The sequence below is a fragment of the Streptomyces sp. NBC_00459 genome (assembly GCF_036013955.1).
Taxonomy (GTDB): domain Bacteria; phylum Actinomycetota; class Actinomycetes; order Streptomycetales; family Streptomycetaceae; genus Streptomyces.
Window position 1 is genome coordinate 1,085,644 of the sequence record NZ_CP107903.1, and the last position, 57,671, is coordinate 1,143,314.

A 57,671-nucleotide genomic window follows, 5' to 3' on the forward strand; every position below is an offset into this window, starting at 1 on the left:
TCCGGCAGTCGGTACGGGTGCTGCGGTGACGGCGTTCGACCGAGCCTCGCTGCCGAACCTCGGCCAAGGAGTTCCTGGGTTCACCGGAGTGACATCATGTCCAACCCCGTCGGCGACACGCGGCTCGCGGGGGCCATTCACCTCGACCCCCGCTCCATCGTCGGTGAGGTGAACCCGCGACTGTTCGGATCCTTCGTCGAGCACCTCGGCCGCTGCGTCTGCACGGGCGTCTTCGAGCCCGGCCGCCTGGCGGCCAGTCCACTGCGGCCTGGGCCGTCTCCCGGCACCCGGGGGTCACCGGGCGACACCACTTCCGGATCCTCGCGTGCAGCCGACGTCCAGAACTCGACGTCCGGACGCTCGCACAGCCCACCGACGGCACCGTCCTCCAGCCGTGGGCTGATACGTACACGCAGGTCAGAGTGGCCTCAACCGACGCTGACGGCAAGGGAGTCGAACTCACGAGCAGCGGATTCCGCCCTCCCGACACCTTCCCGGTGACGGGACGCGCCCGGCCGCAGCCACCCGGCGCCCCTCGCCACGCCCGGCTGTTCAAGCGACCGGGCGTGTAGGCAAGCCTGTTGCCGAGCCGTTGGACGCCCGGGGGCCGGTCCGGACTTCGTGCCCGAGGCCGAGATCCGGGCCGCTCCCGGGCCAATTCGCCGTCCGCCGTCGGCAACACTCCCGTTCCCGCAGGTCAGATCAGGTTCCGCGCGTGTATCACCATGAGACGAGGAAGCTGCTGGTGCGCCGAGTGGAGCCAGATCATCCTGGCTCCACTCACTGGTGCGGGTGTGTCACTGGAACTGTGCGAAGAACCTCCAGATCTCCGCTTTGGTCCAGGTGGTGACGCCGCTTTCGCCGGAGGAGCCGTCGACCGGACCGGGCATGTGGCCTCCGTCGAACGCGGCCCACTGGACCGGGTATCCGGCACGGCAGCCCGAGTAGGTGGTGGTGATGTGCGTTCGGCTGCCCGACGCGGGCTCGCGCGGGCTCTGGGACGAGCAGCCGTTGTTGCTGACGAATCTGTCGCGCAGGGACCGTCCTTGCCCGATGTTGAGGACGGAGTCGCTGATGCCGTGGATTCCGAAGTAGGCGATGGGCTGGGTGCCGCCGCTGCACCCGCTGATCTGAGCTCCGGACATGACCGCGACGGCCCTGAAGACATTCGCGCGGCTGCACGCGAGTGCGTAGCTCATACCGCCGCCCCAGCTGAAGCCCGTGGCGAAGCGCTGTGCCGGGTTGACACAGAGGCCGCCCTCGATTCGCCGGATCATGTCGTCGACGAAGGTGACGTCCTCGCCTCCCGAATCGGCCCAGCCGTTGCCGAGGCCCTGGGGGGCGACGAGGATCGCGCCGTTGTTCGACTGTTCCTGTTGGCCGTAGTAGGACCAGGCGGTCCCGCTCGTGCCGCCCGAGGCGACCTCGCCGGCGGTTCCGCCCCGCCAGTGGAACGCGAAGATCAGCCGGTAGGGGCGACTGCTGTCGTAGTTGGCGGGAACCCTGAGGATGAAGCTGCGGCTCTTGCCGCCGCTCTGAATCGTGTGCGTACCGCTCGCCAGAGTCGGGGCGCTGCCGCATCCGCCACCGCCGCCACCACCGGACGACAACTTGATCATCTGCCATTGCTGGTTGACGCCGGCCCAGTCGGAGTACTGGACGACGTTGCCGCCGTCGGCGGTGGATGCGCCCTGCACCTCCACCGCCTTGCCGCTGGTGCGGTTGATCAGCCGGACGTGGCCCGCGTCGGAGTCGGCCAGGCGGAACTGCTGGTTGGCTCCGTTGCTGGCGCCCCACTGCTGGATCGCGGCACCGTCCGCGGTCGAGGCGCCTGCCACGTCGAGAACCTTGCCCGAATGCCGGGCCCTGAGGCGGTAGAAGCCGCCGTCGGAGTCCACGAACTGCCACTGCTGGTTCGTTCCGTCGTTGCGCGTCCACTGGTTGACCCGCGCGCCGTCGGCGGTGGCCGCGCCGGAGACGTCCAGCGCCTTGCCGCTGTTGCGATTGACCAGCACGTACCAGGCACTGGTGTCCACCGTCGCCGCCTCGGCGGGCGCCGGATCCACCGCGGCGAGCATGCCGATCGCGAGGGTCGTCGCCACCACGGCGGCGATCCGGGACCACCAGCGATGCCTGCGTGGAGGGGCGGGGGAAGCCGCACCGTAGGTCTTCATCGATTCACCCTTCATTGGCGACAGGTGCCATCAGGTGCGGGTCCAGCGTTGGTTGCTGCCGTTCGAACAGGAGTAGAGCTGGATCAGGGTGCCGTTGGCGGTACCGCCCGCGACGGCGTCGAGGCAGAGGCCGGACTGGACGCCGACGACGGATCCGTCGGAGTTGAGGAGCCATTTCTGGTTGTCGGCGCCCCAGCAGCCGTAGATCTGGACCTTGGTGCCGGAGCCGGTGCCGGCGGCGTCCAGACACTTGTTGCCGTAGACCCTGAGCTCGCCGGCGGCGGTGTACGTCCACTGCTGGTTGGTGCCGTTGTTGCAGTCCCACAGCTGGAGCTGGGTGCCGTCGGTGGTGCTGCCGCTGGGCACGTCCAGGCAGCGGCCCGACCCGACACCCTTGATCGTTCCGGAACCCGAAGGGGGCGTGGAGGTGCCGCCGTTGAGTGCGTTGAGGACTGCGGTGTAGGCGGGCTTCTTGCTGCCGTCGCCGTTGAACAGCAGCGGCGTGTCCTGTGATCGCCAGGAGTCGGTGTCGCGCACACCCCAGACGGTGATGCCGAGGCAGCGCGAGACGGCCAGGCAGTCGTTGGTCACGTTGGCGTAGGTCGTGGCCGAGGCGCCCTGGATGTCCAGTTCGGTGACGGCCACGTCGACGCCGAGGGCGGCGAAGCTCTGCAGGGTGGTACGGAAGTTGCTGTTGTAGGGGCTGCCGCTGTTGAAGTGCGACTGGAAGCCGACGCAGTCGATCGGCACGCCGCGCTGCTTGAAGTCCCGGACCATGGCGTACATGGCCTGGGTCTTGGCCCAGGTCCAGTCCTCGACGTTGTAGTCGTTGTAGCAGAGCTTGGCGGCCGGGTCGGCGGCGCGCGCGGTGCGGAAGGCGACCTCGATCCAGTCATTGCCTGTGCGTTGCAGGTTGGAGTCGCGCCGGGCTCCCGAACTGCCGTCGGCGAAGGCCTCGTTCACGACGTCCCACTGGGCGATCTTGCCCTTGTAGTGGGCCATCACGCCGTTGATGTGGCCGATCATCGCCTGGCGCAGCGTGCTGCCGCTGAGGCTCTGCATCCAGCCGGGCTGCTGGGAGTGCCAGGCCAGGGTGTGGCCACGCACCTGCTTGCCGTTCTGCACCGCCCAGTTGTGGACGCGGTCACCGGCGGTGAAGTTGAACTGGCCCCGCTGCGGTTCGGTGGCGTCGATCTTCATCTCGTTCTCGGCCGTCACCGAGTTGAACTCGCGGCCCGCGATGGTGGTGTACGCCGAGTCGCCCAGCCTGCCCGAGGCGATGGCGGTGCCGAAGTAGCGCCCGCTCTGCGCCGCGGCGGCACCGAGCGTGCTCTCGGCGGCGTGTGCGGTCGGCGGCGCGACCAGTGTGGCGACCGTGGCGAGGACGCCGACGACCAGCGTCGGCAGCAGGCCGCGGATCCTCCGGCGAACAGCGGGTCTGGGAAGGGCATACGAACCCATGACGGTGCCTCCAAGGTAGAGATCACGGAAGGACTGAAGCGCAGGGGAATGCGTCGTCCGCTCCGCCGCGGCAGACGGACGGGGCGGGCTGGAACCCGGGCAGCACGGAATCGCCGGACACCGCGGTCATGGGACCGGGACGGTCTCAACCGGCACGGACGGCAACCGGCCGGCCGTCGGGTGACGTACGGCGAGCGGCCGGCGGCGGTGTTTCGACACAGGCATGGGGGGTCCTCCATCGCGGCTCACCCGGGAGACCGCCACGCGGAGTCGCGCACCTCTCCACTGCGCGGAGAGCCAGGATGCGCTGGTGTGAACCTCACCGGAACGAAACGGGGTGGCACAGGTGCTTCGGTGCGCTGAACTGTCGTGCAGCTGCGCGTGGATCAGCCGTGCGGCTGTGCGTGGATCTGCCGTGCGGCACAGATTGCCCCAGGGCCGACATTGTTCGATATCTCGAATTCTGGCCGGTTTCTCAGACAGGGATGATTGAGGCATTGACGATGGACCGTCAATACTCCCCGCAGAAAAAGTTTCGGACCATGTTCCGAAACCTTTCGGAATCCGGTGAGCTGGATCCGCAGATTCGGGAGGGGTTCCGATCGGCGCGACAGCTAGTCAGGCCAGCAGGGGAGGCATCGTTTGTGGACAGATCGGTGACAGGCCTTGACCGGAGGGCCTTGCATTCCTAGCTTGTTGGCGCAAAGCATCCAGGAATTCTTCGAAACTTTCGAGCTTTCCTGCCCCGGCACGTCCGGCTCCGCGGTTCATCGGGGTAACCCCCACCCCCGACAAAGGAGGCTCTCCGATGTGGTTTCGCCATCCGTCCCCAGTCCGCCTCAGACGATTGTTCGCCGTCCTTGCGCCCTTGCTGCTCATGGCCACCTTCCTCGGTGCCCAGCCCGCCGGCGCGGCGACCGTAGACCCCAACGCCTCGTATGTGCTGGTCAACCGCAACAGCGGCAAGGCCCTGGACGTCTACAACCTGGCGACCGACGACGGCGCCCGCATCACCCAGTGGTCCAGGAACGACCAGGCCCAGCAGCAATGGCAGTTCGTCGATTCCGGGGGCGGCTACTACCGCATCAAGTCCCGCCACTCGGGCAAGGTGCTGGACGTCCACAACTGGTCCACCGCGAACGGCGGCGCGATCGTCCAGTGGACGGACCTGAACGCCACCAACCAGCAGTGGCGGCTGGCCGACAGCTCGGACGGCTACGTACGGCTCGTCTCTCGCCACAGCAACAAGGCTCTCGAAGTGCAGGGCGCCTCCACCGCCGACAGCGCGAGCGTCGTCCAGTACGACGACTGGGGCGGCACCAACCAGCAGTGGCAGCTCGTCAAGGTCGGCGGCGACACCTCCGGCCCGTGCGATCTTCCGTCGGCCTATCGCTGGACATCAACGGGCGCGCTGGCGCAGCCCAAGCAGGGATGGGTCTCGCTCAAGGACTTCACCGTCGTCCCTTACAACGGCAGGCAACTCGTCTATGCGACGACGCACGACACGGGGACGAGCTGGGGTTCGATGAACTTCGGCCTGTTCACCAATTGGTCGGAGATGGCCTCGGCCGCTCAGAACACGATGTCGTCCTCCACCGTCGCGCCCACGCTCTTCTACTTCGCGCCGAAGAACATCTGGGTGCTCGCCTACCAGTGGGGCGGGACCGCCTTCTCCTACCGGACGTCGAGCGACCCCACCAACCCGAATGGCTGGTCGTCCCAGCAGGTGCTCTTCTCCGGAAGCATCTCCGGCTCCGGAACAGGACCCATCGATCAGACGCTCATCGGTGACGGGACGAACATGTACCTGTTCTTCGCCGGTGACAACGGCAAGATCTACCGGGCCAGTATGCCGATCGGGAACTTCCCGGGCAGCTTCGGCACGACCTCGACAGTGATCATGAGCGATACGACGAACAACCTGTTCGAAGCCCCGCAGGTCTACAAGCTGCAGGGTCAGAACCGCTACCTCATGATCGTCGAGGCGATCGGCGCGCAGGGACGCTACTTCCGCTCGTTCACGGCCACCAGTCTGAACGGCTCGTGGACACCCCAGGCCGCGACCGAGAGCAATCCCTTCGCGGGCAAGGCCAACAGCGGCGCCACGTGGACCAACGACATCAGTCATGGCGAACTGATCCGCGCCAGCGCCGATCAGACCATGACCGTCGATCCCTGCAATCTGCAGTTGCTCTACCAGGGGCGCAGCCCCTCCTCCGGCGGCGACTACGGCCTCCTGCCCTACCGTCCGGGCCTGCTGACACTGCAGCGCTGACGGCGTGACAGGAGTCCGGCTCCGGTAGGGAACCGGCGTGGCGGGCTCGGCGGAAGGCCGGGCCCGCCCAGGTCACGCGACAACGTCAGGGCTCATCCGGCGACGAAGCACCGGTCGGGGCAACGCTCACCAGCCCGAGGGCCTCGTACTCTTCGCTCATGAATCTCGGAAGATCCATAGCCTTAGTGATCGGCACATCGGTTCTGGTCAGCGCATGCTCCACCAAGTCCGCCCCGCCATCTACTGAGACAAGTAGCCGCCCGGTCAAGGCAGTTACCCCGTCCGAACGGCCCGGAACAGCTTCTCCGAGCGCGCGAGCCAAACTGAACGCCGCCGATCTGCAGGGCCGTTGGTGGACCTGGGCGGCTTCGAGCGTCAGCGACTCGAACCCTGTCGCGGACCAGGACGGCCACCTGTGCGCTCAGGGCCAGTCAAGCGGCATCTGGTTCCTGGCCGGCACCTTCGGCGGAAAAGTGAAACGCTCGTGCACAGTGCCCGCAACGGTGCCCATAGCCTTCCCTCTGGTGAACTTCGTCGGTAACACGGACGACTGCACCTCGTCCATGGCCTCGGCACAGGGGAGTGCGGTTGCGTCCAGGGAAGTGGTGTACGGGTTCGACCTGATCCGGGGGTTTGCTCCGGCTTCTGGCTGATGCCCGCATAGATGAACGGCCACCGGCTGATCTTCGAAGTGTCGAAGCCTCGAAGGAGATCAGCACGATGACCGCACCTGACAGTCTGCCCCTGCACGCCCTCGCCGAGGACAATCTCGCCGCGGCGAGTCCCGATCTGCTGCGCGCGATGGTCAAGACGTTCGCCGACGCACTCATGTCCGCGGAGGCCGACGCCCTCTGCAATGCCGAATACGGGCAGGTCAGCGACGAACGCGTCAACCACCGCAACGGCTACCGCCCACGCGAGTGGGACACGAGGGCCGGCACCGTCGAACTGGCCGTCCCCAAACTGCGGCAAGGCAGTTACTTCCCGCACTGGCTCCTGGAACGCCGCCGCCGGGCCGAGCAGGCCCTGATCTCGGTGGTCGCGACCGCCTATCTGCTGGGCGTCTCCACGCGCCGGGTCGAGAAGCTCGCCGAGTCCCTCGGGGTCACCCAGCTGTCGAAGTCCCAGGTCAGTGCGATGGCCAAGCACCTGGACGAGCAGGTCGCCGCGTTCCGCAACCGGCCGCTCGACGCCGGGCCTTATGCGTTCGTCTGGGTCGACGCACTGACCCAGAAGGTCCGCGAGGGCGGCCGGATCATCAACGTCCACGCGCTGATCGCGGTCGGCGTGAACGCCGACGGGCACCGCGAGATCCTCGGCATCGACATCGCCACCTGCGAGGACGGCGCCGGCTGGCTCGCCTTCCTGCGCTCGCTGACCGCCCGCGGCCTGTCCGGGGTTCAGCTGGTCGTCTCCGACGCGCACACCGGCCTGGTGAACGCGATCGGTGCGGTCCTGCCCGGGGCTTCGTGGCAGCGATGCCGCACGCATTACGCCCGAAATCTGCTCTGCCAGGTCCCGAAATCGGCCCAGCCGTGGGTGGCCACGCTGCTGCGGACCGTCTTCGAACAGCCCGACAGCAATGCTGTCCAGGCCCAGATGCGGCACGTCCTGGACGCATTGGAAGCCAAGTTCCCCAAGGCCGCAGCCCACTTGGACGCCGCCCAGCACGAACTGCTGGCGTTCACCGCGTTCCCGCGCGAGATCTGGCGGCAGATCTGGTCGAACAACCCGCAGGAACGCCTGAACAAGGAGATCCGCCGCCGCACCGACGTGGTCGGGATCTTCCCCGACCGCACCGCCCTGATCCGGCTGGTCGGCGCGGTGCTGGCCGAGCAGAACGACGAATGGACCGAAGCCCGCCGCTACATGGGACTCGACCTGCTGGCCAAGGCCCGCCTCCACCCGATCGAGTCAGAAAACGACGAGACCGCCCTGCCCACCGAACTCACCGCATAGCCTCAAAAACGAGATCACCGAGTGGCCGTCAATACACCACTCCAGCGGACGTGACCGGGAGTGCCGTCCTCGACGGCGCAACCCTGAAGTCCGAACGATACGAGGCGACAGCCGTGCGGATCAGTGCTGTGGAGGGCAATCCGGTCACCCAGAGCGGGGGCCGCTTCCGAACCCAGGCCTGCGGTCTCTGGGTACAACTGGACCCGCTGGCACCTGGCAACCACACTCTGAGCATCAGGGGATCATCGGGATCCTTCGCCGTCTCCGTGGACTACAGGCTTCGGGTCTCGGCCGGCTGAAGCACAGCTCGTACCTCAACCATCGCTCTTGCTGTTGGGCGGGTGCGCAGACGCCGGGCGCGGGGCCCGGGCATGGCGCACCCCCAATGGACGCTCGCCGCAGGACGGGGCTTCTCGGGCTCAGTTCTGAGCCACCGTGGAGGGGGTGGCCCCAGGGCGGCTCGGCCGCCGCGCGCCGGCTTCCGTTCGAACCGGTAGTGTCGCCGCCGCGCAGAGCGAGCTGACGCACACGGGGAGAGCGGGGCACGGATGCACGTCCTGGAGCCGGGGGATCCGCGGCGGATGGGGGACTTCACGCTGATCGGCAGGCTGGGTGCCGGCGGTATGGGCCAGGTCTTCCTGGGACGTTCGGCGGGCGGTCGGGCCGCGGCGGTGAAGGTGGTCAAGGCGGAGCTGGCCGAAGTCCCCGAGTTCCGGGCCAGGTTCCGCCAGGAGGTCGCCGCGCTGCATCGGGTGGGCGGTGAGTGGACGGCTCCGGTGCTGGGCTCCGACACCGAGGCCGCGGCACCCTGGGTGGCCACCGAGTACGTGCCTGGTCCTTCGCTGCACCAGGTCGTCGAGTCGGGTTACGGGCCGCTGCCCGAGGCCACACTGCATTCCTTGGCGGGGCGGCTCGCCCGTGCGCTGCGCGCCGTCCACGGCGCGGGTCCGGTGCACCGCGACGTCAAACCGTCGAACATCCTGCTGACCGTCGACGGCCCGCGCATCATCGACTTCGGCATCGCCCGGGCGCTCGACACCGTGGCGGGCAGTCTGCGTACCTCCACCGGGGTCGTGCTCGGCTCGCCCGGTTTCATGTCGCCGGAGCAGGTGCGCGGTCAGCGGGTGACGCCTGCTGCGGACCTGTTCAGCCTCGGCTCCGTGCTGGTGTACGCGGCGACGGGGAGGCTGCCGTTCGGCTCGGCCGAACTGGGGCTGCACGCGCTGATGTTCCGTATCGCCGAGGAAGAACCGGACCTCACCGGGGTGCCGCAGACGCTGGTCGGTCTGGTTGCCGCCTGTCTCGACAAGGACCCGCAGCGGCGGCCCACCGCCGAGCAACTCGCCGTCCACACCCGCACCGACGCGGACGACGGCCCTTGGCTGCCCGCAGAGCTGCTGGCCGAACTCGGCCGGCTCGCCGCCCGGATACTCGTCGCGGAGACACCGCCGCAGGGATCGCCGGCGCCGTCACGGTCCAAGCGGCGGTGGCGGCCGATCCTCGCGGGAGTCGTGGCACTCGCCGCGGTGGCCACGGGTACAGCGCTGACGCTGCTGCACGACGGCGAGAAGGATCCCGCGGCGGGCGCACCCTCGGCGACCGCGTCAGCCTCCCACTCGGCGTCGCCGAGTACCGGGCCGGGCGTCCCGGACGAGTTCGTCGGCGCCTGGGAAGGCGTGCTCGAAGGCGATTCCGCACTGCCGAAGCGTGTTCTGCGGCTGGAGTTCTCACCGGGCGGGCCGGGCGACAAGGTCGCCGCGTACATCGACACCGGCGGCGATCTGCAGTGCACAGGGCGCAGCAGGCTTCTCTCCACCGACGCCGACACACTGGTCGTCGGCAAGGGCCAGGTGACCGCGGAGGTCCCACAGGGACGCTGCACGCCACTCCCCCAGCAGACTCTCCGGGTGCGGTCGCGGGACATACTGGTGTGGAAGTCCGGCGGCCTGACCGCCGATCTCCACCGGTCGGCCGGCGGACGGAACGCGGTGCCGGACCAGTACGTCGGCACCTGGGTGCCGGCCAACGTGACCTATCGGGAGAAGGAGTTGATCCGGGTCACCCAGGGCCCGGTCGGTGGCCGCCTGGTGCGGATGTCGGTCACGGCAGCCGTGGATGACGGCACGGAGCAGTACTGCGACAGCACCTTCGTCATCGGCGCCGTGTCCCCGGTCCTGGCGCTCAGCCCGGCGGCGTACACCGCAGAATCGGGCAACGGCTGCCGCCAGCTGGACGCGGTCTCTTTCACTGTCGGCCGCGACGGCCATCTGCTGCTGTTCAGCATGGACGCGGACGCGGAGCCGGGAGAGTACGTGCGGAAGTCCTGACCGCCGCCCCGGACCGCGGTGACACCGTGTCAGGGCCGCCTGCAGGCGATCACTTCTGGGACGGCATGTCCGCCCGGTCACTGACCAGGATCGGGACCGTGGAGATCTCCAACCACTCGAAAACAGAGAGCGGTTGGGACGTCGTTGCAGGACGATGAGACCTGGAAGCAGGCCACCGCGCCCGCGGCTGGTCCCTACACGCGCGTCGCCGTGGCGATGCCGGAGCATGAGGGATGTCTGAGTGAACCTTCGAAGAACCATCACCGTCCTGTTCGGTGTGGCACTGTCGGTTCTCATGCTCGTGACACCGGTCAGCGCGCAACCGATTCAGACCGGAGTCTCGACCACTTACCAGATCAACGCACGGCACGATGGCAGTCTCGTCGACACCGCTGTGGGCGCGCCGCCGCTCAGCCAGAAGTGGTCCCGCGACCTGGGCGGGAGCGTCTCCTATCCCGTCGTGGCCGGCGGCCGCGTCTTCGCCACCGCTGCTTCGCCGAACGGGTACGGCACCTTCCTCTACGCCATTGACGCGGCCACGGGCCGGAATGCCTGGGCTCCCGTGGACCTCGGCGGCAGCTACTGGTGGTCCGCACTCGCCTACGGGGGCGGCCGGCTCTACGCCCAGAACCCCGACGGCGTGCTGACAGCTTTCAACCCGGCCAACGGGAAGGTGATCTGGACCGTCTCGCTGCCTGACCAGTATTCCTTCACCTCGCCGCCCACCTTCGCCGGTGGCGTGGTGTATACGGCCGGCTCCGGCTCGGGCGGCACCTTGTACGCCGTGGACGCCGCCGGCGGTGCGGTGATCTGGACCCAGCCCGTAGCGAACGGGGACAACAGCTCGCCCGCTGTCACGGCCAACGGCGTTTACGTCTCGTACGCCTGCGAGCAGACCTACGCCTTCGCCCCCAGGACGGGCAGCCCGATCTGGCACCACGACACCGACTGCTCCGGAGGAGGGGGCCGCACCCCTGTTCTCGCCGACGGCGGGGTCTGGGTTCGCGACGATGCCGGGATGGCCCCCTCGGTCCTCGACGCCACCGACGGGAAGGTCCGCGGTACTTATGAGGCCACGGGCTGGTCGCCGGCACCGGCCTTCAGCGGCCGCCGAGGCTACTTCGTCGATGACGGTGTCCTTCAGGAGCGGCACAGCCGCACTCTGGCCACGCGCTGGAAGTTCGAGGGCGACGGCCAGATCAGTACGGCGCCGATCGTCGTCAACGGCTACGTCTACGTCGGCTCGCGAAGCGGTCGGTTGTGGGCGCTCAACGGTGCCACTGGTCAGTCTGTGTGGTCCACCGACGTCGGCGCGTCGATCAACGAGCCCGACGAGCACAACGTGTCCGAGCCGCTGACCGGTCTCGGTGCGGGCGGCGGGCTCGTGGTGGTTCCGGCCACCAACCTGCTGGTCGCGTACGGGCAGTGAGCAGCGGGGGGGGGTGGCCGCCGGGACCGGCGGCCACCCCCTGGCCCCGACCACCGTCGACCACTCCGACGTCGGCGTTGCAGCCGCGCGAGGGCTCAGTCGTCGTTTCTGGTCTTCTCGCTCGGCAGGAGCCTCTGGCGTGCCCAGAGGCTCAGCAACGCCGTTCCGCCGACCAACAGCGGCACCGGGTCTCCGGCCGGTGGCGCCAGCACATAGGCCAGTACCGTCACCGTGCAGACCGTCAGGGGAATGAACGCCGCCGCACCCTCCATCCCCCATCGCAGGGCGGGTTGGGCAGAGCCCAGGACGCTCGCCCCGCCGGGCACCCAGGGGCCGACAGCAAGCACCAGCAGCCCCGTGGTGGCGCAGGCATCGACCAGTTGACCGGACATCACCTCAGGTCCGTGCGGGCCGGCCGTCCACAGTCGCAGCGTGTCGCCGGTCAACATGAGAGACAGCCCGACGATCCCGACCCACAAGGTGACTCTCCGGTCGCTCCGCACGAGACGGCGCAGCGCGAACAGAAAGCTCAGGAACACGACCTCCGCGACCCAGAGGACACCGACCATCCCCGCCCCCAGCCGCCAGCCGTCACCGGCCCCCCGCAGCAGTACCCATCCCGTCATGAACACGGCTCCGGCTGTGACGACCCCGTCGAGCACGCGCCGCAGCAACACGTGCCGGCCTGTACCGGCATCGGCCGCGACCACCAGACCGGCCATCCCCAGGCCAACCGTCAGCGTCACTCCGGTGACCACCACCGAACCCAGCAACGATCGCGCGTCCCGCCCCGAACCCGGAGGCTGAGCCGACAGCATGGTGACCGCCCCTCGATACACACCCCCGGCCACCGCCGAACCCCCCAAGAGCAGCAGACGCGTCCGCACCCGTCCGCTCGCCCTCCACGCACGGACCGCCAGGGAGCCCGCCAACCCCCAGCAACCGGCGGACGGTCCGAACGCCACCATCCGCGCGGCCCCGTTCCCGGCCGCCCACGGCGCGCCGAACGTCAGCACGGTTCCCACAACGCAGGCCACACCCACCGCGCCCCAGACCCACGTCCCGGTCCGATGGCAGCAGCCCGCCCGGACCCTGAGCACGTCCGGCGACTTCCCCAACCCCGACATCAGGTGCGCCCTTCCACCGGTCCCCGCCCGCAGGGCCTCCCCCACAACCCCCGGATCCGTGCAGAAACCGTAGAAGACCTGGCACCTGCCCCGAACCGAACCATCAGCTCATTCACTCGTACTGCGTAAGGGAAGGGAGGAGAGAGCACCGGCCCTCCGGTTCGTGCGGCCGGCCCGACAGCCTCGCCAACACCGAGCGTCCGGCAGTATGCCCCTGTGTCCCTCCTCACCGGAACCGATTCCCGCGCCGTCGAGCCGGCGCGGATCCGTCTGGCGGCGGCCGGGGCCGCGACGGTCACCGTCGGCGCGGGGCTGGGACTTCGGGCGGTGGCCACGGGCGGTCTGGCCAAGTACGGCGGAGACGCGCTGTACACCGTCCTGCTTCTCGCCCTTGTCGTACTGGTGGCGCCACGAGTGACGCCCCTGACGGCCGCCGCAAGCGCACTGGCCGTCAGTTGGGGGGTCGAGTTCCTGCAGCTCAGCGAGATGACGGCGGAGCTCTCCCGGCACAGTGCCGTCAGCCGCCTCGTGCTCGGGTCCACTTTCAATCCACCCGACCTGTTCTGGTACGCGGTCGGTGCGACAGCGGGCTGGCTCATCCACACCGCGGTGGGCTCGTACGCGGCACGTCGGCGTACAGGACCCCGTTGATTCCGGCCTCCTGGCGCCGAAGGGCGGCGACCGCGGAAGAGGCCGGCTCCATGGTCATCTCTCCCTGGTCCGGGGGGAGTTGAGCGGTTGCGCGGCGAGCCCCCGGCACGGTGCGAGCGGCACGAGAGAAAAGGACTGGCCTCATGTCGTGGACCGGGCGACCATGACTGCGTGAAGCCTTTGAAGATCGTCACGGGTGACGCGACCAACCCCCAGGCCAAGGGCCCGAAGGTCATCGCCCATATCTGCAACGACCTCGGCGGATGGGGGAAGGGATTCGTCCTCGCGCTCTCACGTCACTGGCCCGAACCGGAGCGCGAGTACCGCCGCTGGCACCGCGAGCGCGCAGGCAACGACTTCGCCCTCGGAGCAGTACAGATGGTCCACGTCCGATCCGACATCTGGGTCGCGAACATGGTCGCGCAGCACGGGATGAAGGTGGGAAGCCACGGTCCGCCCATCCGGTACGACGCCGTCGAGCACTGCCTGCGCGCCGTCGCCGGGCACGCTCTCGCCAACAAGGCCTCTGTGCACATGCCCCGCATCGGCTGCGGCCTCGCCGGCGGCAAATGGGAACGCATCGAGCCGATCATCAGCTCCACCTTGAGTGCCCGCGACATCGACGCCACCGTCTACGACTACACCTGAGCCCGCCTCTGCCTGATCTCAGGACCGCAGGTCCACTCTGAACCTACGGGTGTTCGCAGCCGCCCTGGTTCCGACGCCGGGCAACGAACGGGGCCCGTCCGGTGTACGGACGGGCCCCATGTGTCGAGCGCCGGGCAGGCCTTGCACCTGCATTTCCCCGCAGGAAGCGGGGCGTCTTTCCTTGGACCACCAACGCACAGCCGGCTGCCCCGAGTTGAGGCGACCAGTTCAAGATCGAGTTTAGCGCATACGGCCAGCGCTCTGCCATCAGGAAGGCCCCTGTGCCGGCGCCGCTCGACGCGGGCCGGATTTATTCGGTTGCCGGTCCCCGTGTCCGCCCCTCACCATGGGCGAGACACCGGGAGCTGCCCGGTGCTCCACGAGAGGAGGCACGACCGTGACCACGACTGTCCTCGGCCTGCCCGCAGACCGTATCCCTCTCGCCTCATGGAGCACCTCCAGCGATGTCTCACGACAATCTTTCGCAGTACCCCCAGCACTCTCAGCACCCGGCCTTTCCTGACGCCTTCAGCACCGACGCCTACCACTACGTCCCACCCCGGGACGACCTGCGCGATGTCGACGACCGGTTCGTCTTCGACTTCCGTTCCTACGACGACCTCGAGGACGGCCAGCGCTGGTCGACCTGGCTCAGCGTCGAACCCCTCTGCCGGGGCCCCGAGCCGCTCCCGGACTGGGTGGTGACCTCGCAGGGCGCGATCGACACCGAGCTCGGCATCCTCAAGACCGGTAAAGAGGCCGACGTCCACCTCGTCGAGCGCGCCGACCCGCTCGACCCCGCTACCGGTGTGGTCATGGCGGCCAAGCGGTACCGCTCTCCCGAGCACCGGAACTTCCACCGCGCGGCGTCCTACACCGAGGGCCGCTCGATGAAGCGTTCACGTGACGAGCGGGCCATCAAGCGGAAGAGCACCTTCGGCCGGCAGGTCGCGGCCGGCGAGTGGGCGGTGTCCGAATGGGGTGCGCTGGTGCGGCTCTGGAATCTCGGGCTGCCGGTTCCCTACCCGGTCCAGATCGACGGCACCGAGATCCTGATGGAGTGGATCAGCGTCGTCGACGAGGACGGCACCGTCCAGACCGCGCCCCGGCTCGCCCAGACCCGGCCCTCACCCGAGCTGCTGGCGTCGTACTTCGAGCAGCTCACCGACGCGCTCGCGACGATGGTGCAGAACGGCGTCGTGCACGGCGACCTCTCGGCGTACAACATCCTGGCGGCGGGCGAGCGGCTGGTCGTCATCGACCTTCCGCAGATCGTCGACCTGGTCGGCAACCTCAACGGGATGAGCTTCCTGGAGCGGGACTGCGCCAACATCTGCGGCTGGTTCCGCTCGCGGGGCCTCAAGGTCGACGAGCACGCACTGTTCGCGGAGCTGATGGCGCACGCCTTCTGAACGGGGAGGCCGGCGCCGGGGTCGATCCCGCCCGCCACCCGGTTGAGGGGTGGCGGGCGGGATCGACCTGCGCGAGCGGGGCCGGTCAGCGAGCGCGAACGTGGCCAAGTACTGGGACTTCTGGGGCGAGTTCAGCGAGTCGAACGCTGGATCAGCTCGTACTGGGCGGAGGTTGACTCTCCGGTGATCAGTCCATAGGTGCCGACGGACCAGAACTGTCCGGTGCGGCCGATGGGTGCGAGGGCCTCGATGTCGTACGCCTGGGTCCGGCCGCCGGGGACGGCGTCGCCCTCCACGGAGGTCCAGATGCCGTCCCGCAGGCGCCAGTAGAGGGCGGTGCCCTCATAGCCGTAGGGGTCGCCCGAGACCCAGACGGTGCCCTTGCCGTCGCCGGTGATGGCACTGGCCCACAGTCCGTCGACCGGCCCGGTGACGTCGCGCCATGTGCGGCCGTTCCAGTGCAGCACCTTGGTCTGCTGCTGTTCGTCTTCGACGTACGGGGTGAGAGCGGTGACCCAGGCGCTGCGGGCGGACTCCTGGTACACGGCCGAGACCGTGAGATCGCTGCCGGCCGGCGCGGTGTTGGTCCACGAACGGCCGTCCCAGTGCAGGAGCACGGTACGGCCCGCCTCTCCGGCGTACGCGGACTGCCCGACCGCCCAGGCATCGTGGGCGGTCCGCGCTTCGATGGCGGTGATGAAGACGCCCTTGGGAAGAGGTGTGCTCTGCCAGACGCCGTGGGCGTAGGAGTTGATCGCGGTGTCGCTCACCAGCCAGGCTCTGCCGGGGACGGCGGCGAGCTTCGCGAAGCCGTAGCCCTTCTCCTCAGGCAGTGGCATCCGCGTCCACCGCGTGCCGTCGTAATGGCCCAGGGTCTCGCCGTCCTGGCCCCAGCCGTACGCCCAGACGTCGTGCGCGGACACCCCGTCCACGGCGTGCCACACACCGGGCTCCGGCACAGCGGGGGTGGACTGCTGCTGCCAGGTTCTGCCGTTCCAGCGCAGGATGACGCCATGGCTGACGCCTTCGACGTACTGGGCTCCCACCGCCCATGCGGCGTCCGGACCGACCGACGCGATGTCGATGAGCGCGGAGTTGTTCGAGAGCGTCCCCGCCAGGGAGGTGCGCCAGGCCGGGGCCCGGCCCGAGGTCGACGCGGTGGGAGCCGCGTCGTCCGCCGCCGAGACTGCGGCCGGGGCGACGGTCACGGTAGCTGTCGTGAGCGCCACGATGATCGCGGTCCTGAGGTACATGCCTGTCTTCATGACTGCTCCCCGTCGTCTACGGGTGGCTGGGTGGGTCCTGCACGTTCGCCCCCCGTAATTGCCTGCTCACTCATGAGACCGCCCGCCCCGCCGGATGGTTGTGCCGGCAGCAGCGCGGAGCACGGACGTCGGCCTGGAGGGGGTGTGGGCGCGGCGTCGTCCGAACCGATGTGATCAGCGCAGCACCCTGACTCCCCGGTAGGGGTCCTGACAAGTGCTGTTCAGGGCCTCGGCACGTTGCGCAGGTTGGCCCTGGCCAGGTCGAGCATCTTGCCCACTCCCCCGTCGAGTACCGTCCTGCCTGCCGCGAAGGCGAATCCCTTCACCTGTTCGCCGGAGATGTGCGGCGGGATCGACAGTGCGTTGGGGTCGGTGACCAGGTCCACCAGGCACGGCCCGTCGTACGCCAGCGCCTCCCGCAGGCCTTCACGGATCCGGTCGGGCTTCTCGATACGGATCGAGTGGATCCCGACCCCCGCGGCGATGGCGGCGTAGTCCACCGGCTCGTGGTCGGTCTCGTAGTCGGGCATGCCGTCGACCATCATCTCCAGCTTGACCATGCCGAGTGAGGAGTTGTTGAAGACGATCGTCTTCACCGGCAGGTCGTGCAGTTTGACGGTGAGCAACTCGCCCATGAGCATGCCGAGTCCACCGTCGCCCGACATCGAGATCACCTGTCGGCCGGGGTAGGCGAACTGGGCGCCGATGGCGTGCGGAAGGGCGTTGGCCATGGTGCCGTGCAGGAACGAACCGATCACGCGGCGGCGGCCGTTGGGCGTGAGGTAACGGGCGGCCCAGACGTTGCACATGCCGGTGTCGACGGTGAACACCGCGTCGTCGTCGGCGAGTTCGTCGAGGACCGATGCCGGATACTCGGGGTGGATCGGCACCTGGTGCTCGACGTCACGGGTGTAGGCGGAGACCACGTTCTCCAGGGACTTGGCATGCTGGCGCAGGGTCCGGTCCAGGTACGAGCGGTCGCCCTTCGCCTCGACCAGCGGCAGGGCCGCGCGCAGTGTCTCCCCCACGTCGCCGTGCACGCCCAGTTCCAGCGCGGTCCGGCGCCCGATCCGGCCCGCGTCGTGGTCGATCTGCACGGTGTGCGCCTGCGGCAGGAAGTCGTCGTACGGGAAGTCGGTGCCCAGGAGCACCACGAGGTCGGCCTCGTGCATCGCGTCGTAGCAGGCGCCGTAGCCGAGCAGCCCGCTCATGCCGACGTCGTACGGGTTGTCGTACTGGATCCACTCCTTGCCGCGCAGCGTGTGCCCGACCGGCGCATTCACCCGGCTCGCGAGTTCCATCACCTCGGCGTGCGCGTCCCGTACGCCGGCACCGCAGAAGAGCATCACCTTCTCCGCCGCGTCGAGCTTCGCCGCGAGGTCACGTACCTGCTCGGCCGGAGGTACGACACGGCCGTGGGTGGTGACGAAGCTGCTCGTTCCGGTGGGGTTGGTGGCGGGCGCATGCGACAGGTCGCCGGGCATGACGAGTACCGACACCCCCTGGTCGGACAGCGCGCGCTGTACGGCCATCCGCACCATCCGCGGCATCTGCGACGGCTGGCTCACCATCTCGCAGTACTGACTGCACTCGGTGAACAGCCGCTCCGGATGCGTCTCCTGGAAGAACCCGGTGCCGATCTGCTTCGACGGGATGTGGGAGGCGATCGCGAGCACCGGGGCCCCGGAGCGGTTCGCGTCGTACAGCCCCTGGATCAGGTGGGTGTTGCCCGGACCGCAACTGCCCGCGCACACCGCGAGCCGCCCGGTCAGCTGTGCCTCGGCCGCGGCGGCCAATGCCGCCGCCTCCTCGTTGCGCACATGGACCCACCCGATGCCGTCGGTACGCCGGATGGCGTCCACGACGGGATTGAGGCTGTCGCCGACGACGCCGTAGACGCGTTCCACCCCTGCTTGTCGCAGGACGTCGATCAGCTGCTGTGCCACGGTCGGGTTGCGCATCGCAGGCTCCTTGAACGGGTTGCGAGTCAGGTCCGCCCTGATACCCCCGTCCCCACCGTCGCACACCGTCGCACACCGTCGCCCCGAGACATGATCGCCAGGGGCGACCCCGAAACGCGTCGCCGGGCACATCCACGGCCGACGGACCGGTCCACCTCGCCGGATCCGGGAGCAGCGCGTCAAGTATTGGCAATGGTTTCCATATAGAACGGAATCGGCCACGTTTTTGACATTCATTTCCATCTACTGTGGCGCACACACCCTTGCTGACCCCCTGTCGTGGAGGATCCATGTCCCCGTCCCCGTCCCGGCGCCTCGCCCTGATCACCGGCGCCTCGCTGGCCCTCCTGGCGGGGTGCGGCAGCTCGTCGGACTCCGGCGGTGACGGAAGCGGTGCGCAGGAGCCGGTCGCATCGTCCAAGATCGCCGTGGTCGCGTCCACCAATGTGTACGGCGACATCGTCGAGCAGATAGGCGGCGCGAAGGTCGACGTCACGTCGATCATCAGCGACCCCGACCAGGACCCGCACTCCTACGAGGCCAACACCCAGAACCAGCTGGCGCTGTCCAAGGCGAAGGTCGTCGTCGAGAACGGCGGCGGCTACGACGACTTCGTCGACCGGATGCTGAAGAGCGGCGGCTCCTCCGCAGAGGTCATCAACGCCGTCAAGGTCTCCGGGAAGACCGCCCCGAAGGGCGGCGAGCTCAACGAACACGTCTGGTACGACTTCCCCACCGTCGCGAAGATCGCCGACCGTGTCGCCGCCGCGCTCGGCAAGGCGGACGCCGGTGACGCCGCACTCTTCAACAAGAACGCCGAGGCGTTCAAGGCGAAGCTCACGGTGCTGGAGACGAAGGAAGCCCGGATCAAGAAGGAGCACGCCGGTGAGGGCATCGCGATCACCGAGCCCGTGCCGCTCTACCTGACCACCGCGAGCGGGCTGGTGAACAAGACGCCCGAGCAGTTCAGCGAGGCCATCGAGGAGGGCGACGATGTCTCCCCCCGGGTCCTTCAGGCCACGCTGGCGGTGTTCAGCGACAAGGAGGTCGAGGCTCTGGTCTACAACGAGCAGACCTCGGGTCCGCAGACCGAGAAGTCCAAGGCCGCGGCCAAGGCGGCCGGCATCCCCGTCGTACCCGTGACGGAGACGCTGCCGGCCGGCGAGAACTACCTCGGCTGGATGACCTCCAACGTCGACGCGCTCGCGAGCGCGCTCGCCAAGTGAGGCAGCCGGCCCCGGCCGCCGTACCCCGCGCCCGCCGGGGTGAGGGGCGGGCCGGGGGCAGCGGCTCCGGTGCGGTGGTCAGCCTGCGCGGCGCCGAACTGTCGTACGGCGCACGGGTGGTGTGGCAGGGCCTCGACCTGGACGTTCGGCCGGGGGAGTTCCTGGCCGTGCTCGGGCCGAACGGTTCGGGCAAGACCAGTTTCGTACGGGCCCTGCTGGGCCGGCAGCCCCTGTCCGCCGGCACCCTGACCGTCCTCGGCGGCCCTCCGCGCGAGGCCGGCCGGCACCTCGGGTACGTCCCTCAGCAGGCGGAGGTGTCCGCACAGGCGATGCTGCGCGCCCGCGATCTCGTGCGCTTCGGCATCGACGGGCACCGCTTCGGGCCCCGGCTGCGCACGGGCGCCGTCCGCCGCCGGGTCGACGAGATCCTCGCCTCCGTCGGAGCCTCGGCGTACGCCGACGTCCCCCTCGGCATGCTGTCCGGCGGCGAACGGCAACGCGTCCGTATCGGGCAGGCCCTGGCGACCGATCCGCGCATCCTGCTCTGCGACGAGCCGCTGCTCTCCCTCGACCTGAACCACCAGCGGGCCGTCACCGAACTCGTGGACGCCCGCCGCCGGTCCCACGGCACGTCCGTGGTCTTCGTGACCCACGAGATCAATCCGGTGCTCGGCCTGGTCGACCGTGTGCTGTACCTGGCTCCGGGCGGTCACCGGGTCGGGACACCGGAGGAGGTGCTGACCTCGGAGTCCTTGTCGCAGCTGTACGGCACGCGGGTCGACGTCCTCCGTGTCCAGGGGCGGGTCGTGGTCGTCGGCGCCCCCGACGGACCGGCCGCGCCACCCCATCACGCCCACGAGACCGCCCATGAGGCTGTCCTCCAGACCGAGAAAGTGCGCCCATGACGCTGGCCGAGGGGGTCTGGCACCAGATCTTCAGCTTCGAGAACTACGGCGAGCTCCTGGCGCTGGTCCGCAACTCCCTCATCGCGGGTGCCGCTCTCGGCCTCGTCGGCGGGCTGGCGGGGGTCTTCGTCACCATGCGCGACCTGCCCTTCGCGGTGCACGGCATCAGCGAGCTGTCCTTCGCGGGCGCGTCGGCGGCGCTGCTGCTGGGGGCGAACATCGTCGCCGGCTCGATCGTCGGATCGCTCCTCGCGGCCGGCGCGATCGGCCTGCTGGGCGCGCGGGCCCGCGACCGCAACTCGGCGATCGGCATCCTGATGCCGTTCGGTCTGGGCCTCGGCGTGCTCTTCCTCGCTCTCTACAAGGGTCGGGCGGCCAACAAGTTCGGCCTGCTCACCGGGCAGATCGTCGCCGTGGACACCCCGCAGATGACCTGGCTCCTGGGCACGTCCGCCCTGGTCCTGGTCGCCCTGGCCGTCATCTGGCGGCCGTTGACCTTCGCCAGCGCCGACCCTGATGTCGCCGCGGCCCGTGGCGTGCCGGTGCGCGGGCTGTCCTTCGCCTTCATGATCGTGCTCGGTCTCACCGTCGCCCTGTCGGTCCAGGTCGTCGGGGCTCTGCTGGTCCTGACCCTCGTCGTCACACCCGCCGCGGCCGCCGCCCGTGTCACCGCGTCCCCGGTACTGCTGCCGCTGCTCAGCGTGGTCTTCGCCGTGCTCTCCATCGAGGGCGGCATCCTGCTCGCCCTGGGCAGCTCCATCCCCATCAGCCCTTACGTCACGACGATCTCGTTCACGATCTACGCGCTGTGCCGCCTGGCCGGCACCTACCGCACCCGGCGGTGGGGAGTCAGGAGGACGGCGCCGCAGCCCGCCTGACACAGCCCCTTCCCACACCGGCCCGTCCCCGCACCACCTCTTGTCACTCACGGACGAACCCCGGTCCCGCGGGACTCACCTCGCGCACACAGAAAGGTGATTGCCCCGGTCCTCTCCTCCGGCGCTGCCATATTCGGAAGCCACTTCGGAGGTGGCTGTGACGCTAGAGGCGACAACATCCTGGGCCACACGCCTGCCCGACCGCACGGTCGACCGCATCACCGTTCTGGAGAGCCGTCGGTCGCGGGCGCTGGCAGAGGGCGGGCCGAGAAGACGCGGGGAGTTCGGCGCCCGGGAACGGATCGATCTGCTGCTGGACGAGGGCTCGTTCACGGAGACCGGGATGTTCGTCCGGGCGCGGCCCACCGGCGACGGCGCCCGCCGCCCGTACGGGGACGGCGTGGTCACCGGGCACGGCCTGGTCGACGGCCGTCCCGTCTGTGTGTTCGCCCAGGATTCCACGGTCTTCGGCGGCAGCATGGGCGAGGCCTTCGGGGAGAAGACGATCGCCCTGATGGACCTGGCGATGAAGACCGGCTGTCCGGTGATCGGGCTCAACGACGGCGGCGGCGCCCGGATCCAGGAGGGGGTCGCCTCGCTCGCCCTCTACGCCGAGCTGGTGCGCCGCAACGTACAGGCGTCCGGGGTGATTCCCCAGCTCTCGGTCGTGCTCGGGCCGTGTGCCGGCGGGGCCGCGTACTCGCCGGCCATCACCGACTTCACCGTGATGGTGGACGGTGCCTCGCACATGTTCGTCACCGGGCCCGACGTCATCGAGGCGGTCACCGGGGAGCGGACCAGCGCCGAGGATCTCGGCGGGGCCCGCACCAGCAACTCCGTCAACGGCAACGCCCACTTCCTCGCCGCCGACGAGGTCGAAGCCCTCGACACCGTCCGGGACCTGCTGTCGTACCTGCCCGCCAACAACCTGGAGCGGCCCCCGCAGTACGCGCCCGCCCAGGCGCCCTCCGATGTGTGTCTCGACGAGGTCGTGCCGGACCGGCTCGGGCAGGCCTACGACATGCGGGACATCCTGCGTGCGGTCGTCGACGGGGGTGAACTGCTGGAGGTCCAGGAGCTGTTCGCGCCGAACATCATCTGCGCGCTGGCCCTCGTCGAGGGCACTTCCGTCGGGGTCGTCGCCAACCAGCCGCTGCGCAGCGCCGGTGTGCTCGACATCGACGCCTCGGAGAAGGCCGCGCGGTTCGTGCGGTTCTGCGACGCGTTCGGCATCCCGCTGCTCACCTTCGCCGACGTCCCCGGCTATCTGTCCGGCATCCGCCAGGAACAGGCCGGGATCATCCGGCGCGGCGCCAAACTGCTGTACGCGTACGCCGAGGCGACCGTTCCGAAGGTCACGGTGGTGGTGCGCAAGGCGTACGGCGGCGGGTACGCGGTGATGGGCTCCAAGCATCTGGGCGCCGACATCAACCTCGCCTGGCCGACCGCGCGTATCGCCGTCATGGGCGCCGAGGGTGCGGTGGGCGTCCTGCACCGGCGTGAACTGGCCGCCGCCGACGACCCGGAGGCGCTGCGGGCCGGCCTGATCGCCGCATACGAGAGCACGCACGGGACGCCCTACCTGGCCGCCGAACGCGGGTACGTCGACGCCGTCATCGCCCCGCGCGACACCCGCGACCACATCTGCCGTGCCCTGCGCGCGCTGCGAGGCAAGCGTGCCCCGATGCCGTCACGCAGGCACGGCAACATCCCCCTCTGAGTCCCGGGTCCCCGAACCGCCAGAGGTCTCCGAGCCGTCCGAGCCGACCACGATCTGCCGTTCCCGCCCGTTCCCGCGATGTGAGGAGCCATGCCCGATGGACAGCCGCCGCCCCCCGCTCGCCCCCGCCCACCGGAGTCTGCCGGAGTACCTGCGGCACTGGGCCGAAACCACCCCCGACCGCCGGGCGTTCACCTTCGTCGACCATCCCGCCCCGCACTCGCGCGGCGTCCACCGCACCCTGACCTGGCGCCGACTGGACCTGCGCGTACGGGCGTTGGCCGCCCGCCTCGCCGAAGAGGCCGAGCCCGGCACCCGCGTCGCGCTGCTGTGCCCGCAGGGTACGGAGTACGTCACCGCCTTCCTGGCGGCGCTCACGGCCGGGCTGGTCGCCGTACCGCTGTATCCGCCCGGTCTGCCCGGGCACGGCGACCGCCTCGCTGCCGTGCTGGCCGACGCGGGCCCGGCAGTTGTCCTGACGACCAGTCACATATTCGCCGAGGTAAGGGAGTTCTGCGCCCCGCTGCCCGTGCGGATCGTCGCCGTGGACCGAGTGCCCGACACCGTCGAGGACTTTCCGCCGGTGACACCGGACGGTGATTCGATCGCGTACCTCCAGTACACGTCCGGTTCGACCCGTTCCCCGGCAGGCGTGGAGATCAGTCACGGCAATGTCGTCGCCAACGCCCGTCAGGCACTGGCCGCTTACGGCCTGGACGAGCATCCGGCGACCTGTGTGGGCTGGCTGCCGCTGTACCACGACATGGGACTCGTCCTGAGTGTCGCCGCTCCGGTCGTACGGGGACTGTTGTCGGTGCTCATGGATCCGGCCGCGTTCCTGCACGAACCGGCACGCTGGCTGCGGCTGCTCGCCGCACATCCACGCGCGCTGAGCGCGGCGCCCAACTTCGCCTACGACTACTGCGCTTCGGCCGTCACGGAGGCCCAGAAGAGAGACCTGCGGCTGGACGGTGTCGCCGCGCTGCTCAACGGCAGCGAACCGGTCCGCCCCGGCACGGTCGACCGCTTCCACGCCGCCTTCGCCGCCCAGGGTCTGGCGCCGGACACCCACTGTCCGTCGTACGGGCTCGCCGAGGCCACCGTCTTCGTCAGCGCCGCCCGGCCCGGGGAGCCGCTGCGCCGGTTCTCGCTCGACCGCGACGCCCTCGCCACCGGGAAGGCGCTGCCCGCGCGGGCCGACGATCCCAGAGCCGTGACGCTGGCCGGCTGCGGGACTCCGGCGGGCCAGCGGGTGTGGATCGCCGACCCCGTGTCCCGGGCCCGGTTGTCCGAGGGAGAGGTCGGCGAGATCTGGGTTCAGGGTCCCAACGTGGGCCGCGGCTACCGCAATCGGGACGAGCAGACCCGGCGGGTGTTCGGCGCCACGTTCGCCGACGACACCGCCGGTTCCGGTCGCTGGTTGCGCACCGGTGACCTGGGGACGTTCCTGGACGGGCAGTTGATCGTCACCGGGCGGCTGAAGGACCTCATCGTCGTCGACGGCCGCAACCACTACCCGCAGGACGTGGAGGCCTCGGTCCAGGACGCCGACCCCGCCGTCCGGCCCGACCGGCTCGCCGCGTTCGGTGTGCCGGGTGACGCCGGCGAGCAGGTGGTCGTCGTGGCCGAGCACGTCCGGGGCATCAGTGTCGCGGAGATCGACCTGCCGGGACTGGTGCGTGCCGTGCGCGCGGCCGTCTCGGGGCGCCACGGACTGCGGCTCGCCGACATCGTCATCGTGCCGCCGGGCACCGTACCCCGTACCTCCAGCGGCAAGGTCGCCCGGGCGCTGACCAGGCAACGATATCTGGACGGTGCCTATACGCCCGAGCCGGCGGAGCCGGGCGAATGAGGGGCGTCGACGAGGGTCCGATACGCCGGCTGGTCGCCGAGCGGGTGGCCGCCTGGAGCGGCACGCCTGCCGAGGACGTGCCCATGGACCGGCCGCTGGCCGACCTCGGTATGTCGTCGCGGGACGCGGTCGTGCTGGCCGGGGAGCTCTCGCGAGCGACGGGGCGGGAGCTGTCGGCGACCCTGCTGTGGGAGGCACCCACCGGGGATGCCCTGGTGGCGTATCTGTGCCGCGCGGAATCGGGGACACGGACGGGGAACGGGAGTGATCCGGTGGACGGGCGGACGCCTCCCCCGGCCGCGGTCGGCGAGCCGGTGGCGGTCATCGGGGTCGGCTGTCGGCTGCCCGGGGGCGTGCACGGGCCGGACGACTACTGGCGGCTGCTGACCGACGGCGTCGACGCCGTCCGCCGGGTACCCGAGGACCGATGGCGCGACTTCGGCCCGTTCCCGCCCGACGACGCGCCCCTGTACGGCGGTTACCTCGACGACATCGCGGGGTTCGACGCGGACTTCTTCCACGTCACCCCGCGCGAGGCAGCGGTGATGGACCCCCAGCAGCGGATCCTCCTGGAGGTCGTCCACGAGACCCTCGACCATGCCGCCGTCCCGGCCGCCTCCCTGGCCGGCAGCGCCACCGGTGTCTTCGTCGGCGTCTCCGCCGCGGAGTACGGCTCGCTCACCGGCGCCGACCCGGCGGCCGTCGACCCCTGGGCGCCCGCGGGCGGGGCGTTGAGCGTGACCGCCGGGCGGCTGGCGTACGTGCTGGACACCCGGGGGCCGAGCATGGCCGTCGACACCGCCTGCTCGTCCTCGCTGGTCGCCGTGCACCAGGCCTGTGTCAGCCTGCGCACCGGCGAGAGCGACACGGCGATCGCCGCCGGGGTCAACCTGCTGCTCTCGCCGACCGTCGGCGTGGCGTTCCGGCGGGCCGGGGCGCTCGCGCCGGACGGGCGGTGCAAGCCGTTCTCGGCGGCGGCCGACGGCATCGGACGCGGCGAGGGTTGCGCGGCCGTGCTGCTGAAGCGGCTGTCCGACGCCGAGCGGGACGGCGACCGGATCCTCGCCGTCATCCGCGCCACGACCGTCAACTCCGACGGCCGCTCCAACGGCCTCCTGGCGCCCAACCCCGCTGCCCAGAAAGCCCTGTTGACCACTGCCTACGCCCGGGCCGGGCTCACCCCGGCGCTCATCGACCACGTCGAGGCGCACGGCACCGGTACGCCGCTCGGCGACCCGATCGAGGCGGGCGCGCTCAGTGCCGTACTCGGTGCGGGCCGCGCCACCGACCAGCCACTGCTGCTCGGCTCGGTCAAGGGCAACCTCGCCCACCTGGAGTCCGCCGCGGGCATCGCCGGGCTGGTGAAGACGGTCCTCGCACTGCACCACGACACCGTTCCGCCGTCCCTGCACTGCACGGACGGGAGCGCCCTGGACGACGAACGGCTGCGAGTGGTCACCGAGTGCGAGCCGTGGCCGCGCTACGGAGGTACGGCCACCGCCGGGGTCTCCGGGTTCGGGTTCGGCGGCACCAACGCCCATGCGGTACTGGAGGAATGGCGGCCGGACGCCCTCCCACCGCCCCGGGAGGAGGAACCGGTCGCGCGCCTCCATCTCCTCTCCGACGTCGACGACGCCCGACTCCGGGACACCGCGACCCGGCTGGCCGACTGGCTCCGTACCCCCGCGGGCAGCACCGCGCACCCGGCCGATGTGGCGCGCACGCTGGCCGGGCGTGTGGGGAGGGGTGGCGTGCGCGCCTCGGTCGTCGCCCGTGACGGCTCCGAACTCGCGGACGGGCTAAGGGCGTTGGGGCAGGGCGACGCTCATGCGCGGGTGATGACCGGCGAGCGGGATCTCGTCGGGCGCGGCCCGGTGTGGGTGTTCTCCGGGTACGGCAGCCAGTGGGCCGGCATGGGGCGGCGGCTACTGGCCGAGGAACCCGCCTTCGCCGCCGCCGTGGAGAAGCTCGACGCGCAGATCGCCCCGGAGTGCGGGCTGTCCCTGTACGAGCACCTGGCGTACGGCGGCGACCTCGACCGTCTGGAGGTCGCCCAACCCGTGCTGTTCGGGCTTCAGTTGGCCCTCGCCGAGCTGTGGCGGTCGTACGGTGTCGAACCCGCCGCCGTCATCGGCCATTCCGTGGGCGAGGTGGCCGCCGCGGTGTGTGCGGGTGCGCTGGATGTGTCGGAGGCCGCCCGGGTGGTCTCCGTACGGGCCCGGCTGCTCAGCGGACTGCGCGGCGGCGCCATGGCTGTCGTGGACCTCGGTGACGGTGAACTCGACGCCCTGGAAAGGGACTTCCCGGGTGTTTGCGTCGCCGTGCACTCCTCGCCCGGACAGAAGATCGTCGCCGGGGAGGAGTCGGCGGTGGCCCGGCTCGTGCGGCGGCTGGAGCAGCGGGGGCGGACCGCTCGGGCCCTGCACGTCGTCGGCGCCGGACACTCTCCCCAGGTCGAGCCGCTGCTCCCGGAGTTGGCCGACGCCCTGGCCGACGTCAAGGGCGGACAACCCCTCGTACCCGTCTACTCCACCGTCCTGGACGACCCACGTGACGGCTCCCTCTTCGACGCCGCCCACTGGGCAGCCAATCTGCGGCGGCCCGTGCGCCTGGACCGGGCCGTCGCGGCGGCCCGCGCCGACGGTCACACCGCCTTCGTCGAGATCTCGCCGCACCCGGTCCTGACCCGGGCCGTTCTCGACACCGCGCCCGGCGTCCTCGCCATCGGCACCCTGCGCCGCGACGCCGACAGTTCCGCCGGATTCCTGGCCCAGGTGGGCACCCTGTACTGCGCGGGCGAGCGCCTGCCGTCGCCGCCGGGCCGCGTGATCGACCTGCCCGCGCCGCGCTGGCGGCACGGCCGCCACTGGTGGACGGACGGTCGCGCGGCGGCCACGACGGCAGCGCCGGCCGAGGTGACCGACGTACCGGACACGTCCGTCTCCGGCCGGCTGTGCCATCACATCGCCGCCGTCACCGGCCACCCGCCGACCCGCATCACGCCCTCCACCGCCCTGGCCGACCTCGGCCTGGACTCCCTGATGGCCGTCCGCATCCGCACCGCCGTGCAGGGCGAGTTCGGGATCGAGCTGCCGCTGCGCGAGTTGCTCGGCGCCACCAGCGTCCGGTCGGTGGCCGATCGCCTCCAACAGGCGCTCGCAGCAGGCGAGTCGACTTCTCCCCTGCGTACCCTGCGTGCCACCGGTTCCCGGACGCCGCTCTTCCTCGTCCACGCCGCGGGCGGCACCACCGACGTCTACCGGGCGCTGGTCGAACGGCTCGGTGAGGAGCGGCCGGTGTACGGCCTGGAACGGCTCCCGGACGCGCGTACGGTCACCGAGAAGGCCCGCCGCTACGCCGAGGCCGTCGCCGCAGCCCACCCCGACGGGCCGTGTCTGCTGGGCGGTTGGTCCTTCGGTGGCTTCGTCGCCCAGGAAACGGCACGGCAGCTCACCGCAGCGGGGCGGGACGTCGAGCTCGTGGCGCTCATCGACTCCGTACGGCCCCTCCCCCGGCCCGAAGACACCCCGGCCGACCGGATCCACGCCCACTTCACGGGCTTCGCCGGCCACGTCGCCGACGCGTACGGGGTCCGACTGGAGCTTCCCTACGACGAGTTGCTCGCGATGGACGACGACGGTGAGCGCATCGACACCGTGCTGCGGGCACTGCGCGAGGCCGTCGACGTACCGCCCGCCGCCCTGGAGCACCAGCGCTCCTCCTATCTGGACCTGAGGATCGGCGAGGCCCACCGACCCGGGCCCTACGACGGGCGGGTGGTCCTCTACCGGGCCACCGAGCCCGCGCCGCACACCGTGCGCGACCCGGCGTACGAACGGGACGACGAGGCGCTCGGCTGGGACGAGGTGTGCCCGCGCCTGACCGTCGTACCGGTCGCGGGGCACCATCTGTCGCTGCTCGACCCGCCGTACGTCGACGAGATCGCCACCCAGCTGCGGCGCGCACTGGACGAGCAGAGCCACTGAACCGGACGACGAGGAGCAAGTCATGGCCCAGCACAGCACCGGAGTGTCCCGACGCACCGTCACCAAGGCCGCGACGGCCGTCGGTCTGACCGCGCTGTTCGGCGGCAGAGCCACCACCGCCCAAGCCGTGACCCGGCTCTCCGCCCGCACCCTGGACGTCTCCGTGCCGTCCGCTGCCCTGGGCCGCAGCGCGCCGGTACGGCTGATCCTGCCGTCGGGTTTCGGCACGCAGACCGGGCGGACCTACCCGGTGCTGTATCTGCTGCACGGCGCCCATGACGACTACACGTCCTGGACCCGGGAGACGGACATCGAGGCCTTCACCGAGGGCCGGGACCTGATCGTGGCGATGCCCGACGCGGGGCCCACCGGCATTCCCACCGCCTGGCGCGGCGGCCCCGACTACGAGGCGTTCCAGCTCACGGAGGTGCCCGCGCTGCTCGCCCGCCAGTACCGGGCCTCCGGTGTCCGGGCCGTCGCCGGGGTCTCCACCGGCGGCTACGGCGCGATGGCGCACGCGGCACGCCATCCGGGCATGTTCGCCGCGGCGGCCTCGTACAGCGGCATCCTCGACACCATGGCCCCCGGTGTTCCTCCGCTCGTGGACGCCATCGTGGCCCGCGAGAACCTGGCGCCCCGCTCCCTGTGGGGCAGCCCGCTGTTCAACCTCCTGACCTGGCGCGACTTCAACCCGCGGTCCCGTGCCGAGGGTCTGCGCGGCACCCCCTTGTACGTGTCCAGCGGCAGCGGAGTCGTCGGCGGCACCGGTGACTGGCTGCCCGAGGCGCTGGAGAGCGCGCTGTGGCTCTCGGCGCATGCCTTCACCGACACGCTCGCGCTGCTCCGCGTCCCGGTCACGACCCACTACTACACGGGAGGCGGACACGGCTGGAACTACTGGAAGGGGGAGTTCAACGCGTCGTGGCCGATGCTCGCCAGGGCGCTGGGGGTGCCCGAGTGAGGCCGGTACCGTCGGGGCACGGAACGGAACGGCGGGGACGTCCGTCCAACCCAGGACTCGTCCCTCACCCCACGGGCACCAGCCCACGGGTGAGCCGCTTCCGGGTGAAAGGAGGGCCCTCCGTGGCGACCCCCGCCCCGCACGGCGCACCCGACGGCCCCGGAGCCACCCCTGTACCGCCCGAACTGGCCAGACTGCTGCGCGACCAGTTGGAAGCCGTCGCCGACGAGGTGGAGGAGGAGGTACGCAGGCAGGTCCCGGAGTACGCCGTCCGGTCGGCCGACGAAACGCATCGCGCACTCCTCAGATCGGGGGTCGTGCAGGCGCTCACCCTGTTCGTCGACCACATCGCCGACCCGGGCGCCCGGGGAGACTCGATCACCGCGATCTACCACGAGCTGGGGCGCGGCGAGGCGGTGGAGGGCCACAGCCTCGAAACCCTCCAGTCCGCGCTGCGGGTCGGAGGGTTGCACGCCTGGCGGCTGCTGGGCCGTACGACGGAGGAGCTCGGGCTGGACTCCGCTGTCATGGCCGGGCTGGGCGAGCTGGCGTTCCGGACCGTGCACGAGGTCGCCGAGGCCGCGGCGGCGGGCTACGCGGAGGGGCAGCTGCGCAGCACGGACGAGCTGGAAAGGCGCCGGGGTCGGCTGCTCGCCCTGTTGCTGGGCGAGCAGCCGACCCCGGAGGCGGTGCGGGACCTGGCTCACGGTGCCCGCTGGTCCGTGCCGCCCTATGTCGCGGTCGTCGTCCTCGCCGCCTCGCCGGACCAGCGGGACGAGGAGCGGCCGTTGGCGGCTGCCGGGGCGCTGGTGGACATGGAGTCCCGGCCGCCACGGATGCTGATGCCCGACCCGGACGGCTCGGGCGGCTTCGGCGGCCGGGCGTTCGCGCTCGCCCTGCGGGGGCGGCCGGCGGCGATCGGGCCGTCGGTCCCGCTCACCGAGGCCGCCCGGTCGCTGCGCTGGGCCACCCGGGCCCTCGGGTTGATGGGGCGCGGGATACTCCCCCGGCAGGGGGTGGTGCGCTGCGCCGACCATCTGTCGATGCTGCTGCTGCACAGCGACGAACCCATGCTCGACCTGGTCCGGGTACGCGCTCTCGCTCCCCTCGACGCGGTCTCGGAGCAGCAGCGCGGCAGGCTCGCGGAGACACTGCTCGCGTGGCTGCTCAGCGGCAGCAACGTGCCCGATGTCGCCGCCCGGCTGCACATCCACCCGCAGACGGTCCGCTATCGCCTGCGCCAGCTGGAGAAGGTCTTCGGCGAGGCACTGCACGACCCCGACGGCCGCCTGGATCTGATCCTGGCACTCACGTCTGCACAAAAGAACGAGGAATTCCTGAATTCCCGTCCATAACCTCCGGTGCGTCAACGCGAATACGTTCGGGACGTCCTTTCTCATAGGCGCTTGACCGCGCCCCACCCTCAAAGGATCCCCCATGCGTATCCGCTTCTGTCTCGCCGCGCTCGCACTCGTCGGCGGGGCCGGACTGACCACCCTCTCGGCACCCGCCGCCACCGCCGCCGCCTGTACCGATATTGACGTCGTCGCAGCTCGCGGCACGTTCGAGCCGGGCACGCTCGGCGCGATCGTCGGCGACCCGGTGTTTTCCGCGCTCCAACGGAAACTGACGGGCAAAAGCCTGTCCAGCTACAAGGTGAACTATCCAGCCGACCTTTCTCTCACGTCGGCCGCGCAGGGCAACTCGGATCTGGTGAACCACGTCAGGAGCCAGGCTTCCGAGTGCCCGAACCAGCGTTTCGTGCTCGTCGGCTATTCGCAGGGCGCGAACGTCGTCGACAACTCCATCGGAATCAGCAGTGCCGGTGCGGTGGTCGGCAGCCCGATCGTGGCCACCATTCCCGCCGCGCTGGAGGGGAGGGTCGCCGCGGTGCTGCTGTTCGGCAACCCGATCCGGGCCATCGGCAAGAGCGTCACCGGCACCTACCAGAGCCGCACCATCGACTTCTGCGCCAAGGGCGACCCCATCTGTGAGAACGGCGGGGGCGACGTGCTGGCCCACCTCGGCTACACCGCGAACGCCGGCGCGGCGGCCGACTTCGCGGCGGGCAAGGTCTGAGCCGACTGAGCCGACAGCCGTACGGGACACGGGAAAGGGCCCGGGAGGAAATCCTCCCGGGCCCTTCTTCCATGGGAGGAAGCTATTGGGGATCCCTGGCGAACTCCGTGAGGCTCGTGGAGACGGGTTCCGGACGGCCGTTGTTCTGCGTGGGTGCCGCCGTCAGCACGTCGAGGTGCTGATAGCCGTCGGCGACCACGGGATCGAGGTCGGTGGGGACGCGGCCCGCCAGCAGTCCGTCGCCCGCGAGGACGGTGAGCGTCGGGTCGGCCGTGAGCCCTTCCGGGTGCACGATGAGCCGCTTCACCTGCGGGGAGGTGGCCAGTTCGAGGTCGCTGATCAGCTTGGTCGGGAAGTACTGTTCGGTGAAGTCGAGCGGCTGCTCGGCGAGACTGCGGGCCAGTTCCTGGATGTCGGTGACCTCCTTGCCCGCGCCGGTGAACGGCGTCCCGTCCGCCGACCGGTACCCGGGGTCGTCCGGATCGCCGACCCGGTCGTAGTTCCGCCAGGTGTAGAGCGGCCCGTGCGGCCGGTCCGGGATCGCCTTGTACGCGGTGCCGAACAACCCCGGCTGCTCCTCGCCGCCGTTGGCGACGGGGAAGCTCTTGTCCACGATCGGCCCGCCGTCGAAGAACCCCACACTGCTCTGCAGGAACGCCAGCGGTACGGAGTTGTCGTCCAGCAGCGCGCCGAGGACCGTCTCGTTGGTGAGCCGGAAGTCCTTCACGGCCGGGGAGCCCGTGAGGAAGGCGGCGGCGTCCTTGGCGAACAGGAAGCGGTTCGTCGCCTCGATGTTGAGGTTGGCGGGCAGATAGGAGGGCAGGTCGGCCTCGCCGTCCGGGTCCTGTATCGCGCCGAGGCCGGCGATGGCCAGCAGGGTCATCGTCTCGGCGTTGAGCAGGACCGGCGCGGACAGTGAGCGCGGCAGCAGTCCGCTGTCGAGCCCGGCCTGCACGACGCCGTAACCGAGGCCGATGTCGGGCAGGTTGGTGTCGTCGGGGATGCTGCCGCTCAGGTCGGCCAGCGAGGTGGAGACGGTGGTGTCGAGGGCGAAGTAGCCCGCGCACTGGCGGTGTCCGGCGTCGGCGGTGGTGGCGGGGTTGCCGTCGAAGTCGGCGACCGCGAAGTACCCGGTGATCACGCCGCCCAGGGAGTGGCCACCGCACAGCACCTTCCGCTCACGCACGCCCTGGTCGGGCAACTCGGCGGTGAGCAGGGTGTATTGGTCGCGGACGGTCTGCTCGATGCCGAGCTTCGCCATCCACCCGAGCTTGTCGTTGCCGACGAACCCGGCGAACGTACGGCCCGCGACCTGCTTGCCCCGGTAGTAGTAGTCGACGGCCGCGTGCTGGTCGCCGGAGTCGATCCCGGTGTGGTCCTCCATGCAGTTGGACCGCCGGTCCAGGGCCCAGAACTCGATGTGCAGGCCCCGTTCGGCGGCACGCGCCACGGTGTTGCGGGCGACGCTGTCGAATGCACCGGCGCCTTCCAGGATGCCCGGCTGGGCGACGAGGATCCGGTCGGCGTCGGCCGACTTCGTGGGCCCTTCGGAGGAGCGGTAGCGCAGGTACGACAGCCAGTCGCACGCCGCCGGACGGGCCCCGAAGGACGCCGGCAGCGGTGCCTTCACCCGGACCACCGTCTCGGTCACCCCGGCGACCGCCGTGCTCGACGACGCCACGGTCGCCTCGGTGCGCGTGCTCTCGCCGTGCGCCTCCGGGGCCACCACGGTGAGCGTCCCGGTGGTGAGCAGCACCGCGAGCGCGGTACCGCTCACCCTCTTGGCGGACTTCCCTCTGCTGCGACTCGTATCCATGGCGCGACCGTAGGACCGCGCGGACCACGCGATCAGGCGGTGCTCACAAGAACGCAGCTCCCGGTGGTGCCTTTGTCATCAGGCACCAACCGGCCTTCTCCTCCTGCCTACAGCCCGTCGTTCTTCATTGCCGCGACGATCCGGACGTGGCGGTCTGCGGCCGTGCCGGACCACTCACTCTCGTAGTTCAGGCCGTAGGGCCAGAAGTGGCCGCCGCCGGTGGACAGTTTGGCGCCGGAGCCGTCGAACTGCCTTACCAGTGCCGTGGCTTGCGAGCCGGTCCAGGTGCCGCTGCCGCCCAGCGAGGACCAGCCCGAGCTGGTGCCCACGCCTATGGTGTGGGCGATCTCGTGCAGCGCGGTCCGCTCGGTCATGTAACTGCGGTTGCTGCCGAAGCGGATGGTCCCGTTGAGGCTGCCGTCGGCGGTGGGAACTCCGGGCTCGTAGCGGACGGTGATGGTCTTCCCGAGGTCGCTGAGGTTGTTGTAGCGGGACACGGCGGCGTTCATGGCCGCGGTGATGAGGTTGTATGCGCTCTGCTGGTCCGCAGTCGGGTTGCTCGCGCGGACCAGGGACCAGGTGATGGTGGCCGCCGCGGCCCGTTCCCCGGCCGCCGGGGCGGTCTGCGGGGCTGCTTGTGCGATGCCGGGTCCTGCCAGCATCGCGGCTGCCAGGGCGGCCACGACCGCCTTATTTCGCCAAGGGGCTCGCTGTGAACTCATGGGGGCTCCTGTGGGGGGGATGAGCCGTCGCGTTGGGGGACGACGGCGTCCTGAAAGCGCTTTCCCAGGTTGCCCGGAGGCTAGCCAGATGTTTCGAGCACGTCAACGAAGTGCACCAAGTCCCTCCATCACAACGGACCTTGCACACCATCTTGACGTGTTCATTTTTGTCATCAAGCATGCCGTCAGCTCGATTCCTTCTGTTCGGTTCTGTTCGCCTCCTTGTTGTGGAAGGGAGTGCCGTGTCCTCTCGGCACCGCCATCGCTTCGCCCGGGCCCTGGCCCCGACGGTCCCCCTGGTACTCGGCGCGGGCCTCCTGGTCCCACAGCCCGCGGCGAGCGCGGAAGCGGCGGCGGCGACGAGCACCGTCACCGTGCGGATCGATCCGTCGTACCAGCAGCAGGAGTTCGAGGGCTGGGGAACGAGTCTCGTCTGGTTCGCCAACGCGACGGGCGGCTATCCGGAGCCCGTCCGAAGACGGCTGGTGGACATGCTGTTCGGCAAGGACGGGCTCGATCTCAACATCGCGCGCTACAACATCGGCGGCGGCAACGCCCCGGGCGTCCGCACCGACTACATGAAGGCCGGCGCGACCATGGAGGGCTTCTGGAAGGCCCCCGCGGGCACCACCCAGAAGGACATGGACTGGTGGAACCCGAACGACCCGGACGACTGGAACTGGGACGCCGACGCGAACCAGCGCTGGTGGGTGGACCAGATCAAGGACAAGGTGACCACCTGGGAGGCGTTCAGCAACTCGCCGCCCTGGTTCCAGACGGTCAGCGGGTACGTCTCCGGGGGCTTCGACTCGAACGCGGACCAGATCCGCGCCGACCGTGTCGACGAGTTCGCCGCCTATCTGGTGCGGGTGACCGAGGAGATGGAGAAGCGGCACGGCATCAAGTTCGACACCATCGATCCGCTGAACGAGCCCAACACCAACTACTGGGGTACCCAGTTGGGCGCGAACGGTCAGCCCACGGGCGGCCGTCAGGAAGGCGCTCACGCCGGGCCGGCGCTCCAGCAGAAGGTCATCCTGGCCCTCGACAAGGCACTTGCCGGAGCGAGGACCGACGCCGCGATCTCGGCGATGGACGAGACCAACCCGAGCATCTTCACCCAGAACTGGAACGCGTACGGCGCCGAGGCCCGGGCCGCCGTCGACCAGCTCAACGTGCACACCTACGGCACCGGAATGCGCACCAGCGCCCGGGACATCGCCAAGGGCGCCGACCGGAAGCTGTGGATGAGCGAGGTCGAGGGCACCTGGGGTACCGGGTCCGACTTCACGAGCATGGAACCGGGGCTCGGCATCGCCACCCGGATGGTCGACGACATGCGTGAACTGGAGCCCTCCGCCTGGGTGTTCTGGCAGCCGATCGAGGACTCGATCCCGCAGGCGGCGGCCGGCAAGAACTGGGGCAGCATCCACGTCCCGTTCAACTGCACCGCGACGGACACTCTGGAGACCTGCCCGATCAAGGCCAACTCCAAGTTCCACACCATCCGCAACTTCACGCACTACATCCGCCCCGGCGACCACTTCGTGAAGACCGACGACGCGTCCACCGTCGCCGCCGTGAAGGCGTCCGGCCGTGCGGCGACGGCGGTGCACGTGAACAGCGGCACGTCCGCGCGTTCCGTGACCCTCGATCTCTCGCGCTTCGGCAAGGTCTCGCGGAAGGCGTCCGTGACACCCGTGGTGACGAGCGCCGACGGCGCGCTCGTACGGGGCACTCCGGTGCGGGTGACCGACCGGTCGGCGACGCTCACCGTCCCGGCGAAGTCGGTCACGACCTTCCTGGTCACGGGTGTCAGCGGAGTGGCGAAGGACGCCGCCCTGGTCCAGCCCGGGCACGTCTACCGGCTCCAGGGCTCCCAGAGCGGCAAGTCGCTGGCTCCCTCGGACGACGGCACCGGTGTCGTCATCCGCACGACCGATGCCACCAACCCCCAACAGCTCTGGTCCGTACGCCAGTTGACGCCCGGCACCGAGAACCGCGAACGCTACGCCCTCACCAGCGCCACCAACGGCAAGCGGCTCGCCGTGCGTGACAACGTGGCCGTACTGGAGAACCCGGACCCGGCTGCCGGTGAGCCCGACAGCGGCGCCCAGTGGATCCTGTCGACCACCGGAGACGGCACCTGGACGTTCGTCAACGCCGCCACCGGCCGCCTGCTCGACGTCACCGGTCAGTCCTCGACGGACGGCGCGAAGGTGTCGACGTACACACCGACCTCGGCGTCGAACCAGCGCTGGTCGGTGCCCGACGAGACGGTGCTGCGCACGGAGCCCGCGACGACGTTCACGGTCCCCGGGCTGCGGCCCGAGCTGCCGACAACGGTGACGCCGGTGTTCCGGGACGGTGCCAGGGGCGCCCTCCCCGTCGTGTGGGACCTGCCGTCGGACCGGGCCTGGCGCAAGCCCGGGACCGTGCGGGTCCAGGGTGAGGCGACCGACGCGCTCGGGCGCACGATCCCCGCGAAGGCTGTCGTCACCGTCGACACGATCGCCTCGACCCTGCCCGGCCGCGCCAAGACGTACGTGGGCGGGCACCCGGAGCTGCCGGCCACGGTCGTCGGCGTCGGTGCGCATGGCGGCCGGACCGACCTTCCGGTCACCTGGGATCCGGCGCCCGAGGGGGCGTACGACGCGACCGGGGCCGTCACCCTGCACGGCGTCGCCCGGATCGTCGGCGGCACCACGGCCGACGCGACCGTCCGAGTCCAGGTCACCGCACCGGTGACGGCGAACATCGCGCCCGACCCGGACGTCTCCGTCGCCGCCACGTTCACCGAGAGCGGGTACTCCGCGGAGAAGCTGCGCAACGGCGACCTGACCGAGAAGGCATGGTCGAACTGGAAGTCGGGGAACACCAAGAACCCCTCCGACACCATCACGTACACGCTGCCGAAGGCCCGCGACCTGAGCAGGGTCGTCGCGCACTTCTACCGGGACGGGTCCAGCGCGTCCTTCCCGCAGAGCCTCAAGGTGCAGGTGCGGGCGCCCGGCAGCGACACATGGACCGACGCGAGCGCCGCCGTCCCGGTCGGGACCGAGGGCACGCCGGTGATCGACGTACCGCTGACGGCGGGGCCCGCGGCCGGGGTGCGGGTGGTCATGACGGCACGTCAGGGCGGTTACCTCACCATGAGCGAGCTTGAGGTCTACGCCAAGTCGCCCGGCGTCTCCTCGGACTCGGCAGCCGCGTCGATCGAGGTGGCCGGCGTGCCGGTCGCGTCCTTCGACCCGGGGACGACCGACTACCGGGTCAGGACCGGCGATCCGGCGCGGGCCGAGGTCACGGCGACGGCTCGCGACCCCTATGCGGACGTCACCGTCGAGAAGGTCCACGAGCACGGCCGGACACAGGCCGTCGTCACGGTGACCGGTGAGGACGGGACGCGGACGACGACGTACCGGATCGCACTCGTACGGCGCTGACGGCACGCTCCGGAGGGAGGGGAACCGCTGCCCGGTTCCCCTCCCTCCGGCCGTCAGCGCCTGAGGTTCGCCCGGACGGACGCGGCGACGACCGCGTCCCGCTCGGCCCGGCTGAACAGGCCCTGGGAGAGCCAGGTGTCGGCGACGGCCCGGACCGCGTCCAGGAAGGCTCCCTGAGAGGCGAAGGGAGCCCGCGCCCAGAGCACGTCGAGGAAGGTCAGTCCGTCCGTACGGGCACGGTTCGGTACGCCGGAGGTGGCAGTGCCGAACACGACGACGGGCTCGGAGCGCTTGAAGTAGGCGTGGTAGCGGGCCGTGTCCGCGATGTGGAACGGGGCCAGGGTCAGACCGTGCGTGGTGAAGTGCAGCGGGCGGCCCTCGGGTCTGACCGAGGCGGCGAGGTCGCCCTGCAGCGTGAAGTCCTTGTAGAAGGAGAAGGTCCGGAAGGTCGTGGTCTGGCTCCGGGCGACCAACAGGACCGGGCCGTGGAACAGCGACTGGACCGTGGGGTCGTCCAGGGCCCGTTCGACACGCAGTCGATACGGGGCGGAGACGGTGATCCGGTCACCGGGCTGCCAGTTCCTGCTCAGGGTGAGGTAGCTGCCGGGAACGGCCCCGGCCGACTGCGGAACCCCGTTGACCGTGACGGTGAAGCCTCCCGTGGCCCAGGACGGCACCCGGAGTTTCAGGTCGAGGCTGCCGCCGCCCTCGCGGAACGTCAGGGTGCGCACGCCCTCGGCCGGGTAGTCGCTCGACTGGTCGATGACGAGGCCCCGCTCCGGCCAGCGCAGGGTGGAGGCGAGGTAGAGGTTGACGTACAGCGCGTTGCCGTCGGCGGACCGGAAGTACACCGAGTCCTGGTACTTGGTGTGGTTCTCCATCCCGGTACCGCCGCAGCAGGTACCGGTGTTGTCGTACCCGCGCACGACTCCCGGACCCATGCCGACGAAGTAGGTGACCTCCGGGCTGGTCGTGCTGCGGGCGTCCCGGCGGGAGGCGAGGATGTGGTTGGTCAACCCTCGCTCGTAGTAGTCCATGTAGGCGGGGTCGGGGGTGTGGAAGAACAGCTGCCGGCTCAGCTTCAGCATGTTGTACGTCGCGCAGGTCTCGGCGTTGTTGTCGGCGAGGGTCGCCGCTATCGCGTTCCGTGCCCGGAAGATCTCACCCTGCCCGGTGCCGCCCAGACTGTATGTCCGGGGGCCCACGACCATGCCCCAGAAGTTGCGGGCGGCGGTGGCGTACTTCGTCGTCCCCGTGTGGTCGAACAGCCTTGTGTAGCCGGTGAACTGGGGGATGTGCTGGTTGGCGTGCCTGCCGTCGAGGATGTCGCGGTTGGCCGCGCAGGCGTCCAGCAGCGCGGTGTTGTCGAAGCAGCGGGCGGCGGCGAGGTGTTCCGCCCTGCCGGTGAGGGCGTACAGGTCGGCCAGCACCTCGTTCATGCCGCCGTACTCACCCGCGATGTAGATCGACCACATGCGGTCCAACTGCGCCTGGGGCAGCCGACTGAGCCTGCTGTGCACCCAGTCGCCCATCGTCGAGGCGATGGTCAGGGCCTGCTGGTTGCCGGTCAGGGTGTGGGCGTCGAGGAGGCCGCGCATGATCTTGTGGCAGGTGTAGTAGGGCGCCCAGATGGTGGGGTACGTCGTGTAGCTCTCCAGCAGGATGAACTGCGTCTCCGGGTACGCGGCCAGGAACCCGGGATGGCTGGGTCGCGGCGATCCGTGGTCCGCCAGGGCCTGTTGGCACTCCCCGAGCGCGGTGACCAGGTAGTCGAGCTTGGTCTTCAGCGCGGCCTCGCGGGTGTCTGCGTACGCCTGCGCGACGAGGGTGAGGAAGTGACCGCCGAAGTGGCCGCGCAGGTTGCCGTCCGCGGTCTCCCAGCCGCCGGGAGGCTGCGCACCGCGGGTGTCGAGCCCCGCGTTGGCACGGAAGACGGCCAGGATGCGGTCCGCCGGGTAGGACCTGGCGAACTCCAGCATCAGGTCGCGCTTGCGGCGGAACACGCTGTCGCCCAGGACGACTTGGTCCAGAGGGAAGGGCCGTACGGACCAGGTGGACGGGGCGGGCACGGGGAGGGCCGTGGCTGACGCGGGGAGGGCCGGGGCCGCCTGCGCCGCCGGTATCGCGTATGTGAGCGGCGCGGCGGCCACACTCGCGGCGGCGAGCCCCAACAGGCCTCTGCGGCTGGGGGGTTGGGTCATCTCGGGCTCCGATCGTGGGGTTCGGCGGGCCTGGACTGCGGTTCTCCGGTGCTACGTCTCGGTGGTCGGCAGCCACACGCGCATCGTCGAAGGGCCGCGGTTCGCCCAGGAGTTGTAGGGGACGAGGACGATTCCCGTGCGCTCGGAGGCGGAATCGCCGGTTCGGTCGAGTGGCCGGTACGGCCATGCGGTGTCGCCGGGAACATCCTGTTCGACGAGTTCGCCCGGCGCGACCACACTGCCGTCCGGCCCATCCTCCGGCTCGGCGGACGGATCCACCCGTACGGCGTCGACCTCACGTCCGCCCGGCAGGTCCACGGACTCCGCGCAGTACACGAGCGGGCCGCGCTGGACGGCGACCGTGCCGCGTACGGCGTCGATGCGCGGGTCCGGCGCGATCCACCGTGGCGCCACGGGCAGTTCGAGCCGAATCTCGTCGCCTGGCAGGAAGAGCCGGGTGACCTCGGCCGTCCCCGGATCGACCGTACGGCAGGTCCCGTCCGGCTCGATCAGGTAGGCCGTGGCACCCTCCGTCCACGCGGGCACGCGCAGCGACAGGATCCAGGGGCGGGCCGGGGCCGAGCGGTCGATCCGCACCGTCACGTTTCCGCCGGACGGGTAGTCGGTGCGGACGCTCAGGGCGATGTCGTGGCCGCCGGTGAGGGTCGTGGCGATCTCCGCGTCGGCGTACTGGTGGAGCTGGATGCCCTGGTCGTCGGCCGTGGCCAGGTGGGCGGGGAGCTGGGCCAGGGTGCGTGCCACGTTCGTCGGGCAGCAGGACACCGCGAACCAGGGGGCACGCAGGCTCGATTCGGCGCGCGGGCTCACGGCGTCGGCGGCGGGCACCGGGCCCTGGTGTCGTCGGTGGAGGGTGTTGGCGTAGAAGAAGGACCGGCCGTCCTCGGACGGGGAGGTGGCGACCACGTTGAACAGGGTTCGCTCGGCCAGGTCGGCGTAGCGCGGGTCGCCGGTGGCCAGGAGCAGCCGCCAGCTGAGCTGTACGGAGGCGACGCCGGCACAGGTCTCCGAGTAGGCGCGGTCGGGCGGGAGGACGAAGTCGTCGCCGAAGGCCTCGTCGCGGTGGTGGGAGCCCATGCCACCGGTCAGATAGGTGCGCCGGGCGACCGCCGCCTCCCATTGCCGCCCGACCGCCGCGAGCAGCTCCTCGTCCCCGGTCTCCACCGCCACGTCGACCGCGCCGGACGCGAGATAGAGGGCGCGGACGGCGTGGCCGCGCAACACCGTGGCCTCCCTCACCGGCAGGTCGTCCTGGTGGTAGACGCGGCCGAACTCGCCGTCGGCGAGGGTGCCGTGGCCCCGGCGGCCGATGAACACGGCCGCCTGGTCGAGGTAGCGCTCCTCGCCCGTCAGGCGGGCCAGTTCCACGAGGGCCGTCTCGATCTCCGCGTGGCCGCAGACGCGCTCGATGCCGCCCCGGCCGAAGGTGGCGCAGATGTGGTCGGCGGCGCGTCGGGCGATCTTCGTCAACTCGCCCTCGCCCTGGGCGCGGGCCTGGGCGACGCCCGCCTGGATCAGGTGCCCGTAGCAGTACAGTTCGTGACCCCATTCGAGGTCGCTGTAGCGGGGCTGCTGTCCGGGGTGGCCGAAGGCGGTGTTCAGGTAGCCGTCGGGTTCCTGGGCGGACGCGACGGCCTCGGTGAGCGCCGCGATGTCCCGGTCGAGCGCGGCGTCGGTGCTGCCACCGGTGCCGGTACCGGACTGCCAGGCCATCGCTTCGAGGAGCTTGTAGATCTCGGAGTCCGCGAACTCCCGTCCCCGCCGGTCCTGTTGGACACGGCCCTCGGCGACGGCCCGGAAGTTGCCGGTCCAGCCGACGCGTTCCATCCAGTCACGGCAGTGGGCGAGGGTGGCGGTGGCGTTGACCTCCCGGCGCCGGGCCCAGAAGCCGCCGGTGATCCTCACCTCGTCCAGACCCAGTGGACGCAGTCGTCCCCGGGTCGGCGCCACGGGCAGCACGGTCGACAACTCTCGGTTATCGCTCACCAATTGATGCCTTTCATCCGGTTGGTCAGCCCTTCAGCGCGCCCGACATGAAGCCTCGTACGTAGTGCCGTTGCAGCAGCAGGAAGAGGAGGAGACAGGGCACGGCGAGGACCACCACACCGGCTTCGGTGGCGCCGTAGTCGACGGCGCCCATGCTCTGCTGGCGCAGGTTCGCCACGGCCAGCGGCAGAGGTGCCTTCTCGCTGTCGGAGATGAGGATCAGCGGGGCGATGAAGTCGTTCCAGGCCGCGAGGAACGCGAACAGGCCGACGGTGATCAACCCCGGTCGTACGGCGGGCAGCAGCACCCGGCGCAGTGCGCCCGACGTGCCGCAGCCGTCGACGAGCGCCGACTCCTCCAGTTCACGCGGTACCGCCTCGAAGGAGATCCGCATCATGAAGGTGGCGAACGGCAGTTGGAACATCGCCAGGACCAGGCTCAGTCCGACGAGTGAGTTCTGGAGGTGCAGCCGGCCTAGGAGGACGTAGAGGGGGATGAGCAGGGTGGCGTACGGGACCATGAGGATGGCCAGGGTGAGCAGGAACAGCAGGTTCTTGCCGGGGAAGTCGAAGCGGGCGAACGCGTAACCGCCCAGCAGGGACACTCCGAGGGTCAGGGCGACGGTGAGCACGGAGACGACGGTGCTGTTGAGGAAGTACTGCCACAGGCCCGCGTCGTAGTCGAGGAGCGTCCGGTAGTTGCCGAGGCCGTAGCCGGACTCCTGTGCGGTCCCGGGCTGGCCGCTGACCGAGGCCCAGGCGTTCCACACCAGGGGGAAGAGGAAGATGACGGCCAGCCCTCCGGCGACGACGTAGTAGGGCGTACGGCCGAGGGCGCGGGTCAGCACCGTGGTCTCCCTTCCAGTGGTGTTCGGGTTCTCATGACTCGTCGGCGCGGCGCAGGCCGCGGAACTGGAGGGCGTTGAGCAGGAGCAGCACGCCGAGCACGATCACCGAAAGGGCCGCCGCCGTACCGAGGTTCATCCGCTGGAAGGCCTCCCGGTAGATCAACTGGACGACGGTGACCGTGCTGTTGTCCGGTCCCCCCTTGGTGAGGACGAAGAACTGGTCGAAGGCGAGCAGCGATCCGGTCACGCAGAGCAGCAGTGTCAGCGCGAGGGACGGACGCAACAGCGGCAGCGTGATGGAGCGGAAGATCTGGCCCCGGCTCGCGCCGTCCATCCGGGCCGCCTCGAACACCTCGTGGGGGATGCGCTGAAGGCCCACGAGAAGGATCAGCATGTAGAACCCGGCGAACTTCCAGACGATGAGGAACACCGTCGAGAGAAGGGCGGAGGTCGGGGTGCCGAGGAAGGACACCGGGTCGTCGACCAGGCCCAGGTTTTCGAGGATACGGCTGAGGGGTCCGGTGGACGGGCTGTACAGGCCCCAGAAGAGGAGCGACGCGGAGGCGAGTCCGAGGGCGCTGGGCAGGAAGTAGACGGTGCGGAAGAAGCCCGCGGCCGGCCGGGACTCCTGCACCAGCAGGGCGAGGAGGAGGGCGAGGCCGAGGAGGACGACCGTGACGATCACGGTGTAGAGGAGCGTGAAGCGGACCGCCGGCCAGAACAGGGTGGTGTCGGTGGCGTCGGTGTAGTTCTCGGGAGCGTTGATCCCCCGGTCGCCGGCCAGGAGCGGCCAGTCGCTGAGGGACATCTGGCCGACGAGCAGCAGCGGCAGCAGGAAGAAGACGGTGACGAACACTGCCGTGGGGGCGGCGTAGGCGAGGCCCTGTACCTTGCGGGACCTCCATCGGGGTGCGGCGGTACGAAGCGGGGGGACCCGGTGTTCCGGCCGGGTCCGGGATTCGGCCGCCGTCGGGTCGGCCGCCTTCACCTGCATGGCTCTCCTTTGCCGTGCGACGTGGACGTGGGCTGGCTGTGCCGCTGAAAGGCAGGGGCGCAGCCCCGTCTTTCAGGGGCGCGGGGAACTGCGCGACCAGCCCCCACGCGCCCGCGGCTCGCACTCAGTCCGCCAGCGAGGCACTCACCGCGTCGTTGTCCTTGTCCACGTCCGCCCCGTCGCCGAAGGCGGCGTCGCGCATCAGGCTCAGCCAGGGGCCGTTGGGGTCGTTGAAGGTCTGGCCGAACTTCAGGGCGTACGGGGTCCTGCCGTCCGCCACCAGTTGGTTGATGGTCACCAGCCGTGGGTCCGCGTCGGAGTACTTGTTGGACGCGAGATCGGCGCGCGCCACCACGTCCTTGTGGGCGGCGACCACGTCGACCTGTGCCTGGTCACCCAGGGACCAGGCGAGGAAGTTCCAGGCCTGGTCGGCCGACCTGCTGGTGGCGGAGATGCCGATGGCGTCGCCGCCGACGAAGGTGGACTTGCCGCCGTCGGGTCCGGGGATGGGGGCGACGCCGAGGTCCAGGTCCTTGGGCATCAGGCCCAGGGTGGTCGAGGGCATCGGCATGACGCCGACCTTCCCCTTCGGGAAGACGCCGGTCCAGGTGGCGCCGGTCTCGTCGCGGGCGCCGGGGGCGACGATGTCGTCCTCGACCCAGCCCCGGTAGGTGTCGTAGACCTTCTTGGCCGTGGCGGAGGCAAGAGTCGCCTCGGTGCCCTCCGCGTTCAGCACGTCCTCCCCCGCCGCCCAGATGGACGGCCACCAGGTGAAGACACCGCAGCCCCCGCAGTTGCCGCCGAAGAAGGTGCCGTGGACGCCCCCGCCGAGGGCGTCCACGGCGCGGGCCTGCTGGTCCCACTCGGCGAGCGTGGTGGGCGGCTTCTCCGGGTCCAGCTTCGCCTGCCGGTAGAGATCCTTGTTGTAGAAGAGCACCGACAGGTCGAGGGTGTGCGGGACGACGTACTTCCGGTCCTCGTACGTGCCCGCCTTGATGTGCGACTGGGCGAGGCTGTCGGCGAAGGGCAGGCCGTCGATGCGCTCGGTGAGGTCGGCGAAGAGCCCGCTGGAGGTGTAGTTCGGGACGAACACCACGTCGGACGCGAAGAGGTCGGGCAGGTCCTTGGATCCGGCCGCCGCGCCCACCTTGGCCTGGTAGTCGTCGGTGGGGATGACGGTCAGTTCGATCCGGTTCTTGTGACCCGCGTTGTACGCCTTGACCAGGGCCTCGCTCTGCGGCCGGGTCGCCGCCCGGGTCCACATCGTGAGCGTGGCGCCGTCGTCCGTACCCGTGGCACCTGCCGCTCCCCCGCCGCCTCCCCCTCCGCCGTTCGAGCCGTCGTCCCCCGAGCCGCAGGCCGTGACCAGGCTCGCGGCGGCGAGAAGCGCGACGGCGCCGGTGGCGAGTCTGCTCAGGCGTCCACGTCCGTGTCCACGTGGTCCGGTCGTGCTCCCCATAACGATCCCCCTCGTGTGGGTTCTGCGCCGGAAAGAAGCCGAAAAGGCTTTCTGAAAGTAGGGACCCGGCTCATGGCCCGTCAATCCCCTTGCACAGAAGGGAAGTCGGCGACCCTTACATGGCGGCTGCCGAAACCTGTGAAAGTGCGTGTGACACGCCTCGGCCGAAACAACTCGCGTACGGTTTACGCACGCAGGACGAGAGAAGGAGTTCACCCATGGCACAGGCCACCGGCCCCTCTCGTGCGCAGCCCGCCACGCTCAGCGATGTGGCCCGCCTGGCGGGTGTGTCCATCGCCACCGCGTCCAAGGCTCTCAACGGCCGCAGTCAGGTGCGCGCCGAGACCCGGCAGCGGGTCGTCGACGCTGCCGAGCGGCTGTCGTTCCGCCCCAACCAGCTGGCCCGCGGGCTGCTCGCCGGGCGCACGGGCACGGTCGGCCTGCTCACCAGCGACCTGGAGGGCCGGTTCAGCATCCCGATCCTGATGGGCGCCGAGGACGCCTTCGGGGCGGGCGAGGTCGCCGTGTTCCTCTGTGACGCCCGAGGGGACGCGATTCGCGAACAGCACCATGTCCGGGCGCTGCTGGGCCGTCGGGTCGACGGTCTGATCGTGGTTGGCAGCCGGACAGATCCACGTCCGTCCCTGGGCCGTGAGCTTCCGGTCCCGGTGGTCTACGCGTACGCGCCGTCGGACGATCCGGCCGATCTGTCCATCGTCCCCGACAGCGTCGACGCCGGCCGGATCGCCGTGTCCCACCTGCTGGCATGCGGTCGCAGCCGGATCGCGCACATCACCGGCGACCCCGGGTACCTCGCGGCGCGGGAGCGCTCCGAGGGGGCCCTGGGCGCGCTCGCCGACGCCGGTCTCGTACCGGTCGAGGAACCTCGGTTCGGCGCCTGGTCGGAGGGCTGGGGGCGGGCGGCCACCGCGCTGCTGCTCGACCGGCATCCGGAGGTCGACGGGGTGCTGTGCGGCAACGACCAGATCGCGCGTGGCGTCATGGACGTACTGCGCGAGCGCGGCCGGCGGGTGCCGGAGGACGTGTCGGTCATGGGCTTCGACGACTGGCATGTCCTGACCTCCGGCGCACGGCCGCCGCTGACCAGCGTCGACCTGAACCTGGAAGAGGTCGGCCGGGCGGCGGCGCACGCCCTGTTCAGCGCGATCGGCGGGGTGCGGCGCTCGGGCACGGAGGCGCTGCCCTGCCGAGTGGTGATCAGGGGCTCGACGGCACCGCTGTCCTGAACCGGGCGATCCCCTCCCACTCGGCGAACTCGGGTCTCATCCAACCCTCTTGACACCTCATCAGCTCGCTCCTACGTTGCGAAAACCTTTCAGGTCTGTTTTCTGTGCTCTTCGGTTCATGAACGTCGGCGCCATCGCGACCACACGTCTGTCAGGCAACGGGACAGGGAGCCTCCGATGAGAAGACCGCACGCCTTGCTGGTACGACGCCGGCGCACGAGAGTCCTTCTCGTCGCCCTTCTGCTCACTCTCGCCTCCGTCCTCACCGCTCCCCCGGCCGCCGCAGCGCAGACCATCGGGTTCCCCACGTTCAACGGCCCCGCGGTCCCGGCCCCGCCCGTCGCCCAGACCACCGGCGACATGATGAAGTCCATCTACGACGCGGAGAGTTCCGGCACCGACTTCTGGATGGACCGTCTGCTGGCCCGCTCCGGGGACGACCCGGCCGGTCCCTGGCTGATGAGCCGTGGCCGCGGGCTCTTCATGAAGACCCACGACCCGGCGATCCTCGGTTTCGGCGGCCATGTCGCCTACTGGGAGAGCGTCAACGACCAGAACGCCTACAGCGTCGCGATCAGCCCGGGCACCTTCACCGAGCAGGTCTCCCAGCGCCGGCAGATGCCCAGCCACTGGAACAGCGTGCACACCAGCGGCTCGGTCACGGTGAACCAGACCAAGTTCATCACCGAGAACAACGTGGCCGTGACCAATCTGTCGATCAAGAACAACGGCAGTGGCTCGACCACCCTGCAACTGCGGGCGACCTCGCCGTACGCCACGACAGGCACCGGCAGTGAGCTGACCGGCCAGGCGAGCGCCTACAACAACCTGACCACCCTCCGCCCCCGCCTCACCGGCGACGGGTTCACGGTCACCAGCGGCGGCCTCAACCGTTCCGTGACGGTTCCGGCCGGGGCCACGGTGACCGCAAAGGTGGTGATGGGCTTCGTCACCGACGAGATCCCCCAGTCGCTCACCGAGTACAACGCCTACGCGGGCTACTCGAACGCGACCGCCTTCGCGACTCATGTCAGGGCCTACAACCTGTGGTGGGCGCAGAACGTGCCCTACATCGACGTACCCGAACCGGCGATCAAGAAGAGCGTCTACTACCGCTGGTGGCTGATGCGCTTCAACAACCTGGACGCCGACATCCCCGGGCAGACCTTCCAGTTCCCGACGTCGACCGAGGGCGTCCTCGGCTACAACAACGCGATCGCGCTGACCCAGCCGATGCACATCGACGACCTGAAGTATCTGCGCAACCCGGCCTACGCGTACGGGGACTGGCTCAGCGCCGGGCAGACCTCCAAGGGCGGACGGTTCCTCGACAACCCGGGTGACCCGGAGAACTGGTCCAACAGCTACACCCAGTACATCGCCGAGGCGGCCTGGAAGAGCTATCAGCTCCACGGCGGCCAGCCGGGCATCGCCGCCAGCCTGGCGCGCTACGCGGAGGGCGACGTCAAGGGTCAACTCGCCTATTACGACCACGACAACAACAAGCTGATCGAGTACGACTGGGGCGCGCTGACCGGCAACGACGCCGACGCGGTGTCCTTCCACTGGAAGCCCGGCAACATGGACCGCGCCGAGTCCGCCTACCAGTACAGCGGCGCGCTGGCCGCCGCGCAGGCCTACGAGGCGACCGGCAACACGGCCAAGGCGAACGAGATGCGGACGCTCGCGACGCAGATCAAGGACGCCATCGTCAACGTGCTGTGGAACCCCAACCGGCAGTTGTTCGAGCACCGGTTGAAGTCGACGAACGAGTGGGTGCCCTGGAAGGAGATCAACAACTACTACCCGTTCTCGGTCGGCGCCGTCCCCAACACGGCGACGTACAAGCAGGCCCTGCGGCTGTTCGACGACCCGGCCCAGTACCCGATCTTCCCCTTCTACACGGCCAACCAGGTCGACAAGAAGGCGGCGGCCGACGCCGGGGAGCCGGGTTCCAACAACTTCTCCACCATCAACTCCACGGTGCAGTTCAGGCTGTACTCCTCGGTGCTGCGCAACTACCCCAACTCGTGGATGAACGCCACCGACTACAAGAAGCTCCTGTACTGGAACACGTGGGCGCAGTACGTCGGCGGCAACACCCAGTGGCCCGACGCCAACGAGTTCTGGGCCGACTGGAACGGCAGCAGCATCAACTACCGTTCCTGGATCCACCACAACATCCTGGGCAGCAGCAACTGGACGGTGATCGAGGACGTCGCGGGGCTCCGGCCGCGCAGCGACGCCAAGGTGGAGCTCTCGCCGATCGACATCGGCTGGAGCCACTTCACCGTCAACAACCTCCGTTACCGCAACGCGGACCTCTCGGTCGTCTGGGACGACCCGGCCGACGGAGTGGTGCGCTACCCGGGTATCCCGGAGGGCTACTCGATCTACGTCAACGGCAACCGGGCGGCCACCGTCAACTCGCTGGTGCCGTTCACCTGGGATCCGGCCACCGGTGCCGTCACCACGAGCGGCACGGTCACCTACAACACGGCGGTCGCCGGACTCCAGGCACCCAACCAGGTCGTCCAGAGCAGCCCGCGCATGGTCGACATGCTCGCCAAGGCCGGCGTCGACCTCACCGCCGACCTGACCAACCTGGCCTCCGGGGCGACCGCTTCGGCCTCCTACACCGGGTCCGGCAGCTCGGTGTCGGGCGCTGTCGACGGCTATCCGACCAACGAGCCGTTCTGGGGCGCCGGCGGCTCCCCCAACAGCCAGGACTGGTACGAGCTGAACTTCGGCGCCGCGCGCACGTTGAACGAGGTGCGCCTGCACTTCAAGGACAGCCGCCCGGCGAGTACGACCTACCGGGCGCCGTCCGCGTACAACATCCAGTACTACGACGGCAGTTCATGGGTGAACGCGCCGAGCCAGACCAAGACCCCGACCGCGCCGCGCGCCAACTACAACCTCGTGCAGTTCCCGGCGATCACCGCCCAGCGCATCAGGGTCCTGGCCACCAATGCCTCCGGGGCCAAGACGGGCCTGACCGAGGTCAAGGTGTTCAACCGGGGCGGCGTCCAGCCACCGCAGCCTCCGGCCAACCAGGCGGCATCCGCGACGGCGTCCGCCTCGTACACCTCCGCCTGGGAGAGCGTCGCCGCGGTCAACGACGGCGTCGAGCCGCCCTCGTCGAACGACACGGTGAACCCGCGCTGGGGGACCTGGCCGGAGACGGGCCAGCAGTGGGCCGAGCTGACCTGGCCGACCGCGAAGACCCTCAACAAGGCCGACGTGTACTTCTTCGACGACGACCAGGGCATCGACATGCCGTCCGCCTGGAAGCTCCAGTACTGGAACGGCAGCGCCTACGTGGACATGCCGGGCGCGGGCGCCTACGCGCTGGCCAAGAACCAGTACAACACCGTCTCGTTCACCGCCACCAGCACCACCCGGCTACGGGTACTGCTCACCGCCACCGGCACCAGCTCCGTCGGACTCCTCGAAGTCAAGGCGTACGGACCCTGAAGGGATGTGCCTGAAGTGACCCGATCAACCCGCTCCAGATGTACGGCCGTACTCGTCGCCGTGCTCGCCATGGTGGTCGCCCTTCTGGTGGCGTCGCCGCCCGCGTCCGCCGCCGTCTCGTTCAGTTCGACGGGGGTGAACCAGAACGGCGGCAACTGCCTTGACCTGCCGGGCAGTTCGACGACCAACGCCACCCAGCTGCGCGCGTTCACGTGCAGCTCCGGCGCCAACCAGAACTTCGGTTGGACGCCGGTCGCCGGGACGTCCGACACGTACACGATCACCACACAGTCCGGTCAGTGCGTCGACGTCTTCGGGGCGTCCACGGCGGACAACGCCACGATCATCCAGTGGCCCTGCCACAGCGGAACGAACCAGCAGTGGCGGCTCGTTCCCGTGACGGTCTCCGGCACCGACAGGACCTTCAACCTGGTGTCCGTCAGCTCGGGCAAGTGCGTGACGCCGAGCGGCGGTTCGTCGGCCTCGAACACCAACCTGGTGCAACTGCCCTGTGCCACCGCGAACGGCAGGGTGTGGCGGCTGCCCGGCTTCACGAGCGGGGGCGGCACCGGCACGCACACGTTCACCAACCCGCTGTCCCAGCACGGGCCCGACCCCTGGCTGACGTACTACGACGGCTACTACTACCTCGCCACGACCACCTGGAACTCGACGGTCACCATGCGCAAGGCGAGCACGCTCGCGGGTCTTGCCACGGCGACCGACCAGGTGATCTTCAACCTGACCCGGCCCAACGGGGCCGGCACGATGTGGGCCCCGGAGTTCCATCTGCTCGACGGTCCGAACGGGAAGCGGTGGTACTTCTACTACACGGCCGGACGGGAGCCGTACGACCTGGGCACCCAGCGCATCCATGTGCTGGAGAGCGCCGGCCTGGACCCGATGGGCCCCTACAGCTTCAAGGCCGACCTGCTCGACCCGACCCAGGACAACACCTGGGAACTCGACCCGGGCATCCTCCAGTTGAACGGCCAGCTCTACCTGCTGGGCACCTTCTACAACGGCTCGCAGCCCATGTTCATCCGGCCGCTGTCCAACCCGTGGACGGCGAGCGGCACCCGCCGGGTGCTGTCCACCCCGACCCTGAGCTGGGAGACGGTCGGCGGCGCGGTCAACGAGGGCGCCGAGGTGCTCCAGCGGGGCGGGAAGACGTTCATCGTCTACTCGGCCAGCCACTGTTCCACGCCCGACTACAAACTGGGGATGCTGACGTACAACGGAACCGGCGACCCGCTCAACTCCTCCTCCTGGGTCAAGTCGCCGAACCCGGTGTTCCAGCGGTCCAACGCCAACGGCGTGTACGGCCCCGGCCACAACGGGTTCTTCAAGTCACCCGACGGGACCGAGGACTGGATCGTCTACCACGCCAACAACTCCGCCTCCGGGGGCTGCGACATGAACCGCACCACCAGAGCGCAGAAGTTCACCTGGAACGCGGACGGCACGCCGAACTTCGGTACGCCGGTGGCGCTCGGCGTCACACTGACCGCGCCTTCGGGCGAGTGACGGCCGCTTCGTAACCCGTCGCACCGGAACTCGCCGCCCCAGGAACCGACGGTTCGGGAACCACCACTTCCCGGACCGTCGGTTTGCGTATGAGGAGCAGCGCAGCGTCGTCGTGCAGCCGGCCGCCCACGTGGGTCAGCAGTTCCTCGTGGAGCGCGTCGAGCGTGCGGGCCGGCTCGTCGCAGGCGTGCCGGGCCAGCCCTTCGTGGAGCGGGTAGAAGGCGCGGCCCCGGTCGCGGGCCTCGGTGACTCCGTCGGTGTAGAGCAGGAGCTGGTCACCGTCGGTGAAGGGCAGTACCTGGAGGTCGGGGGTGTGCCCGGTCAGGGCGCGCAGTCCGAGGGGCGGCGCCGGGTGCGTGGGCTCCACGGTCACGAGGTCGCCCGAGGCGCGGACCAGCAGCGGGGGCGCGTGTCCGCAGTTCACCACTTCCAGCTGGCCCGGCCTCGGATAACCGGCGACGACGGCGGTGACGAAGTCGTCCGCGCCGAGGTTGCGGGCAAGACTCCGCTCGATCCGGTCCACGACGGCGAGGAGATCGGGCTCGTCGTAGGCGGCCTCCCGGAAGACACCGAGCACCAGAGCGGCGGTCCCCACGGCCGGCAGCCCCTTGCCGCGCACATCGCCGACGATCAGTCTCACCCCGTACGGCGTCGGTATCAGCGCGTACAGATCACCGCCGATCCGGGCCTCGGCCGCCGCCGCGCTGTAGCGGACGGCAGCCTGGAAGGGGCCGACCGTCGCCGGTACGGGGCTGAGCAGTGCGTGCTGGGCGGTCTCCGCGACCGAGCGGACGGCGTCGAGCACCCGTTCCCGGCGCCCGCGCAGCGCGCTGGCCAGGCCGCTCGCCAGGGTGACGGCGGCCAGGGCGGACAGTACGGCGGCCAGCTCGGGGCCCGGAACGCCGGCCTGGTCGCCGAGCGCGGCGCCGAGCACCCCGGCGAGGAGGCCGACGCAGAGGACACCGCGCGGTCCGTTGGTGGTGGCGGCCAGTGCGGGCCCGGCGGCGAGCAGCGGCAGCCAGCTCGTCCCGGCTCCGCCGACGAGGTCGCACAGGACGACGGCGGCGACGACCAGCACGGGCAGGGTGGGAAGCAAGGACAGGCGGTTCCTGAGCGCTCGCATGGACCAGCGGTCTCCACCTCGGTGTCGGGCCTGACTCATGTTCCGTCCGCAGTCCTCACCTGTGTACGGGGTGAATCCCCGAAATGCCTGTTTCGTCCAGGCATCCAGGTAACGCGATCAGCCGGGGCCGCATCAAGAAGAGGATTTTCAGATAGTGAGCGAGAGACTCCTGGTCACACGGTCGGCGACCGGGATCAGCCGCGCCCGGATCTCCGGCAGCCGGGAGAGCCGGTCCGCGGGCATGGAGACGCCGAGCGAGCCGAGCGTGTCCCCCCGGTAGACGGGGACGGCGACGCAGACCGTGCCGAGGGCGTACTCCTCCAGGTCGGTGACAGCCGGGGCCACGGGTGAGGAATCGATACGCCGGAGCAGTTCCAGTCGGCTGGTGATCGTCCTCGGGGTGAGGTCGTTCAGGTGGTGGCGGGAGAGGTAGTCCTTGCGGGCGTCCCCGTCCAGTTCCCGCAGCACGGACTTGCCCAGCGCGGTGGCGTGTCCCGCGTCCTCGAACCCCACCCAGAGGTCGACGCGAGGCGCCCGGGGGCCGTCGACGATCTCGGCGACCCGGATCTCGCCGTCCTCGTAGAAGGTGAGGTAGGCAGCGGTCGCCAGCTCGTCCCGCAGGGCGGCGAGCGTGGGACGGACACGGCTGAGCAGCGCCTGCCCGCCGCCCGCGACCTGCAACGACCGGACCTTGTCCCCCAGGATGAACCCGCCGTCGGCCAGTTTCCGCAGGTAGCCGTCGTGGACCAGGGTGCGCAGCAGGTGGTAGGCGGTGGCCAGGGGCAGCCCCGTCTCGCGTGCCAGCTGCTTGGCCGGCGCCCCGTTCACATGCGCGCTCACCGCCTCCATCAGGCGGAAGGCCCGCTGGACGGAGGTGATGAGCGTGGGGCCGTCGTGCGCAGCCATACGACCAGCGTGCGCCCGGTGCCCAGTGGGGGCAAGGCGTGCGGGGCTCCGGGGGTGATCGGCCGGCGCCGGTCAGCGCGGCGGCGCCGTACTGTTCCGCACCACCAGCCGCGTCGGCACCAGCGTTGTCCCGTGCTCCGTGGCGTCCTGCCGCATCTGCCGCAGCACACCCTCGACGCACAGCCGCCCCACCTCGGCGAAGTCCTGGTGCACGGTGGTCAACGGCGGCAGGAACGAGCCCGCCTCCGGGATGTCGTCGAAGCCGATCACACTGACGTCCTCGGGCACCTTGCGCCCGCTCTCGTGCAGGGCCCGCAGCAGCCCCAGCGCCATCTGGTCGTTGGCCACGAACACCGCTGTGCAGTCCGGCAGTTCGGCGATGCGCAGACCCGCGTGGTAGCCGGACTCGGCCGACCAGTCACCGCGTACCAGGGGCGGCGCGGTCCGCCCGGCCGCGAGGAGTTCGGCACGCCAGGCGTCGGTGCGGCGCTGCGCGGCGTACGACCCCTCCGGGCCCGCCAGATGCCAGACCGTGCGATGCCCGAGGTCCAGCAGATGGCGTACGGCGGTCCGGGTGCCACCTGCCTGGTCGGTGTCGACCACGGTGTAGCGGTCGCCCGCGTCGGAGTCGGCCACGACCACCTGGACGTGCGGTGGCATGGAGAGCGTCGACGCGTCCAGGAGGTGCACTTCGAGGATGACGATGACCGCGTCGACGGCGAGTTCACCGAGCCGCGAGAAGGCGCCGCGCACCTCGTCCTGCGTGGGCACGGCGACCGGCAGCAGGGTGACCGAGTACCCCTCGTGCGCCGCCGAGGTGGCGATCGCCTCCAGGGTGCGCACGTTGCCCGTGGTGGACAGGCCGAAGGTGATGACGCCGATGGTGCGGAACTCGCCGCGCTTGAGGGCCCGGGCGGCACTGTTGGGGCGGTAGCCCAGCTCCTTCATGGCGGCGAGGACCTGCTGCCGCGTCTCCTCGTTGACGCCGGGGAAACCGTTCGACACCCGTGAGACGGTCTGCGAGGACACTCCGGCGACCCGGGCGACGTCGGCCATGGACGCGCTCTGTGTACGGCGGGCGGCCCGCTTCCTGGTGCGTGCGCGCGCCCGCGCCGGCTCGGCCGAGGTGCCGTCAGCTGTGTCCACCCGTCAATCCTCGCTCTCGGGTCCACAGTTGCGCCCGACGACCCTTGACCAGTGTCGGGGGAGCGGTGTAGACATGCCGCCATCAGATGTTTACGTAAACATAACAGCCGGTGGACCTCTCGTGGGGGTCTTGCGGAGAGAGATGTTTACGTAAACATCGGGGCGGCGGCGGACCAGCGCCGGTTCCGAGACGGACGAGCGAGGCACGACAAATGACGACCCTAGAACCACCGGTGGCCGCGAAGCGCGCCCCGGCCCGGCCCGCGGCGAAGAGGGACCGCCGCTCATGGACGGGATGGGGGTTCATAGGTCCGTTCGTGGCGGTGTTCGCCCTCGTCTTCCTGGCACCCATCGGGTACTCGATCTATCTGAGCCTCTTCAGGGACCAGCTGATCGGCGGCACGAGTTTCGTCGGCCTGGACAACTACAAGCAGGCGCTGGAGGACGACCAGTTCTGGGACTCCCTGATGCGGGTGTCGCTCTTCCTGGCCGTCCAGGTGCCGATCATGCTCGGCATCGCCCTGCTGATCGCCCTGGCCCTGGACAGCGGACGCCTCTTCGGCAAGGACTTCTTCCGCATCACGATCTTCCTGCCGTACGCGGTGCCCGCCGTGGTCGCCACCCTGATGTGGGGCTTCATGTACGGCACGAAGTACGGGCTGGTGGGTGACATCAACAGCGCGTTCGACGTCACGCTGCCGGACCCGCTCTCCAGCGATCTGGTCCTGGCGTCGATCGGCAACATCGTCACCTGGGAGTTCATCGGCTACAACATGCTGATCTTCTACTCCGCGCTACGGGTCATCCCGCTCTCGCTCTACGAGGCAGCGGAGATCGACGGTGCCGGGCAGTTCCGCGTCATCACCGCCATCAAGCTCCCCGCGATCCGCGGTGCCCTCGTGATCGCGACGATCTTCTCGATCATCGGCAGCTTCCAGCTCTTCAACGAGCCGGCCATCCTGCGGCCCCTGGCGCGCAACGCCATCACGACCGACTTCACCCCGAACTTCTACACGTACTCGCTGTCCTTCAACGGCCAGCAGCACAACTACTCCGCGGCGGTCGCCATCATCATGGGGCTGATCACCATGGTCATCGCCTATGTCGTGCAGCTCCGCGGCATGCGCAAGGGAGCGTGAACCATGAGCAGCTCCGTCACCACCACCTCCCCGGACGCACCCGAACAGGCCGCAGGCGGCTCGAAGGGCGCGCCTCGACTGCGTACCCGCCGTAAGCACTCCCCCGGCCGCCCGAAGCGCAGCATCCTGCTGACCGTGCTCACCGGCCTGATCCTGGTCTACACGGTCGTGCCCCTGATCTGGCTGGTCATCAGCGCCACCAAGACCCAGGACGGGCTCGCCAACTCGTCCGGGATGTGGTTCAGCAGCGACTTCGCCCTCTGGCAGAACATCCACGACACGTTCACGTACCACGACGGCATCTTCGTCCGCTGGCTGCTGAACACCCTGCTGTACGTCGTGCTCGGCGCCGGCGGCGCCACCCTGCTGGCGATCCTCGGCGGCTACGCGCTGGCGAAGTTCACCTTCCCCGGCAAGCGGGCCGTGTTCGCCGTGGTCATCGGTGCGGTCGCCGTCCCTGGTACGGCCCTGGCGGTGCCCACCTTCCTGATGTTCAGCAAGATGGGCCTGACCGACACCCCGTGGGCGGTGATCATCCCCTCGCTCGTGTCGCCCTTCGGTCTGTATCTGATGTGGGTCTTCGCGACCGAGGCCATCCCCACCGAACTGATGGAGGCGGCCCGTATCGACGGAGCGGGCGAGGTGCGCACCTTCTTCCAGGTCGCCATGCCCCTGCTCGCCCCCGGCACCGTGACCGTCCTGCTGTTCACCACGGTCGCGACCTGGAACAACTACTTCCTGCCGCTGATCATGCTCAAGGACCCGAACTGGTACCCGCTGACCCTGGGACTGGACGCCTGGAACTCCCAGGCCCAGACGATCGGCGGCGACGTCGTCACCAACCTGGTGATCACCGGGTCACTACTCACCATCATCCCGCTGATCGCCGCGTTCCTGCTGCTCCAGAAGTACTGGCAGTCCGGCCTCTCCGCCGGAAGTGTCAAGGAGTGATCCATCCTCAGGCCCCACACCCCCCTCGGCTCCACCGCGTTTCACCCTCACACAGCATTCACCCTCACCCCGTCCCACCCACGAAGAAGTGGAAGCACCTCGATGCGTAGAACCACCGGCCGCCTGATGCGCGGCATAACCCTGCTCTCCGTCCTCGCCCTGGGCGCCACCGCCTGCGGCGGCTCGGACGACGACAGCTCGGACCAGAAGGCGGTCTCCGCCGCGGACATCCAGGCGGCCCTCAAGAAGGGCGGCACGGTCAATGTCTGGGCCTGGGAGCCCACGCTGAAGTCGGTCGCCGCCAACTTCGAGAAGAAGTACCCCAAGGTCAAGATCAACCTGGTGGCCGAGCGGTCCGGCGACAAGCACT

40 protein-coding genes (2 of these 40 only partly in view) are annotated in these 57,671 nt (G+C 69.8%); 25 read left to right on the forward strand and 15 right to left on the reverse strand.

Annotated features, from left to right (window positions below; genetic code table 11):
* A protein-coding gene (locus OHN74_RS04550) for a LacI family DNA-binding transcriptional regulator (protein WP_327693223.1) crosses the window boundary here: on the forward strand, positions 1-29 show its 3' end. The gene continues 1,090 nt to the left of window position 1, outside the view; only the last 29 of its 1,119 coding nucleotides appear in the window; its start codon lies beyond the left edge, outside the window; it ends in the stop codon at positions 27-29.
* 768 nt (positions 30-797) lie between these two features.
* Here the strand turns inward: OHN74_RS04550 and OHN74_RS04555 are convergent.
* Positions 798-2,174 (reverse strand): RICIN domain-containing protein, encoded by a 1,377-nt coding sequence (locus tag OHN74_RS04555; RefSeq protein WP_443060342.1) that lies wholly within the window; start codon positions 2,172-2,174, stop codon positions 798-800.
* Between the two features lie 30 nt (positions 2,175-2,204).
* On the reverse strand, positions 2,205-3,635 hold the full coding sequence (locus OHN74_RS04560) for an endo-1,4-beta-xylanase (RefSeq protein WP_327693224.1): 1,431 nt from the start codon (positions 3,633-3,635) through the stop codon (positions 2,205-2,207).
* Between the two features lie 808 nt (positions 3,636-4,443).
* On the opposite strand from OHN74_RS04560, the gene OHN74_RS04565 reads away from it, so the two are divergent.
* The 4 genes from OHN74_RS04565 (at position 4,444) to OHN74_RS04580 (ending at position 11,625) form a co-directional block, all read left to right on the forward strand.
* Complete coding sequence (locus OHN74_RS04565) at positions 4,444-5,910, forward strand: non-reducing end alpha-L-arabinofuranosidase family hydrolase (protein ID WP_327693225.1); 1,467 nt, start codon at positions 4,444-4,446, stop codon at positions 5,908-5,910.
* A 720-nt stretch (positions 5,911-6,630) separates the two neighbouring features.
* The gene (locus OHN74_RS04570; RefSeq protein ID WP_327693226.1) at positions 6,631-7,869 is read left to right on the forward strand and encodes an IS256 family transposase; all 1,239 of its coding nucleotides are present in this window, start codon (positions 6,631-6,633) and stop codon (positions 7,867-7,869) included.
* Between the two features lie 548 nt (positions 7,870-8,417).
* Positions 8,418-10,196 (forward strand): serine/threonine-protein kinase, encoded by a 1,779-nt coding sequence (locus tag OHN74_RS04575; protein WP_327693227.1) that lies wholly within the window; start codon positions 8,418-8,420, stop codon positions 10,194-10,196.
* A gap of 241 nt (positions 10,197-10,437) precedes the next feature.
* Complete coding sequence (locus OHN74_RS04580; RefSeq protein ID WP_327693228.1) at positions 10,438-11,625, forward strand: PQQ-binding-like beta-propeller repeat protein; 1,188 nt, start codon at positions 10,438-10,440, stop codon at positions 11,623-11,625.
* 95 nt (positions 11,626-11,720) lie between these two features.
* Here the strand turns inward: OHN74_RS04580 and OHN74_RS04585 are convergent, their stop codons facing one another.
* Complete coding sequence (locus tag OHN74_RS04585) at positions 11,721-12,443, reverse strand: hypothetical protein (protein WP_327693229.1); 723 nt, start codon at positions 12,441-12,443, stop codon at positions 11,721-11,723.
* On the opposite strand from OHN74_RS04585, the gene OHN74_RS04590 reads away from it, so the two are divergent.
* The 4 genes from OHN74_RS04590 to OHN74_RS04605 all read left to right on the forward strand — a co-directional run bounded on the left by OHN74_RS04590 (position 12,442) and on the right by OHN74_RS04605 (position 15,463).
* A complete protein-coding gene (locus tag OHN74_RS04590) occupies positions 12,442-12,825 on the forward strand; it encodes a hypothetical protein (RefSeq protein WP_327693230.1) in 384 nt (127 codons plus the stop codon). The genes OHN74_RS04585 and OHN74_RS04590 overlap by 2 nt on opposite strands.
* A gap of 143 nt (positions 12,826-12,968) precedes the next feature.
* Positions 12,969-13,403 carry a ribosomal maturation YjgA family protein gene (locus OHN74_RS04595; protein WP_327693231.1) on the forward strand — a complete coding sequence of 145 codons (435 nt, stop codon included), beginning with the start codon at positions 12,969-12,971 and terminating at the stop codon, positions 13,401-13,403.
* A gap of 171 nt (positions 13,404-13,574) precedes the next feature.
* A complete protein-coding gene (locus tag OHN74_RS04600) occupies positions 13,575-14,051 on the forward strand; it encodes a macro domain-containing protein (RefSeq protein ID WP_327693232.1) in 477 nt (158 codons plus the stop codon).
* A gap of 464 nt (positions 14,052-14,515) precedes the next feature.
* Complete coding sequence (locus OHN74_RS04605; protein ID WP_327693233.1) at positions 14,516-15,463, forward strand: serine protein kinase RIO; 948 nt, start codon at positions 14,516-14,518, stop codon at positions 15,461-15,463.
* Positions 15,464-15,594: 131 nt separating this feature from the next.
* Here OHN74_RS04605 and OHN74_RS04610 read toward each other — a convergent pair whose 3' ends face one another.
* Together OHN74_RS04610 and OHN74_RS04615 are read right to left on the reverse strand one after the other, a co-directional pair.
* On the reverse strand, positions 15,595-16,728 hold the full coding sequence (locus OHN74_RS04610; protein WP_327693234.1) for a hypothetical protein: 1,134 nt from the start codon (positions 16,726-16,728) through the stop codon (positions 15,595-15,597).
* A 221-nt stretch (positions 16,729-16,949) separates the two neighbouring features.
* Positions 16,950-18,689, reverse strand: a complete 1,740-nt coding sequence (locus tag OHN74_RS04615) for a pyruvate dehydrogenase (RefSeq protein WP_327693235.1) — start codon at positions 18,687-18,689, stop codon at positions 16,950-16,952.
* 290 nt (positions 18,690-18,979) lie between these two features.
* On the opposite strand from OHN74_RS04615, the gene OHN74_RS04620 reads away from it, so the two are divergent.
* From OHN74_RS04620 to OHN74_RS04660, 9 genes are all read left to right on the forward strand, one after another.
* A complete protein-coding gene (locus tag OHN74_RS04620) occupies positions 18,980-19,915 on the forward strand; it encodes a metal ABC transporter solute-binding protein, Zn/Mn family (RefSeq protein WP_327693236.1) in 936 nt (311 codons plus the stop codon).
* A gap of 74 nt (positions 19,916-19,989) precedes the next feature.
* A complete protein-coding gene (locus OHN74_RS04625; RefSeq protein ID WP_327699985.1) occupies positions 19,990-20,820 on the forward strand; it encodes a metal ABC transporter ATP-binding protein in 831 nt (276 codons plus the stop codon).
* On the forward strand, positions 20,817-21,698 hold the full coding sequence (locus tag OHN74_RS04630) for a metal ABC transporter permease (RefSeq protein ID WP_327693237.1): 882 nt from the start codon (positions 20,817-20,819) through the stop codon (positions 21,696-21,698). The genes OHN74_RS04625 and OHN74_RS04630 overlap by 4 nt, the downstream gene beginning before the upstream one ends.
* Positions 21,699-21,849: 151 nt before the next feature.
* Complete coding sequence (locus tag OHN74_RS04635) at positions 21,850-23,418, forward strand: acyl-CoA carboxylase subunit beta (protein WP_443060343.1); 1,569 nt, start codon at positions 21,850-21,852, stop codon at positions 23,416-23,418.
* 97 nt (positions 23,419-23,515) lie between these two features.
* Entirely contained in the window at positions 23,516-25,270 is a 1,755-nt protein-coding gene (locus OHN74_RS04640) for a fatty acyl-AMP ligase (RefSeq protein WP_327693238.1), read from the forward strand.
* Positions 25,267-29,256: a type I polyketide synthase gene (locus OHN74_RS04645; protein ID WP_327693239.1), complete on the forward strand. Its 3,990-nt coding sequence runs from the start codon at positions 25,267-25,269 to the stop codon at positions 29,254-29,256. Before OHN74_RS04640 ends, OHN74_RS04645 begins: the two co-directional genes overlap by 4 nt.
* Before the next feature lie 22 nt (positions 29,257-29,278).
* The gene (locus OHN74_RS04650; protein WP_327693240.1) at positions 29,279-30,217 is read left to right on the forward strand and encodes an alpha/beta hydrolase; all 939 of its coding nucleotides are present in this window, start codon (positions 29,279-29,281) and stop codon (positions 30,215-30,217) included.
* Between the two features lie 122 nt (positions 30,218-30,339).
* Complete coding sequence (locus OHN74_RS04655) at positions 30,340-31,572, forward strand: PucR family transcriptional regulator (RefSeq protein ID WP_327693242.1); 1,233 nt, start codon at positions 30,340-30,342, stop codon at positions 31,570-31,572.
* 82 nt (positions 31,573-31,654) lie between these two features.
* Positions 31,655-32,296: a cutinase family protein gene (locus OHN74_RS04660; RefSeq protein WP_327693243.1), complete on the forward strand. Its 642-nt coding sequence runs from the start codon at positions 31,655-31,657 to the stop codon at positions 32,294-32,296.
* A gap of 82 nt (positions 32,297-32,378) precedes the next feature.
* On the opposite strand, the gene OHN74_RS04665 is transcribed toward OHN74_RS04660, so the two are convergent.
* Together OHN74_RS04665 and OHN74_RS04670 are read right to left on the reverse strand one after the other, a co-directional pair.
* Complete coding sequence (locus tag OHN74_RS04665) at positions 32,379-34,112, reverse strand: hypothetical protein (RefSeq protein ID WP_327693244.1); 1,734 nt, start codon at positions 34,110-34,112, stop codon at positions 32,379-32,381.
* Positions 34,113-34,219: 107 nt separating this feature from the next.
* A complete protein-coding gene (locus OHN74_RS04670) occupies positions 34,220-34,834 on the reverse strand; it encodes a hypothetical protein (RefSeq protein ID WP_327693245.1) in 615 nt (204 codons plus the stop codon).
* 242 nt (positions 34,835-35,076) lie between these two features.
* On the opposite strand from OHN74_RS04670, the gene OHN74_RS04675 reads away from it, so the two are divergent.
* Positions 35,077-38,280 carry a glycoside hydrolase gene (locus tag OHN74_RS04675; RefSeq protein WP_327693246.1) on the forward strand — a complete coding sequence of 1,068 codons (3,204 nt, stop codon included), beginning with the start codon at positions 35,077-35,079 and terminating at the stop codon, positions 38,278-38,280.
* 53 nt (positions 38,281-38,333) lie between these two features.
* Here OHN74_RS04675 and OHN74_RS04680 read toward each other — a convergent pair whose 3' ends face one another.
* From OHN74_RS04680 to OHN74_RS04700, 5 genes are all read right to left on the reverse strand, one after another.
* A complete protein-coding gene (locus OHN74_RS04680) occupies positions 38,334-40,481 on the reverse strand; it encodes a beta-L-arabinofuranosidase domain-containing protein (RefSeq protein WP_327693247.1) in 2,148 nt (715 codons plus the stop codon).
* Positions 40,482-40,532: 51 nt separating this feature from the next.
* Positions 40,533-42,485, reverse strand: coding sequence for a glycoside hydrolase family 127 protein (locus tag OHN74_RS04685; RefSeq protein ID WP_327693248.1), 1,953 nt, complete (start codon positions 42,483-42,485; stop codon positions 40,533-40,535).
* A gap of 25 nt (positions 42,486-42,510) precedes the next feature.
* A complete protein-coding gene (locus OHN74_RS04690; RefSeq protein ID WP_327693249.1) occupies positions 42,511-43,332 on the reverse strand; it encodes a carbohydrate ABC transporter permease in 822 nt (273 codons plus the stop codon).
* A 31-nt stretch (positions 43,333-43,363) separates the two neighbouring features.
* Positions 43,364-44,326: a carbohydrate ABC transporter permease gene (locus OHN74_RS04695; protein WP_327693250.1), complete on the reverse strand. Its 963-nt coding sequence runs from the start codon at positions 44,324-44,326 to the stop codon at positions 43,364-43,366.
* A 124-nt stretch (positions 44,327-44,450) separates the two neighbouring features.
* Positions 44,451-45,785 (reverse strand): ABC transporter substrate-binding protein, encoded by a 1,335-nt coding sequence (locus tag OHN74_RS04700; RefSeq protein ID WP_327693251.1) that lies wholly within the window; start codon positions 45,783-45,785, stop codon positions 44,451-44,453.
* 218 nt (positions 45,786-46,003) lie between these two features.
* On the opposite strand from OHN74_RS04700, the gene OHN74_RS04705 reads away from it, so the two are divergent.
* The 3 genes from OHN74_RS04705 (at position 46,004) to OHN74_RS04715 (ending at position 52,036) form a co-directional block, all read left to right on the forward strand.
* A complete protein-coding gene (locus tag OHN74_RS04705; protein WP_327693252.1) occupies positions 46,004-47,032 on the forward strand; it encodes a LacI family DNA-binding transcriptional regulator in 1,029 nt (342 codons plus the stop codon).
* 177 nt (positions 47,033-47,209) lie between these two features.
* The gene (locus OHN74_RS04710) at positions 47,210-50,509 is read left to right on the forward strand and encodes a discoidin domain-containing protein (RefSeq protein WP_327693253.1); all 3,300 of its coding nucleotides are present in this window, start codon (positions 47,210-47,212) and stop codon (positions 50,507-50,509) included.
* A 69-nt stretch (positions 50,510-50,578) separates the two neighbouring features.
* Entirely contained in the window at positions 50,579-52,036 is a 1,458-nt protein-coding gene (locus tag OHN74_RS04715) for a family 43 glycosylhydrolase (protein ID WP_327699987.1), read from the forward strand.
* On the opposite strand, the gene OHN74_RS04720 is transcribed toward OHN74_RS04715, so the two are convergent.
* The 3 genes from OHN74_RS04720 to OHN74_RS04730 all read right to left on the reverse strand — a co-directional run bounded on the left by OHN74_RS04720 (position 52,008) and on the right by OHN74_RS04730 (position 55,211).
* A complete protein-coding gene (locus OHN74_RS04720) occupies positions 52,008-53,159 on the reverse strand; it encodes a PP2C family protein-serine/threonine phosphatase (protein ID WP_327693254.1) in 1,152 nt (383 codons plus the stop codon). The two genes, OHN74_RS04715 and OHN74_RS04720, sit on opposite strands and share 29 nt — an antisense overlap.
* 147 nt (positions 53,160-53,306) lie before the next feature.
* A complete protein-coding gene (locus OHN74_RS04725; RefSeq protein WP_327693256.1) occupies positions 53,307-54,065 on the reverse strand; it encodes an IclR family transcriptional regulator in 759 nt (252 codons plus the stop codon).
* A 72-nt stretch (positions 54,066-54,137) separates the two neighbouring features.
* Positions 54,138-55,211 (reverse strand): LacI family DNA-binding transcriptional regulator, encoded by a 1,074-nt coding sequence (locus OHN74_RS04730; RefSeq protein ID WP_443060344.1) that lies wholly within the window; start codon positions 55,209-55,211, stop codon positions 54,138-54,140.
* Positions 55,212-55,423: 212 nt separating this feature from the next.
* Between OHN74_RS04730 and OHN74_RS04735 the strand changes: the two genes are divergently transcribed.
* The 3 genes from OHN74_RS04735 to OHN74_RS04745 form a co-directional block, all read left to right on the forward strand.
* Positions 55,424-56,350, forward strand: coding sequence for a carbohydrate ABC transporter permease (locus OHN74_RS04735; protein WP_327693257.1), 927 nt, complete (start codon positions 55,424-55,426; stop codon positions 56,348-56,350).
* Between the two features lie 3 nt (positions 56,351-56,353).
* The gene (locus OHN74_RS04740; RefSeq protein ID WP_327693258.1) at positions 56,354-57,301 is read left to right on the forward strand and encodes a carbohydrate ABC transporter permease; all 948 of its coding nucleotides are present in this window, start codon (positions 56,354-56,356) and stop codon (positions 57,299-57,301) included.
* Between the two features lie 102 nt (positions 57,302-57,403).
* On the forward strand, positions 57,404-57,671 hold the beginning of the coding sequence (locus OHN74_RS04745) for an ABC transporter substrate-binding protein (protein ID WP_327693259.1). The gene runs 1,073 nt beyond the window's last position; only the first 268 of its 1,341 coding nucleotides appear in the window; its start codon is at positions 57,404-57,406; its stop codon lies off the right edge, out of view.

Bases quoted from the DNA above. Each gene is read 5' to 3' on its own strand.
- OHN74_RS04555 (WP_443060342.1), bottom strand. From the start codon at position 2,174: ATGAAGACCTACGGTGCGGCTTCCCCCGCCCCTCCACGCAGGCATCGC.
- OHN74_RS04560 (WP_327693224.1), bottom strand. From the start codon at position 3,635: ATGGGTTCGTATGCCCTTCCCAGACCCGCTGTTCGCCGGAGGATCCGC.
- OHN74_RS04565 (WP_327693225.1), top strand. From the start codon at position 4,444: ATGTGGTTTCGCCATCCGTCCCCAGTCCGCCTCAGACGATTGTTCGCC.
- OHN74_RS04570 (WP_327693226.1), top strand. From the start codon at position 6,631: ATGACCGCACCTGACAGTCTGCCCCTGCACGCCCTCGCCGAGGACAAT.
- OHN74_RS04575 (WP_327693227.1), top strand. From the start codon at position 8,418: ATGCACGTCCTGGAGCCGGGGGATCCGCGGCGGATGGGGGACTTCACG.
- OHN74_RS04590 (WP_327693230.1), top strand. From the start codon at position 12,442: ATGGTGACCGCCCCTCGATACACACCCCCGGCCACCGCCGAACCCCCC.
- OHN74_RS04585 (WP_327693229.1), bottom strand. From the start codon at position 12,443: ATGCTGTCGGCTCAGCCTCCGGGTTCGGGGCGGGACGCGCGATCGTTG.
- OHN74_RS04605 (WP_327693233.1), top strand. From the start codon at position 14,516: ATGTCTCACGACAATCTTTCGCAGTACCCCCAGCACTCTCAGCACCCG.
- OHN74_RS04610 (WP_327693234.1), bottom strand. From the start codon at position 16,728: ATGAAGACAGGCATGTACCTCAGGACCGCGATCATCGTGGCGCTCACG.
- OHN74_RS04615 (WP_327693235.1), bottom strand. From the start codon at position 18,689: ATGCGCAACCCGACCGTGGCACAGCAGCTGATCGACGTCCTGCGACAA.
- OHN74_RS04620 (WP_327693236.1), top strand. From the start codon at position 18,980: ATGTCCCCGTCCCCGTCCCGGCGCCTCGCCCTGATCACCGGCGCCTCG.
- OHN74_RS04630 (WP_327693237.1), top strand. From the start codon at position 20,817: ATGACGCTGGCCGAGGGGGTCTGGCACCAGATCTTCAGCTTCGAGAAC.
- OHN74_RS04640 (WP_327693238.1), top strand. From the start codon at position 23,516: ATGGACAGCCGCCGCCCCCCGCTCGCCCCCGCCCACCGGAGTCTGCCG.
- OHN74_RS04645 (WP_327693239.1), top strand. From the start codon at position 25,267: ATGAGGGGCGTCGACGAGGGTCCGATACGCCGGCTGGTCGCCGAGCGG.
- OHN74_RS04650 (WP_327693240.1), top strand. From the start codon at position 29,279: ATGGCCCAGCACAGCACCGGAGTGTCCCGACGCACCGTCACCAAGGCC.
- OHN74_RS04660 (WP_327693243.1), top strand. From the start codon at position 31,655: ATGCGTATCCGCTTCTGTCTCGCCGCGCTCGCACTCGTCGGCGGGGCC.
- OHN74_RS04665 (WP_327693244.1), bottom strand. From the start codon at position 34,112: ATGGATACGAGTCGCAGCAGAGGGAAGTCCGCCAAGAGGGTGAGCGGT.
- OHN74_RS04670 (WP_327693245.1), bottom strand. From the start codon at position 34,834: ATGAGTTCACAGCGAGCCCCTTGGCGAAATAAGGCGGTCGTGGCCGCC.
- OHN74_RS04680 (WP_327693247.1), bottom strand. From the start codon at position 40,481: ATGACCCAACCCCCCAGCCGCAGAGGCCTGTTGGGGCTCGCCGCCGCG.
- OHN74_RS04695 (WP_327693250.1), bottom strand. From the start codon at position 44,326: ATGCAGGTGAAGGCGGCCGACCCGACGGCGGCCGAATCCCGGACCCGG.
- OHN74_RS04700 (WP_327693251.1), bottom strand. From the start codon at position 45,785: ATGGGGAGCACGACCGGACCACGTGGACACGGACGTGGACGCCTGAGC.
- OHN74_RS04705 (WP_327693252.1), top strand. From the start codon at position 46,004: ATGGCACAGGCCACCGGCCCCTCTCGTGCGCAGCCCGCCACGCTCAGC.
- OHN74_RS04710 (WP_327693253.1), top strand. From the start codon at position 47,210: ATGAGAAGACCGCACGCCTTGCTGGTACGACGCCGGCGCACGAGAGTC.
- OHN74_RS04715 (WP_327699987.1), top strand. From the start codon at position 50,579: ATGGTGGTCGCCCTTCTGGTGGCGTCGCCGCCCGCGTCCGCCGCCGTC.
- OHN74_RS04720 (WP_327693254.1), bottom strand. From the start codon at position 53,159: ATGCGAGCGCTCAGGAACCGCCTGTCCTTGCTTCCCACCCTGCCCGTG.
- OHN74_RS04725 (WP_327693256.1), bottom strand. From the start codon at position 54,065: ATGGCTGCGCACGACGGCCCCACGCTCATCACCTCCGTCCAGCGGGCC.
- OHN74_RS04735 (WP_327693257.1), top strand. From the start codon at position 55,424: ATGACGACCCTAGAACCACCGGTGGCCGCGAAGCGCGCCCCGGCCCGG.
- OHN74_RS04740 (WP_327693258.1), top strand. From the start codon at position 56,354: ATGAGCAGCTCCGTCACCACCACCTCCCCGGACGCACCCGAACAGGCC.